Here is a 57,671-nt window from a genome sequence, read left to right as displayed (position 1 = left end):
GTGTTTTTATATGAGTGAATATATCTTCAAGAAGACTGTCCGCTTTTTTTGAGATTGAATCTTGATGTTGTACTACTGGTTGTAATTTGGTGATTTTAGGAAGAGAAGACCATCCAGAAGTATGAACAAAAATTGGTTCTAATAGATAAAATAATAATGGAATAACTATTACCAAAATAGATATGATGCAGATTTTTTTCATACTGATATTTATTTAAAATTTGATATAGGAATTTCTGTCATTGAATTACTATTCGATGATTGTATAAAATATTTAGAGAGTGTTTTTAAGAATTAATCAGGTGTAATTTCTTTTTGCTTAGCTTTTAGCATTTGAGAAACTTTGTAAAGCACTATGATTTCTAGAATAATGGTAGGAGTAAGTAAAACTACTCCAACAAGAGATAAAATAATGGTAACCATAAAACTATACGTAATAATCTCAAAAACACCGGTTACAATAGCGAGTGTCCCTAATCCATTTTGCAGACGTAACACCGATATCCCAAATAATATCCCAATAACACCGTAGGTCACTGCTTCGGCTCCAAGAACGAACTGATAATTAAAATCAACAATATATAGGGATAGAATATCATAGATATAAAATAATACTCCAATAAAAATAAAAATGAATGCAGTAATCCGTAATAGATAGTTTTTGAAAATCTTTCCGGTAAGGATGAATCCTCTAGTAAATAGAATAATTGAAGTTAATATGCTTATTTTTAATAGAATATAGACAATATCATTTGTAACCATTTCATCTTCGGTATACCGATAATAATCTACAGCGATTTCTGCAAATCCAAGAATGAAATATACAATCCCACTGATCCATGCGATAGAAAGTTGTTTGACTAGAAAACTAACTTCTTTGCTATCATCTACATCGAGAAGAAATAATTTTTTAAACTCTTTAGCAACTCTGGAATCTTCCATTTGGATTTTCTCGAGATCATAATCCATAGCAGATAGAATTGTCTTTATCGTATAGCTTCTGGGGATTACTTCCCCGGCTTCAATACGTTGGATCGTGCGAACACTAATATTACATTGTTCTACCAGTTCTTCTTGGGTAAGTCCTTTAGATTTTCTGAGTTCAGAAATTTTCTGACCTAATTCTGGCTGTTTCATGATTTGATTAATTTTCATTTTGTTCAGCAATATTAGTTCTCAGAAATAGGTTCTCAAATTTTTTGGTTCGTATTTCACCCGTCATTAGCCCGACAATCCAAGTATAGCAATACTTTTCAAGGGTTTGTGAAAGAATTTACAGAATTCGAAATATAGGGATTATTCTATTGAATGTGTTATGAATTTTTTTAGAAATTACTTTTTATAGATAATATACTTGTGTTTTTCAACACTTTTAAGGTTGGAGGTAGTGGCAGTTATGCTAATAGTAATTCCTGTATGTTTTAGGAAAGTGTATTAATTATTGGTGATGATGATAAGGCATTGGTGGTTATGTAAATTATTGATTGATTTTGAATACAGATTAAGAACGTTTAAGAAATACTAAGCTATTCTTATTTTTAGTGTCCTTAGATAACTTTTAACTTCGATGTACATTGCTTCTTTACTGTATACATCATCAATATTGTTAAAGCAATGATACCCAAAAGAATAATTCATAGAAAATTCTTCTATATCGATCAATTCTGGATTGTTTTTGTAATTTTCTATTTCTTCTGTAAACCTTCTCTTTAGGTTTGAATAATTTATTGCATACAGTTTATTAGTATTAAGATCATCTATCAATTGATTAACTCGATTATTTATCTTTTGTAATTGTTTCCAGGGATCTTTTAAAAAACTAAATTCTTCTCTTACGTTCATAATCAATGTTGGTTTATTATTATGATAAAATTAAAAAATATATACCTCGTTAAAAGGTATTTGTCGATAAAACACATTAAAACTGTCGTTAAAGTGTTGTTTTTTGTCGGCGAATGGTTTTTGGATTAAAAAAATATAAAATCAGTACAGAAATTTTAGATTTCCATAAAACAGAGTAACATTTATCTATGTTAAGACATTTATATTCCAAAGGTGTTTTACCATAGAAAACAATATCATGAAAAAATTATTATTTTTAGCTTTACTGGTCATTACCATTAGTTGTTCAAAAGATGATGAACCAGTACTTAATTCAGATACAAATAACGAAACCGATCCTGTAAATGACAGTATTACTTATTTTACTTTAAAGGTAAATGAATTTTATATTGGTGAAATAGTGAATTCGGGTTACCTTATTCTTAATGATAACGAGGGAAATGTTTTGGCTCACACCCAAATAGAAAATAATAAAGAATACGTTTTTAAAGCAAAAAGAGGAGAAGAAAAAGAATCTTTTACAGTTTCTAGATTTATGCACAGAAACAGAGAGTCTTCACAAGTTAATTTTTTGAGATCGTTTTTTAATATTAAAAAAGGAACAATCTGGAATTTTGAAGGTTTTGATACTAGTAGTGTAATCACTAACAGAGAAGGAACAAACAAGGGTTCGAAAAGTTTCTCCTTGAAAATTCAAAATATTAGCGGACATAATAGCGTTCAGATATCGTCAACCCAAGGTGGTATTAGCAGTTCCTCTTCTGAAACTGCCAACTCAATAGATTATGATCCTATTTCATTCAATGAGAACCAGAATAAATTTTTAATTACTGTCCATTTTGAGTCAGAAAAATCAAAATATTTTTTTATCGATAAAGTACAAGATCAACAAGAAATTATTGTTGATGGAAGTGAACTAAAAGAATTCGATTCGTATATTCCTATTAATTTACCAAATGACGGTAATACTTATTCTAAAGATTTGAGTGCTAATCTTGCGCCAGAAGAAAGATTTTCAACAACTTGGTTTAGCAAAATTGAAACCGAGGCAGCGTCTAATTTTGGTGTCTTAGAGAGTTTTTATAATTTTTCTATTAATATACATACATCGAATACTGTAGAAAACTATAGTTATTCCTATACAAGAAAATCTCCTAAGCTTGAGACTGTAACTATTTTGCCGTACAATACTGATTTCAAACTAATCAATAGTTCTATAAACGCTTTTGAGTTTACAGGGAATCAAAAATATAGTTCAAAATTATCAAGGTGGTCACATCGAATAAGCGATTTTGTAGAGAAAAAATTTCGTTATGATAGTTGGAGTTTCCAAAGTAATGAACATGTATATCAAACTACGCCAAAACTACCACAGGAGTTTTTTGATCTCTATTCTCATTTTAAGGTAGAAGATTTGGAATATGAAGAGACCATTTTTTCAAACGGTTTTACTTATGAAAATTTTTTCGTAGATGTGAACTCTTCTGAAAATGGCGATACGAAGTTTACAGAATCATTGACTTTTAAAAATCCTGATTACAACAAGTCTTTTAAAAAGAATGAAGATTTTGAAAAAATGATTAAGGAGCTTCAAAACTATAATTATTAGTTTTGTCAAACCTTTTGATACTTTTAAATAACATGAGTTCGACAGAAAATTACATCGAACTCATGTTATTTATTGTCATTACGCTTCAATATCAATCTTAGGTTGTAACGGTCGCAATACTTGCAGTGCTTTATCTACAGTGATAACATTTTCAAAAGTTAATAATAAGCGTAACCCGTTTCTAGTGTTCTTTTCTTTCATTTTACAAATCCCAGGGTTCTGTTGTACAAATTGTAATACATATGTAAATGCCGGACTTTGATAAAAACCAGATTGTTGATCACTAATAAAATAGCCAATCAACTTATTTTGTTTCATGATAATTTTTTCTAACCCAATAGATGTAGCTATCCATTTTATTCTAACCGAATTTAATAAATCTATTGCCTGATCCGGTAATTCACCAAAACGATCTACTAATCGTTTTTCGTACTCCTGCAAGTCTGATTCTTCTTTGATCCCATTAAGTTCGGTATATAAGCTAAGTCGTTCGGCAATATTATTGATGTAATCATCAGGGAATAACAACTCGAAGTCGGTATCGATCTGTGTGTCTTTTAGATATACTTTGTCTGTTGCTTCTTCTTTATATAATTCTGCAAACTCGTTTTCTTTGAGTTCTTCGATGGCTTCATTAAGGATTTTTTGGTATGTTTCGAAACCAATTTCATTGATAAATCCACTCTGTTCTCCTCCTAACAAATCTCCTGCTCCACGAATTTCGAGATCTTTCATGGCAATATTAAAACCACTTCCTAGTTCTGAGAATTGCTCTAGTGCTGTAATACGTTTACGAGCATCATCGGTCATGGCAGAATAAGGAGGAGTGATAAAATAACAAAATGCTTTTTTATTACTTCGACCTACACGCCCTCGCATCTGATGTAAATCAGAAAGCCCAAAATTATTGGCATTATTGATAAAAATGGTATTTGCGTTTGGGACATCTAATCCACTTTCTACAATAGTGGTAGAGATCAAAACATCAAACTCTCCGTTCATAAAAGAAAGCATAAGACTTTCTAGTTTTTTTCCTTCCATTTGCCCATGGCCTACACCTACCTTAGCATCCGGAACTAATCGTTGTACCATTCCCGCAACTTCCTTAATATTTTCGATTCGGTTATGAATAAAAAACACCTGGCCACCTCGCTGGATTTCATAACTTACGGCATCTCGTATTGTTTCTTCACTAAACCGTATCACATTGGTCTCAATAGGGTAACGATTGGGAGGGGGAGTGGTAATGGTTGATAAATCTCGTGCTGCCATAAGGCTAAACTGTAAGGTTCTTGGGATTGGTGTAGCGGTTAAAGTTAAAGTATCTACATTTTCTTTTATGGTCTTGAGTTTATCTTTTACCGATACCCCAAATTTTTGCTCTTCGTCAATAACTAATAATCCGAGATCTTTAAATTTTACATTTTTGTTAACCAGTTGATGAGTCCCAATAATGATATCTACTTTACCTACGGCTAGATCTTCGAGGGTCTCTCTTTTTTGTTTTGCCGAGCGGAAACGATTTATATATTCTACAGTTACCGGGAAATCTTTAAGACGTTCTCTAAAAGTTTTTGCATGCTGAAAAGCAAGAATTGTAGTTGGTACCAAAATAGCTACTTGTTTCCCGTTATCAACAGCTTTAAATGCTGCCCGAATAGCGACTTCGGTTTTACCAAAACCAACATCTCCACAAATAAGACGGTCCATTGGGCGTTCACTTTCCATATCAGCTTTTACTGCTTCTGTAGCAGTACTTTGATCGGGGGTATCTTCATATATAAAAGAAGCTTCCAACTCATGTTGTAAATAACTATCTGGATTGTACTGAAATCCTTTTTGCAGTTTCCGTTTAGCATATAGCTGAATCAAATTAAAGGCAATATGCTTTACCCGAGCTTTGGTCTTTTGCTTAAGCGTTTTCCAGGCTTTAGAACCTAATTTGTATAGTTGTGGAGGTTTACCATCTTTACCATTAAACTTTGAAATTTTATGAAGCGAATGAATACTTAGATATAGTACATCTCTTTCTCCATAGATTAGTTTGATAGCTTCTTGTTTTTTGCCTTCTACATCTATCTTTTGTAATCCACCAAATTTACCAATCCCATGATCGATATGAGTTACATAATCACCTACATCCAGATTAGTAAGTTCTTTTAGAGTGATCGCCTGTTTCTTGGCATATCCATTTTTAAGATTAAACTTATGGTAACGTTCGAATATCTGGTGATCGGTATAGCAGGCAATTTTACGGTCGTGATCAATAAACCCTTGAAAAGCAGAAAAAACAATGGTTTCATATTGTTTTACATCAAGATCTGCATCGTCAAAAATATCATGAAAACGCTTTGCCTGTTGTTCACTTACACAGAAAATATAATTCTTATAGCCTGTTTCATGATTTTCATTCAGGTTTTTGATCAGTAAATCGAATTGTTTATTGAAAGAAGGTTGTGGTTTGGTATCAAATTTTATGGCATAATCTGCTTTGGTAATGGGGCGGTTACCAATTTCGATCAATGTAAAATCTAATAATTGCTTTTTGATACTCTCTGAAGTAGCAAAAAGCTCTGTTGGAGTACCGTGTTTGATATCCTTAGAAAGTGTCTTGAATGCTTCTTCTGCTTTTTCAAAATTCTTATCAATTCTGGCAGAAAGAAGGTCGATGTCTTTTGTGACAATTACAGTTTTTGAGGCAATATATTTTAAGAAACTCTCTCTGGTCTCCTGCAATGCTTTGTTCTCAACATTTGGGATGATAGAGATTTTTTTGATTTGATCTGTAGATAGTTGAGTTTCTACATCAAAACTTCTAATACTATCAACTTCATCGCCGAAAAATTCGATTCTATAGGGCTCGTCATTGCTAAAGGAAAACACATCTACAATACCTCCGCGAACCGAAAATTCTCCTGGCTCAGTAACAAAATCTACTCTTTGAAACTGATATTCGAATAATACTTCATTTATAAAATCAAGAGAAAGGGTATCATTAACATTAATTTTTAAGGTATTTTTTTCCAGTTCTTTTCGGGTGACTACTTTTTCGAATAATGAATCGGGATATGTGATGATTAATGCTGGTTTTTTCCTAGAATTGATACGATTAAGCACTTCGGCTCTTAGTAGTACATTTGCATTATCGGTTTCTTCAATTTGGTAAGGTCTACGATAACTCCCGGGGTAAAAAAGTACATTTTTATCCCCCAGTAATTGTTCGAGATCATTGAGGTAATAAGCAGCCTCTTCTTTGTCATTAAAAATGCAGAGAAATGGTTTTTCGGCTTGGGTAAAGCTGTTTTGAATAATAAATGATAATGATGATCCAACACCACCTTGCAGATGTATTTTTGTTTCGGACTGGGCAATAGCTTCTCCCAGTTTCTGCAATTGCCGAGACTGTGCAACAATTTGCGAGATTAAATTTGCACTCACGTAATGATATTTTGTAGCAAATATAAGAGCTATTCGATTTCTGGCAAAAGGATTTTAAATTTCTATGTTAAATTGTAATGCGTGAGGGATAGTAGCGGTATCCTTTTGTTTGCTATATTTTGCAATTCAAGCTGTTGTGTTCTAATGCATAATTCGGGTTTAAAACTGTTTGGGGATTTTTTATAAACAAAAGATATAGCAGATAGCCCGACCGGAAGGGCACGCCAAAAAACTGTTTTAACTTACATTAACCAAATTGTGCTAGTAATCGATCAAAATCTGTTTCAGAATTATACACATTCGAAGAAACCCGTATGGCATTACCGCGAAAAGAAATAAAGATATTTTCTTCTTTTAGTTTGGTTTTTAATCTTTCTAAATCTATATGATCTGGTAAATAAATACCGAAAAGATGATGTGCTCTATAATGATCTTCTTCGATAAAACAACCTAAGTTTCTAAGATGTTGTATCGCAGTTGTAGAGATTGTTTTACAATATTCCTGGATAGCTTCTGGTGACCACTCGATCAATTGTTCTAAAGCGCGAATCAACATCGGGGTTAATACAAAGTTGCTAGATTCACCAACCGAATATCTGGCGGCCTTTTCCTTGTAGCGATCTTCATACTGGGTCAATCCAGTAAAATCCTCGCTATTATAACGGTTCATCCAGTTATGTTCTATAGGTGTTCCTTCATTAAAAGCATCACTATAATATGCTACTCCGGTAGAATAGGGACCAAGTAACCATTTATATCCTGCACAAATCAAAGCATCGGGCTTAATTTCTGAAACAGAAAAAGGAAGGGCTCCCACACTTTGCGTTCCATCAATAATTAAAAAAGCATTTACATCTTCAGTTTTTGCGCGTATCGCCTTTAGGTCAAATAACGTACCGTCTGCCCAATGCACATGTGGCATCGCTACAACAGCAGTTTTTTTGGTAATCGTATCCAGGATATTCTGATTCCATAGTGCCCCTCGGTCTTTAAAACTTTTTGGAGGTTTGATTACCGTTATAGAAGCATTATGTTTTTTTGCTACCTCTTGCCAGACATATACATTACTGGGAAACTGCTCATCGACTACTATGATTTCATCACCTGGATGGATAGGGACGTTATTAGCGGCGTTAGCAATACCATAGGATACCGAGGGTATAATAGCAATGTTTCTATAATCAGGTGCGTTGACTAAAGTGGCAAAACGTTGTTTTAATACCTTTCTCTGGGTAAAAAAATCTTCGGGTGTGATTTCATTTGGTTTAGCTTTTTGGATAACAGTGGCAAGACCAACTTCTGTTACAGATTTTAATTGAGGAGCCATATAAGCTCCATTTAGATACGTGATATTATCTGATAGATCAAAGAGGTGCTTTTGATGTTGCATATGTGTGTTGAATATAAAATAGTAAAAGACAGGGGTAGTAGTGCTGTCACCCATGTAAAGGTATACATATTAAGAATATTAGAAGTACTTAAAGAAAGTTAAAACTATCCTAATTATGCATAGTTTTAGTTTCAATACTCTGCAGAATCTCGGTTAGAGATCTTATCATTTTTATGAGAAGAAAAAAAATATCAAAAAAAAATGATTTTTTTTTGCCAGTCCCGAAAAACGAAACTGGCATGTTTTATTATTGCACTATAAAATGATTGCAATGATAACAAATCCAATTTTAAATCCTGATCAGGGTAGGACTAAGTCGGGACGAAATTTTGGACTATGTAGGGTAGGGTTACCCCTTTATTTTTCAGCTATTAGCTGATTTTTTGCAATTCTTAAAATTCTCCCGTGTCTCGGCATGGGAGGGTTTTATTACTGTAATGTACAAAGAAAATAGATTTCTGATTAGATTCTATCGACAATTTTATAAAAATGATGAAATAACAAAAAATATGAAAAACTTTTTACTCGGTACTGTTTTGGTACTTATGTCAACACTTGGTATTGCGCAAACTGCAAACGATGCTCTAATAGGGTATTGGCCTTTTAATAATAATGCGAATGATATTAAAGGGGCTAATAATGGTGTTGTTTTCGGAAATGTCACATCTACGATAGGGAAAGATGGACAAGAAAATACAGCGTATTATTTTGATGGTGTAGATGATTACATTCAAATTCTTACTCCGCAACTTTCACAAATGACTATTGCATTTTGGATAAAACCAGATGGGATTGTCAATGATACTAGATTAATATCTAGCCTAAATGCTAGCTCAACTAATGTTATGGGAATAGGGTATTATGATCAAACTATAAAAGTTTGGGGGCCTACTTGGAAAACTGTTATAGGAGGGTATGATCAAACAGTTCAAGCGAAATGGTCTTTGGTTTGTTTCACAATTGATGCCAATAAGAATATGACAGGGTATTTGAATGGCGTCCCAGGTATGACTGAAAGTTTTTCTGAACTGTCAACTCATTTAGGAATAGGAAAAAAATATTCTCTTAATGGAAATTCTTATGGTAGCGATTTTAAAGGAAGTATGGATGAGTTTATGATATTTAATAGAGTATTGACTGATTCAGAAATTCAATCATTAGCAGGAGGTAATTCAAATACAATTTCGAACGGTTGGATAAGCGATAATTCAAAAGTGTATGTTACAACAGAATCAGTTGGTATTGGGACTGCTAATCCAGACTCCAAACTCACTGTAAAGGGAAAAATCCATGCCGAGGAAGTAAAAATTGACCTAAGCGTTCCTGCACCCGATTATGTGTTTACTAAAGAGTATGATCTGTTAACTATAGAAGAAGTACAACAGCATATTAAAGAAAAAGGACATTTGCCTAATATTCCTTCTGCAACCGAAATGGAGCAAAATGGTGTAGAGCTAGGGGTTATAAATATGAAGCTTCTTGAAAAAATCGAAGAGCTTACATTGTATACTATTGCACAGGAAAAACAATTAAAAGAACAACAAAAAGTAAATAAAGCATTAGAGGATCGATTGAAAAAAATAGAAGGTTTGTTGTTGAAATAAATTTAAAACTTTAAATAATAGAAAAATGTAAGCAAAAACAAAAAGCGAGATCAAAATTACCTCGCTTTTTTACATTTTATATACCAGTCCCGATGAGAGTGGTACGATCCTATATCTTCTCATGGCTTATCGGTGTATCGCATAACTAGAAGACGCAGGTAGTTGTTTTATAAAATTAATAAATGGTTTAAAGTTTAATCCGAATTTAACGTATAAAGTTTTCATATTTTATGATTTTTAAATTATTAATATCTCTTTGGATATAGTATAAACAATTGCCGTGCCAAAAATTTAAAATATCTGTAAAGTCAATAATAACAGGAGTTTACGGAGATTGGTTTTTTGTAAATGAGTCAAGGGAAAGATAGGATACTCAGATTTTTTCTAAAGAATTGATTAATAATCCCAATACAACTAAATTTAAAATCATTGTTAGAATGTTTTAGTCCAGATATATGTTTTTTTTGAATGTTTAGGATACGTTGTGAGATAGAGTAGAGTAGTTATTGTTTTTTGTCAAATTCACTATAGTTTCGAGGTGTAATAGATTTTCTATTCCATAATGTGGGTTTAAATTAAAAAATGACAATTATTAATTTTAAAAGGTATATAGTTTAGTTATATTTGCGGCAAATTAAACAAAAGTATACAATGTCAATATCTGATTTATTTGATAGCGGATTTCAGAAAAGAAACCAGGACCATTTTGCAGCAATTGTAAAAATAGCAATGAGTGATGGAGTGATTACTGACGAAGAGAAGACTTTTTTAGATAAATTAGCCACCAGACTGGGTATTTCTGAGAATGATTACAAGGAGATTTTAAAAGATTATAGTACACATCCTATTAATCCTCCTACAAGTTATGAAAGAAGACTTGAGCGATTGTATGATTTGTCTAGAATGGTTTATGCAGATCATGTAAAGGGTGAAGGTCAGGTAGTTTTATTAGAAAAACTGAGTATTGGGTTAGGGTTTAATCCAGAAAATGCAAAATACATAGTTGATAAAGCTTTAAATCTGGTTGATCAGGGAGTAGACAGTGATACTTTTGAAGAAGAGGTTAAAAATATGAATAGATAACGTATCTATTTTAAATGATAAAAAAAGGCAGCTTAATCGGCTGCCTTTTTTGCTATTTGTTTTGTGATTTTATAGATCAATTCTTCCTGCTCAAAGGGTTTTGCTATAAAATCATCCATCCCGGACCGTATACATTTATCTCTAGCTACATCATTAGCTTTACCAGAAAAACCAATAATAGGTATTGCAGATATAAATTTATCTCCATAATTATTTCGAATCATATGCGTAGCCTGATACCCATCGATTTTAGAAACTGTAAGGTCCATTAAAATCAAATCATACTTGCGCCGTTCTATATAATTAATAGCCTCTTCACCGTTAATAGCAATATCGACAAAAAAGTTACCTTGCGAGATCAATACCTTCATAATTAGGTATTGTGTTATTTCTTCATCTTCTACTACCAGGATTCTATATTTAGTTGCACTTTTTGGCAATGTATATTTTTTCTTCTTTCGTTCTGGAGCTGCTTTTATAATCTCAAACTTAAATGGAAGCTTTATATTAAATGTGGTCCCTTTTTCGGGTTCACTGGTTACCTTTATTTCTCCGTTTAAGAGGTCTACCAGGTTTTTTACTATTGCTAGCCCAAGTCCTGTGCCAGAAATACGTTTATCGTGATCAAAACGAGTAAATCGCTCAAAAAGATAGGGGATGTTTTCTTCCATGATACCAATCCCGGTATCTTCAATTTTAAAATTAAGACTTAGCTTATTGGTACGTTGATAATTTTTGGTTACCGAAAGAATAACCTTTCCTTCTTCGGTAAATTTAAAAGCATTGGTGAGGATATTATTTAAAATCTGATATATTCTGGTTCTGTCTCCGATAAGATATTCCTGAATGCTGGGATCTATATTAGTCTCAAAAGTAATTTGTTTTTCTTCTGCTACTTTAGAATAAGACTCACGAAATCCATCTATTAAACTGTAAAAAGCAAAACGTTCTTCTACAATTTTTAGTTTACCAGATTCTATTTTAGACAGATCAATCATATCATCTATAAGTGCGTTAAGATGAAGACTTTCTCTTTTTATAATTCTGGCAAGTTCCTCTTGTTCGAAAGTTAGTTTGGTTTTCTCCAGGACTTCTACAAAACCTAATATACTTGTGAGAGGAGTTCTTATCTCATGATTGATATTAGCAATAAAACTATTCTTAAATTCTTCTTTTTCCAGAAGATATTTGTTCTTAAGTTCTAGCTCTTTGGCTAATAAAATTGATTCGTTTTTTTGTTGTGCAATTTGATTCAGGTCTTTATATTTTCCTGTGTAATCAAAAAGAATAATTATGATTTCTTCTTTTTCAAGAGTAAGTGTGATGTCGCAAATTTTTTCTGTTTCTCCATCTTCCAGATGAATACAAGGAAAGTTTAATGCTTTTTTATCAGAAGAGGTATTTTTTTCAAATTCTCGCAGGATTTCAAAAAAGGGATGGGCATCAAAAATTAGTGTACCTTTTTTCCAATTAAAAAAAGTAGTATCACTTTCTGTAATGATACTATCATAAGTAACATGGATAATTTGTACTTGTGGATTAAATTGCGAATGGTCGTTCTGATGTTTTGTCATACTCACTTGGTTATTTCATCTGCTAAATCTAAAAAGAAACTCTCGACATTTTTATTTGTTTTAGCACTGGTTAGACCATCAAAAGGAATGTTTTTTGCTGTAAGTTGACTTCTAATTTCTTTTTCATTAACCAGATCGAGTTTATTACCTAATACTCTGGCGGGTACTTTTATGTAGTTTTCTTTAAGGTATTCGAGATCCTTAGTAAGGGTTGCATATGTTTCTTCTCTGGTAAGATCAAAGACATAAATAAAGGCGTGTGATCCCAGAAGGTATGATTTTCTGGTATCTTCTATGCTAATAGAATGCCCTTCTGTATCCCAGATGATCATAGATAACTCTCTGCCATCGGGCAGTTGTATCACTTTCTTTTTTATTTGGACTCCAAGGGTTACCTTGTATTCTTCAGAAAATTCGTTGTCCATAAAACGTCTGAATAGAGACGTTTTTCCGACACCAAAGTGTCCCAAAAGGACTACTTTTTTAGACAATTTCATCTGCAAAATGTTTTTTTAATTTTTTAGTAAAAATGGTACTGTTTTCTAAATCGTTGCTAGAAATATTATTCTTGGCAAAATCTATAATCTGATCTTCAAGAACTTCCTTAAACATCATAGTATATGCTCCAGAAATTACAGCAGCTACATAATAAGAATAAAAATTTTGTATGTGTATAGTATACAATTCATACTCTATGAGTTCTAAATTTTGATTTCCTCCTTCAAAAGCATCTTCAACAAAACTTTTTATTGCTGTAAGCATTCCGGCAACCATTTCTTTATCTATAGTACCTTCTGATAACGGGCTGTAATCTGCAAGTAATATGCCAGAGTTTTTTTCGATAACAAACATTTGGATTAGCCTTGGTTTTGCATAATCTGTAATCGCAAGGTCACCATCACTAACTCCTTGAACCTTAGCTTTAGTTCTACGAAACCAGTTTCTAAAGGAAAAAGCTTTTTTTGTTTTTCTACTGATGTTTTCGCTCAATAATTTCATTTCATGAGCGATGTATTTCTTGATCATTTTACCAATGATAGGAAATAATGCTTCTACCACGGCATCTTGAGAGTTCTTAATTTCTTCTCGTAACGTTTCTGTAATAGTTGGTCCTAAGGTTTTAGGGATTTCCTGTACAAATTCCTCTAGTTTATCATCAATAATAGGATCAACTTTATGGGAGAGTTCTTTTTTTTGATGAACAATTTTGGTTAAATCATCAACTTTTTGAGCAATGGAGTCAGCAAATTCGTGTTCTTCTGTAAAAAGAAGTTCTTTAAGAATTTTAAGTTTATCCTGCTCTTCCATAACTGTGGATAGATTGGATTATTTTTGGTTGATTTTTTCACCAAGGTTGATAAGAAGATCTCCCAACGTTTTTTTATCAACTTTTTTGGTATCCAGCATATCAGTTTTATCAGCTAAATTATCTTCTAATTCGGTGATTCTAATATTTATATCTGTACTTAGATTGTCAATTGCTTGATTTAGCTCTTTACGCGTATCATCGATAAAGTCTTCAAGTTCTTTCTTTTTTGAAGTAATTTCTTTTTTTACTTTCTCAAACTCTGAATTATAAGCAGCAATATTTTCCCCAAAGATCAGATTCTTTATTGCTTCTATTTTTGAAGAAGGGTCATCAGCAACTTTTTCTTCAACAGCTTTATTTTCTTTAGCCATTTTAATCGGTTTATTAGATTCTTAATTTTGAACTTACGTAAAATTAACATAAAAACGTTAAAAAAGCCGCTATAATGGCGATAATGTTAATTTCATCAATTCAAAATCCTATTCTTTTAAAAAGATTGTGTTGTACGTTTTACTTTTAATTTGGGGTGAGGGTATACGAAGTTTTATAAAAATACAAATATTCGATATACAAGGATAGTAAAAAATAAGGTTATTTTGATCTATTTAGACTTATTTCATAAATGACTCTACTTTTTCAACCATATTTTTACTACCACAAATAAAAGGAGTACGTTCATGTAGTTGAGTTGGTTTAATATCCATAATTCGTCTATATCCATCACTAGCTTTACCACCTGCTTGCTCGGTAATAAAAGCCATAGGATTGCACTCGTATAAAAGCCGAAGTTTTCCATTAGGAGATTTTGAAGTATTTGGATACATATATATACCTCCTTTTATCATATTACGGTGAATATCACTCACCAGAGAACCAATATATCGAGAAGTGTATGGGCGATCCTCTTTTTCTTCCTGGCAATATTTGATGTAATCTTTAATTCCTTGTGGGAAATGAATATAGTTTCCTTCATTTACCGAATATATACTCCCGTTATCCGGAAATTTCATATTTGGATGTGATAAGTAGTATGTTCCCAATGCAGGGTTTAATGTAAAACCATTAACACCATGACCTGTAGTATATACAAGCATAGTAGAGGTCCCATAAATGATATATCCTGCTGCCACTTGTAAATTACCGGGTTGTAAAAAATCATCCAGAGTTACAGGAGTTCCCGTAGGGGTTATCCTGCGATAGATCGAGAAAATGGTTCCCACAGAAACATTAACGTCTATATTAGAACTTCCATCCAAAGGGTCCATAAGAACCACATAATTATTACGATGGTCGTTTTTTTGCCCTTTTATAGTAATGAATTCATCGTTTTCTTCAGAGGCAATTCCACATACAATTTCTCTATTTGTAAGAGTGTTGATAAAGGTCTCATTAGCCAAAACATCTAGTTTTTGCTGATCTTCACCTTGTATATTGGTTTCTCCGGCAGCTCCTGTAATATCTACTAACCCTGCTTTATTTACCTCATGATTCACCATTTTTGCAGCTAATCGAATTGAGTTGATCAAACGAGAAAGCTCTCCGCTTGCATACGGAAAATCATTTTGATTCTCTATGATAAATTCTCCTAGGGTCTGATTTCTTCTTGTCATTTATGGTGAATTTTATTTGCTGCAAAAGTATTATTTTTTAGGCAACTATAACGTTTTCGGGAGTTTTAATTATTAAAGTTCATTAAGAATTATAAAAACACATAATGTGATTGCATAACATTAGAAAATTGTCTGATTTCTAATACATATTTTATAGTTTTGATAAACTTTTTTTATGAACTATGTGATTAGAGATGCCAGGGAAGAAGATATGACTCAAGTGCTGGGTTTAATCCAAGAATTGGCAATTTTTGAAAAAGAGCCTGATGCGGTCGAAATAACTGTTGAAGAACTTATACGTGAGGGTTTTGGTGATCGTCCCCTTTTTCATTGTTTTGTTGCCGAGGTAAAGGGTGAAATAGTAGGAATAGCCCTGGTGTATTATAGGTTTTCTACCTGGCAGGGGCGCTCTGTTCACTTAGAAGATCTTATTGTTAAAAAATCTATGAGAGGAACTGGTTTAGGTAGTGCATTATACAAAGAAGTATTAAAATACGCTAAATCAAAAGGAGTACGAAGAGTAGAGTGGGTTGTTTTGGATTGGAATACTCCTGCTATTGATTTTTATGAAAAAAGCGGAGCAAAGCTTTTAAAAGATTGGTACTTGGTTCAAATGGATCAAGATGGGGTTAATAAATTTGTATCAGAATCATAATACTTTCAAGATAACATTATATAATTATTATTAAAGAAACACTTGATTAATGAGAGTTTTTAAATTCGGGGGTGCATCTGTAAAGGATGCTAATGGGGTAAAAAATGTACTTAATGTACTTGAGAAAACGGGGTTTTCTAATCTAGTTATTGTTATTTCTGCAATGGGAAAAACAACCAATGCTTTGGAAGATATTGTCAAATTATATATTAATAATAGTAAAGAACTCAAAACATCACTTCTGGATCTGAAGGTATATCATAACGAAATTTTAGAAACACTTTTTGAAAACAAACAACATCCTGTTTTTAATAGAATTGAAGGACTTTTACTAGACATGCAAACAACATTGAATAGAAATAAGTCAACTCAGTATGATTATGTCTATGACCAAATAGTAAGCTATGGAGAGCTAATATCGACTACCATTGTAAGCGAGTACCTAAATCACAAAGGATATCAAAATGAGTGGTTAGATGCACGCGATTTTATTAAAACAGATACGGTCTATAGAGACGCCGAAGTACATTGGGAAACTACCCAAGACTTGATACTCCAAAAGATTAATAAAAATGGTCTTAGTATTACTCAAGGGTTTATTGGATCTGATGAGAATAACTTCACCACTACTTTGGGTAGAGAGGGGAGTGATTATACTGCCGGGATTTTGGCGTATTGTTTAAGTGCAGATAGTGTAAGTATCTGGAAAGATGTACCTGGTGTCCTTAATGCAGATCCCAGGGTATTTGATAAAACTCAATTATTGTCTCATATTTCTTATGAAGAAGCTATAGAACTTGCTTTTTATGGAGCATCTGTAATTCATCCAAAAACGATTCAACCTTTACAGCGTAAAGAAATACCGCTATATGTTAAATCGTTTCTTAATCCTGTTGATCAAGGGACTTCTGTAAAGAAAGGTCAACCATTAGACCCTCATTTGCCTTGTTATATTGTGAAGAAAAATCAGGTTTTAGTCTCACTTTCTTCTTTGGATTTTTCATTTATCGTCGAAAATAATATTAGTGAAATCTTTAGCCTTTTTCATCAATACCATATAAAAGTAGATCTTATTCAGAATTCTGCAATTAGTTTTTCGGTATGTCTTGACGATAAGTTTGATCATTTTGAAAAACTTTTAGGTAAACTTAAAGCAAAATTTAGAGTTACTTATAATACAAATGTGTCCTTATTTACGATTAGACACTTTACAAATGAAGCTATTACCTCTTTAGAAAAAAATAAAGATATTTTGCTAAAACAAATAACCAGAGAGACTTATCAAATGGTATCCCGAGATTAGTGATATCAATTCAAGGATTTTGCTATATTTGCAGTTAGCACAAATTGTATTTAATGCCTATAGTCACAGCAAGAGAAGTAGCCGCAGGGCTCAAAATGGATAAACTTGGTTTTATAGGCACCTTTATTGGTTGGGTGCTTCTTAAGATTACCCGAATATCAAAAATAAATCGACAGTATGATAAACTTAGTCATTTAGAAGGGCTAGAGTATATAAGTAAGACCCTTGACTTATATGGAGTTACTTTTGAAATTCCGGCAGAAGATTTAAAACGATTACCAAAAGAAGGTCCATTTATTACATTATCAAATCATCCACTAGGAGGACTTGATGGCGGAGTATTACTAAAATTAATGGTAGAACATCGTTCTGATTATAAAATTATTGCAAATTTTTTGTTACATAGTTTTAAACCATTAGAGCCTTATGTTATGCCTGTCAATCCTTTTGAGGATAGAAAAGAAGCAAAGTCTAGTCATAAAGGAATCAAAGAAGCTATTTTACATCTTAGAGAGGGCAAACCATTAGGTATTTTTCCGGCAGGAGAAGTATCTACTTTTAAAGAAGGTAAGAATTATGTAGACAAGCCTTGGGAACCGAGTGCGATGAGATTGGTTCAAAAAGCAAAGGTTCCTGTAATCCCTATATATTTTCATGCTCGTAATAGCAGGCTTTTTTATCGTCTGTCATCTATAAGTAGTATCTTACAAACAGCCAAATTACCGAGTGAACTTTTTTCTCAGGAAAATAAAGTAATCAAAGTACGAATTGGTAACCCGGTATCAGTAAAAGATCAGGGAGAACATACTAACCTTGAAGATTTTACGAATTTCTTGCGAAAGAAAACGTATATGTTAGCCAATCCTTTTGAAAAAAAGACATTAAGAGAATCGATTCCTCAAAACTTAAAACTACCAAAATCACCTAAAGAAATAGCTGTTGAAGGAAATATCAATGCAATAGAATTAGAATTACAATATTGTAGGGATCATGATAAACGATTATTGATTAGTAAGAATTATGAAGTTTTTCTGGCAAAGAAAAAGCATATCCCAAATGTAGTTCATGAAATAGGAAGGCTTAGAGAGATTACATTTAGAGAAATTGGGGAAGGAACTAATAACTCTTTAGATTTGGACCCTTTTGATGAATATTATCATCATATGTTTTTATGGGATAACGAAGCCAAAAAAATGGCTGGAGCGTATCGTATGGGTATGGGGTCAGAGATTTATGCTAACCGTGGTATTGACGGGTTTTACCTTCAGGATTTATTTAGATTTGAACCAGAATTGCATAAAATGATGAATGAATCTATCGAGATGGGTAGAGCCTTTATCATTAAAGAATATCAACAGCGTCCTATGCCATTATTTTTACTTTGGAAAGGTATAGTACATTGCACACTTCGTTTCCCAGAGCATAAGTATCTTATAGGTGGAGTTAGTATTAGTAATAAGTTTAGTAATTTTTCTAAATCTCTGATGATAGAGTTTATGAAATCTCATTATTATGACCCTTATGTGGCACAATATGTTAGACCTAAAAAAGAATTTAAAGTAAAATTAAAAGATGCTGATAAAGATTTCGTTTTTGATGAAAGTAAAAGTGATCTGAATAAATTTGATAAAATTATCGATGAAGTAGAACCAGGAAGTCTTCGTATTCCGGTTTTAATTAAAAAATATATTAAGCAAAATGCTAAAGTAGTAGCGTTTAATGTTGATCCGTTATTTAATAATGCGGTTGATGGTTTGATGTATATTCGTATCGCCGATCTCCCTGATAGTACTGTAAAACCTGTTATGGAAGAATTTCAGGCAGAATTAGAGAAGAAGTATTTTAAAAATGGGGATAAATAAAATTCTCATCATATATTATTTTTAAGATTAGATTTTCTTGATAATTTTTTCTCCTTTAGTCTTTAAAAAAGCAAAAATTAAAGTAACTTCAGTAGTGTTTCGAATTGACTTAATTTGCTAGGTTATGGTTATTGAATACGTATATTTTGCTATTGCCCTTGTAGGGATTTTATTCTTCTTCTATGTAATGCGTAGGATTTTTAGATGGCTGCAAAAGAAGGCTAGTACACTAGAGACCAATATTTTTTTTAGTAGTAATAAAGCTATTCAATTTTTTAAGTTTATTACTCCAAGAAGAGAACGACATATTCTCAAGATTGTAATTAGGCTATTTAGAATAACTGTCAGTATTGCCTTTTTGATTTTATATCTTCCTTTTATGTTTAGTTTGGTTCCACAAACTAAAGTATATGCAGATACTGTTTTGGGATATATAAAAAAACCATTGTTATTTCTGTATGATGGCATTATTGGGTTTATTCCTAATTTGTTTTTTATCGTTGTTATTTTCTTTATTACTAAATATTTACTTCGTTTTTTGAAATATGTTACCAATGAATTAGAGCAAGAAGCGGTTCGATTAGAAGGATTTCATGCAGATTGGGCACGCCCAACATTTAATCTTCTAAGAGTTATTATTATTGCTTTTGCGGTAATTATAATTTTCCCATATATACCGGGCTCAGATTCTCCGGCATTTAAAGGAGTATCTATCTTCTTCGGAGTATTATTTTCTTTGGGATCTACCTCTGCTATTTCTAATATTGTAGCAGGTATTGTAATTACATATATGCGACCATTTAAAGTAGGGGATCGCGTACAAATAGGAGAGACCATTGGAGATATCACAGATCGAAGCCTATTGGTAACACGAGTAAAAACTATTAAAAATTTGGATATTACTATTCCCAATTCGTCTATTTTGGGAAACCACATTGTTAATTTCAGCAAAAATGCTATTGATGATGTTGGAATTATATTACATACTTCGGTTACTATTGGGTATGATGTCTCAAGTAATAATGTATTGAAAGCTTTGGTCGAAGGGGCAAAAAAAACAGACTTGATTTTACCAGATCCTTCACCATTTGTTTTGATTAAAAGCCTTGATGATTTTTATGTAAGCTATGAAATTAATGCATACACTAAAAATCCCGAAAAAGCAGCATTGATTTATTCGATGCTACATGAGAATTTAAAGAATGAACTTCATCATGCGGAAATCGAAATATTGTCACCACATTATCAAGCGATAAGAGATGGAAATGTATTGACTGTGCCACCAGAGAATGTTCCCGAAAATTATATAAAGTCTGGATTTAAGGTAGAAAAATAATAGATTTTATTTTTCTAATTGTAAATAGAATATCAAAGAATGTTTTATAAATGAAAACCGCACAAAAATTAACTTTTGTGCGATCTTTTTTAGTTGTTCAGGCCAATGCGACCTTCAAGATTTTATAGATATACTTGTTTAGGGAGTCTTATCAGAACCCAAGTTGTATTTATTTAGATACCGTTTTCGGTATATTTTTTTCTGCAAAATCTTTGCAATATTCTTTAATCTGATTTCTGGTTTTTGTAAATGCAGTATGAATTTCTTCTTCTGTACCTTCTACCTTTGATGGATCAAAGAAATTATAGTGCAATCTTTCTGCTTTGCCAGGAAAGAAAGGACATCTTTCTTTGGCATTATCACACACCGTAATAATGTAATCAAATTGCACATCTAGATATTCATCGAGATTATTAGAAGTATGAGTAGAGATATCAATGCTATCTTCTTGCATAATAGCTATTGCTTTGGGATTTACCCCATGTGTTTCTACTCCGGCACTATAAATAGTTGCGTTGTCTTTGGCAAAGTGTTTTAAATATCCTTCTGCCATTTGACTTCTACAAGAATTACCTGTGCATAATACTAAAATATTCATAAGCGTTTTTGTTTTTGGTTATTCTCTTTTTAGAAGAGAATTTGTGGTGTTTATTGTGGTTATGTTATTATTTTACTTCTTCGTTCTAAAAGGGTATTATCGTGCCATACATTATCTAATTTCGCTACTTTTTCTCTATACCCTATTTCTCTAAATCCTAAAGATTTATGTAAATCAATACTCGCATTGTTATTCCTAAATATACCTGCTTGTAAGGTCCAGAATCCTGCCTTTTCGCTTTCCTCAATTAATTTGGATAAAAGTAGTTTACCTATACCCAAACCTCTATATTTTGATGTTATATAAATGCTAACTTCTGCTACTCCTTTATATACTTCTCTTTTTGAGGTAGGGGATAAGGCTGCCCAACCTGCAATAGTATTTTTACTGATAGCCTTAATTCTACAAGATTTTATGTGCGAAACATCCCATGTTTCCCATGTAGGTACCTGGGTTTCAAAAGTGGCAATTCCTGTATCCATTCCTTCTTTATAGATTGCAGAGATTGCAGGCCAATCCTTTTGGGTAAAATATGCTATTTTTAGTGTAGTGTCCATCTAGCAACAACCACTACCCGGAGCACAAGAACCAGCTTCTGTAGCATTATTTTCTGTAATTCCACAAGCTTCTTTTGCTTTACAATCTGTGGGGTTTACAGTAAGTTTCAGTATCAATTGATCGTTTTTGATTTCAAAATCTACAATGTGTAATTGTGCAGTATGAAACATAGCATTTCCATATTCTATTTTTGCTACTGCATCCATTTCATAAGATTTCATCTTTCCTACCTTTCTTAATATCCCCAGAGCTTTATAGGTACTCATATACTGTGATTTCCCTAATTCATCTGGGCTCTCCCATAGTTGAATAATAGTCTCTTTCCAGAAATCGGTACCGGCACCACAATCTACAGAATCTACGGTAATATGTTTTACTTCGGTGATGTGGTAATTAGTTCCTGCCAACATTCCCGGGGCATATTCGAATAGTAATGATTTATCTTGATGTTCTGCTAATAGTGTTATAAAGTCTGATGTATTCATAATTTTTGGTAATTAATATATTTAACAACAATTCTTTTTGGTCGTATTAAAAAATGAGTTTAGATTTTTTTGCAAAGTAGTCCATCGATCAATATCGATACAGTAACACATGCTTTTACCTTCGATTTCTCCCTTAAGTAAGCCTATACTTTTTAGTTCTTTAAGATGTTGAGATATTGTAGCTTGTGCTAATCCTATTTCTTCAACCAAGTCATTACATATACAAGCGTTTTGTTTGCTGATATATTGAAGAATAGCAATACGTGCGGGATGCCCTAGTATTTTGAAAAACTGTGCCAATTCATTTTGTTGTTGATCGAATATTTGCGTCTTAGTAATTCCCATAACCAATATTATAATATCGCAATATTACGATAACAAAGTGAAATAAAAAAGCCAGAAGTTAAAATTTCCAGCTTTTATTATTATTAGAACCAAGGCTTTTTACCAGCTTGATATGTTTGGTAAAACTCTTCGTCAGATTTTACGAGGTACATAATACCTTCTATTAATCCTATAATTCCAGAAATCGAAGAAGTAATTCCGCAGGTAAAAAAACCAAGAAGTCCACAAATAAGCATAATAATGCCTTCTTTATTATACCCCAAAATGAACTTATGGATTCCTAGCCAACCCAAAAGTATCCCTAAGATACCCGCCAGCATTTTTTTGTTATCCGTAGAATTAACAAATTCCTTAGCCTCTTCTGCAAAATCACTCGCTACTTCTTTAGCATCACTTGCAAAATCTTTTGCCGCTTCTGCAGCTTCTTCTGCTCCTTTTTTTATATCGTCTCCTAGGTTGTTGTTTTCTTCACTCATGTTGTTAAAATGATTTATTAGTTTGGAGAAAATTACAAAAAAATATCAATTAAAAATCAGAAGATTAGTAAGAATGTTTGTAAGTGTAAATTATTAGTATATAGGATAGCTATAGTATGCTGTATTTTGATAAGTCATATTTATTGTTATATTTGGTATAACAACTTTGAATAAAAAAAGAAACACTAACCTTTTAAATTTGAAAACTATGATATGGGGAATCTCATTAATCGTTTTAAGTATTCTTGCAGTACCATCATTATTATTATCTAAAAAACCAAATGCAAAAGAGCTTTTAGAAAAAATCGAACCTTACCAGGGTTGGATTGGATTTATATTTTGTATTTGGGGTATTTGGGGTATTATTTCTGCAATTTTAAATCTGGGATGGCTTACAACATATCCTATTTGGTGGATAACCTTGTTAGCAGGTAATATAGTTTCTGCAACATTAGGATTTATGCTTGGATTTGGTCTCATCAGTAAATATTTTTTATCCAAAAGTGAAGAGGCAAAAGAAAAAGCAAATCGCCTTAGAGAGAAATTGGCTCCAAAACAAGGTAAGCTTGGTATTATAGGGATAATAGTTGGCTGCTGGATGATTGTAGCATCTCTTTTATTCTTTATGTAATATTCTAAATGAAATTATATATAAAAAAGGTTGGCTACATAGCCAACCTTTTTTGTTAAGATGTTTTATAAGAATGCTTTGTCTATTGGTTCCCAAAGCTCAATTTTATTACCTTCTGGGTCAACGATCCATCCAAATTTTCCATATTCATATTCTTCTACTTTATCAATAACAGTTACCCCTTCACTTTTAAGAACTTTGAGAAGTTCAGTCAGGTTTTCTACCCTGAAATTCATCATAAACTCTTTCTTACTCGGTGCAAAATAAGTAGTATCGTCTTTAAAAGGACTCCATTGTGTAGAGCAATCGTTACCTTCTTTGTCTTTCCACCAGAATGTACAGCCATAGTCATCTGTATTAAAACCCAGATGGTCTTTGTACCAATCTTTTGTTTTTTTCGGATCAGCTGTTTTAAAAAACACCCCGCCAATTCCTGTTACTCGTTTTTTCATCTGTTTATATTTTATTGTTTTTTTACGTTCGATTCATAAATATGAATCCATTCTTTTGGAGTCATTTTAGTTGCTAATTTTCCTATCAGTTCCATAGGAATCTGATCTATTTTTTTGAATCGAATACAACTTTTACCCATATCTAATTTTGTTTTTACATATTTTGGGTATTCATCAGTAAACCATTTCATTAAATTGGGATTTGCATAAATACCACTATGATAGACTGCTATAAAATTCTTTTGAGAGGCTATATTCATAAATGGTAATGGCAGCTTAGGGTCACAGTGATAACCGCTTGGATATAAACTGTGTGGTACAACATATCCTATCATACCATAGCTTATGACTTCAGAAAAACCTTTGGGCAGGTTATCTTTTATTATTTTTCTAAGCATACTCATAGCTTCCTTTCTTTCTTCAGGTATAGCTTCTATATATTCATCTGGTGTTTTAGCTTCGTATTGCATACTATTTTTTTATTATATTATTTTTTAATTACCAGGCATTGGTTTACGTTGTAGTATTAGTGCTGAAATTAATGAAATTATAAATCCAATCATAAATACGGTAGCAAACATTAAAAAGAAGCTCATAAACCTGTTAGAAAATAACTCTTTTTGAGCTTCTAATTCTGCCAATTTAATTTCAAGTTCGGCTTGTGGGAGAGAGTTTTTCATTTGTTCAACATAATGCGAGTAGTATTCTGCCATAAAATCCGGATTAATGTATTTTATATAAATTACATCTAATATCCCAAATGCCAAAGCAGCAATAAGAGTGATAAGTATACCTATCAATAATGCTTTTCCAAAAGAAACGATACCATTATTTTCTTTATCCCGATACTGTTTAATGCCAAGAAACACAAAAAGTAGTGATATTATAATACCAGCATACCCGATTACTTCTTGAATAGAATAATCCAGGTTTTTCCCTAAAAACCACCCTGCAAGTGCTAACAAACATATAGTAATGGCACTTCGTAATCCATAACGTATAATTGTATTTTTCATTGATTTATATGTATTTATTGTTAGCTCCAAAAGTAAATTTAGGCTAATAAATAGCATTCATACTAAAGTATGAAATTTACAATATATGGGGTTGAAACCCTTTAAAGAGGTATGATTTGTAGTTCTTTTGCAATTTGTATGGCCTGGGTACGACGTTTTGCATCTAGTTTTACCAACATATTCGAAACATGAGTTTTTACAGTACTTTCTGAAACAAAGAGTTTTTCGGCTATCTCTTTATTTGATAACCCCATAGCAATTTGACATAAGACTTCATATTCTCGTTTACTTAATCCTAATTCTTCAATCTTTTGATAATCTATTTCCTGTGCAGGATTTTTCTTTTTGTGCAGGACTCTTTTATTTATAACTATACCAATTACAAAAAAAATAACAGCGATTATGGCAATTACAGTTTCTATTGATGAATCACCTGCAATAACAGTGTATTTACTTAACTGAAAAAGAGCTAGTATTGCTAAGACTAAAGCGGCGAAAGTAAAAATTGTTTTCCTCACTCTATAAATGTAGTAAAACTGAAATTTAATTTGAAAGCAAATCAATTTCTTGTTGAAGGTTTTGTTTTGCATTAGCTTCAAACCTTTTATAGAAGTATTCAGATTTAAAGATGGCTGGCATATTTATAAAATGATTTAAAACTTTGATTCGTCCCTTATTGTACATAAAATCAGGATAGTACTTATATTCTTTCCTTACATTTTTGTAATAAATCTCATAGTTTTTCCAATCACTTCCTAATATAGAGAGATCTGCATCGGTAAAATGGTTTATATCATTATTTTCTGAAACATGATGTCCTTTAGTAGCTAAGATGATTTCTTTACAGAGATGGATTTGATGTTTATCAATTGATAAGGAATGTAATATCTCTGTCGCTTTTTTTGCACTTTGTTCCTCATTATCCTGTTTTAGTACATTATAAATATAGTCATGATAAAACAGAGCAAATAAGATCATATTCCAGTCTTTGATATCGTTTTTGACTTCGATCAGTTTATGATAAAGGTGTTCTAAATGAGAAAGATTATGATAGTATCTGTTCTTTTTACCATGATACTTTACAACATCGACCCATAAGGATTCTATATAATCGGTATCCTTTATGTAGTTGGATAATAACGTTATGAATACTTCTTTTAACAAAACTCTGCTTTAATTTTATCAACTATCGTTTGTGCTAATTTCTCTTTAGATTCTATGGTCCAACCTGCGACATGTGGACTTAAGATTACATTATTCATTTTAAGGAGTTCTTTAAATTCTTTTGGCATATCTTTTTCTGAAGTAAATAAATTCTCAAAAGATGACTTTTCATATTCTAAAACATCTAGTCCTGCTCCCAATATTTTTCCTTCTTTTATACTTTTAACCAGATCTTCAGTCACTACACTTTTTCCTCGGGCAGTATTGATGAGCCAAAATGGTTTTTTGAATTTATTGATGAATGTGTTATTGATCATTCCTATAGTCTCTGGAGTTTCTGGAGTGTGTAGACTTAAAACATCGATTTTTTCAAAGAACTCATCAAGATCTACTTGTGTTGCATCACTGTTTTCTACATCATTTTTAATATCATAGCAAATAACTTCCACAGCAAAACCCCGTAACTTTTTTGCAAAGGCTCTACCCATATTACCGTACCCGATAATACCCACCGTTTTTCCATCGAGTTCTACACCACGATGCTCTTCACGAAGCCATTGTCCGTTTCGTACACTATGATCTCCATTATTTAATTTATTAAATAACGATAATATCATTCCCAGTGCATGCTCACCCACTGCATTGCGATTCCCTTCTGGTGCGTTAAATAGTTTGATCCCTAATTTCTCTGCGTATTCGATATCGATATTTTCTAATCCTGCACCTACACGTCCTATAAATTTTAAGTTTTTGGCTTTATCCAAAAAAGTTTTGTCAATGGCAAATCGACTTCTTATGATAATTCCATTATAGTTATGAATTTTGGATTCGATCTCTTCTTTTGTAGAAGTGCAATCTTCATCATTTTGAAAACTAACTTGTTTGAGTTGACTTAAAAGCAGAGGATGGTTTGTATCGAGGTGAAGTATTTTCATATATTTTGTATAGATCATCAAAATTAGTTAATAAAAGATTAGATACAGTATCTTTGGTATGTATCATCCCTTAATTTTAGAAATATTTAAGATGAGGTCATCATTTTATCACATTTTATTCTTGTGTTTTGTTTTCTTTTATGACTTAATGTGTGTGATCAAAATTCCAAAGAAGAACTATCAATATTTAGAGTATTTATAAGCCAAAGTAAGATACTGCTTAAAGAATATTAGGTAGTAAAATAAAGCTTAAGATTTTTTTTAAAAGAACCAAAATGTGACTTTCTAAAAAAACGGTGTCTTAATTATTATAGACACTTAAACACAAAATAAATGGCCCTTAGAATGAAAAAATTAATGCTTATAGTTGCTTTACTATCCTTTAGTATATCCATTTTCGCACAAAAAAAACCAAAAATTAAGGGAAATAGAATTATAAATGAAATCACTAAAGATATTTCTGAAACATTTAATACTGTCGAAATTGATGATGAATTAGAAGTAATTTTAAATCAAAGTGATCAAAGTGGATATTACCTAAAAACCGATGAGAATCTAATCGATATCGTTCAGTTTAAAGTAAAAGACAGTATATTAAAAATATATACCACCAATAGAATTGTGAGAAGCAGAAAACTAGAAATAAGTTTGAATGTAAAAGAAATAGAGCATATTATACTTAAAAATGATGCTAAAGTAAAAAGTAACAAAAAGTTGATTTCTGAAAAATTATATATCAGTGGCTATGATTCGAGTTATTTGGATTTGAATATAAAAGCAGATGATGTTAGAGTTACATTATATGATAAAGTAAGAGGAAAAATTAAAATAAAATCAGAAAATACTACGATTATTATGAATGGCAAAACAGATTTGAAAGCTTATGTAGTTACAGATAAAATAAAAGTTGCCATGACCAAAGCTGCCGAATTAAATATGGATGGAGATACAGATTATGCTTCTTTTGATGTTAAAGATTCATCAAAACTTAAGGCTAAAAAAATGAAAACTTCTTCTACAGATTTAAACACTTATAATTCTGCAGATGCATATGTATACGCTAAAAGAAATTTGGAACTTTATGCGCAAGGAAAAAGCATAGTGTATGTATATGGTAATCCCGAATTAGATGTTAAAACCCTCACTGATAAGACTAAAATAATAAAAAAGTAAAGCGTACTAAATTTTGTTTACCAACTATAACTTGACTTGGCGTGGGAGGGTGTTTGATTTATCAGACATCCTCTTTTGTTTATAATGTGAGTTTGATGTAAGGCTTTAATTTAAAAAACCGTCAAATTGAGTGGTTTTTCATAATGAAATGGAGAAAAATTGTATCGACCCTTCGACGAAGCTCAGGATGACAAGGCTTTTGCTTGAAAATTTACTTGCCTTTGATAGCTCTGCTGAGCTTGGTCCAAGGACAATTTTCTATCGAAAATCACTCTGACTGACGTAAATTTTGTTACACCGAACTCACATTCTATTTTTGCTGTATTATTGATGTTTTTCTTTTTAAAAAACAATAGAAATGTTTCTTCATTATTTAAAGAAATAAAGAAGTGATTTCATCTGGGATTCTTGCAGGTCTTAGTGTTTTCTTATGTAAAAAACACCAGCTTGTCTTGGCAGAAACTAATACTTTTTGAGTGGTCGTGTTTATAATTTTAGTATGACGTTCACTTCTAACACCTCTATAATTATCAATCCAGGTTTGTAGTGTGATTTCATCATTTTCATAAGCAGGGCTATGATATTCTATATAATGATTAAGAACTACCCAGACATATGTGTTCCTAATGCTCTCATCGGTTCTGGATTCCCAATGTTTTTTGGCAACATCTTGTACCCATTGTAGATACACTACATTATTTACATGATCCATATCATCTATTGCTGATGCCGGAACTGTAAAATGGAATTCAAAAATTTCGGATTTCATGAATAGGAGAGTTGATATCGATTAAAAATACAACTATTTTAAAATTTGAAAGAAGATTTGTGATCTAAAATCCTAAAATAAGTTTTGCTATATAAAAGAATAAGAAGATCCCAAAAATATCATTACTTGTTGTAATAAAGGGACCTGTAGCAATTGCAGGATCAATACCTCTTTTATCAAGAATAATAGGAACAAAAGTACCAATAAGTGCAGCTACAATAATAACACTCATAAGTGCAATTGCTATGGTTAAACTAAACGAGAGTTCATAGCTCATTATAAAACCAAAAACAATAATAAGTAGTGCTAATGCAGAACCATTAATTAAACTAAGGCTTACTTCTTTTAATAATCGATTTAATAAACTTCCTTTTACTACGTTATTTGCTAACCCTTGTACAATAATTGCAGAGGATTGAACACCAACATTTCCTGCCATAGCAGCAATTAGTGGTGTATAGAAAAATAAATCTCTAATTCTTGGATTGGTCATTACACCTTCAAAGCCCTGCATAATGAATACACTTCCTAATCCCCCAAAAAGGCCTAAAATTAACCAGGGTAATCGTGCTCTGGTAAGCTCCCATACATTATCATCTGCTTCTACATCTTGAGAAATACCCGCGGCTAATTGATAATCTTTCTCAGCCTCATCCTTAATAAAATCTACAATATCATCTATAGTTACTCGACCAACCAATACATTTTCTTTGTCTACTACAGGGATAGCTTCAAGATCATATTTTTGCATAATACGAGCTACTTCTTCTCCTTCGGTATCTACATCTACAGAATCTACTTTTGGAATATATACTTCGCTAATATGAGTTTTTGCAGAGGCAGTAAGTAAATCCTTAAGAGATAGTCTACCTTTTAACTTTTCATCTTTATCTACAACATAAATAGAATGTACTCGAGTAACATTTTCTGCCTGTCGTCGCATTTCTCTAACACAACCAGCTACGGTCCAGGTTTCTTTTACCATTACGAGCTCTTTAGCCATTAGTCCACCTGCAGTATCTTCATCATAGGTAAGAAGCTCTTTAATATCTTCTGCACGTTTTTCATCCTCTATCTCGGCAATTACTTTTTCTGCACGATCATCGGGAAGTTCGGCAACAATATCAGCAGCATCATCAGTAGCCATTTCTTCTAACTCTTCTGCAATCTCTTTTGCAGAAAGGTTTTCAAGGATACGTTCACGAAAATCTTCTTCGAGCTCCATAAGAGCTTCAGAGGTTTTTTCGCTATCCAATAATTTAATAAGGTAGGTAGCTTCAGATAAGCCAAGTTCACTAATGATTTCGGCAACATCAGCAAAATGTATTTCACTAAGCATTTCGCGCAGACGAGTATCACCTTCTTCACGGATGAGGTGTCGTACCTGTTCGATTAACTCATTAGAAACTTTAAATTGCATATACTCAGTATTTAGTGATCCCCTTCACAAACGCCCACAAAGATAACCAAAGAATTTAATTAGACTTTATGAGTATGTTAATCACTTAACCTGTTGTTTTTCAATTAATAATGTCAATTCTATAAATTGATCAACAGACAATTGTTCGGGGCGTTTAGTCAGAATTTCTAATGTTTTGGTCTCATCATTCAATTCAAAAGTTTTAAGACTATTTCTTAAAGTTTTACGACGTTGTCCAAAAGCAGTCTTTACGACTCTAAAAAATAATTTTTCATCACAAGGCAGAGCATATTCATTTTTTCTAATCAATCGCAATACTCCACTATCTACCTTGGGAGGAGGGTTAAAAACATCTGGAGAAACAGTAAATAGATATTCGGCATCATAAAAAGCTTGTGTAAGCACCGAAAGAATACCGTAGGCTTTACTACCCGCTTTTTCACAAATACGCTGGGCAACTTCTTTTTGAAACATCCCGGTAAATTCAGGAATACGATCTTTGTTTTCTAATGTTTTGAAAACAATTTGAGTAGAAATATTGTAAGGAAAGTTACCTGTTATTGCAAATTGTTCTTTGGTAAATAATAAATTTAGATCAAACTTTAGAAAATCAGCCTCTATTACTCGAAATGTAGTATTTCCTCTTAGCGCTTCTGTATGTTCGAGATGAAAATTAGTGTTAAGATATTCGATAGACTCTCTGTCTAGATCCATGGCTATAACATCAATATCTTTTTGAAGAATATATTTGGTAAGAACTCCCATTCCTGGGCCAATTTCAACAACATTTTTGTAACCTTGCAAAGTAAGGGTGTCACCAATCTTTTTGGCAATATTTTCATCCTTTAGAAAATGTTGTCCCAGGTGTTTTTTTGCCTTTACTGCAGTTTTTTCGAAAGAAGATTTGGGACTGGAGCTATATTTTTTATTTTTTTTTGATTTACTCATTCCGTTCACTTACAATTTCTAACTCGGTTCTAAACGCTACAAATTTACCAGTAAAACGATTAGATTTTGACCTAAGACGATCTGCGTCCTCATCATAGTATTTTTGTAAAGTTTCTTTATTGTTGGTCGTGTATTGTACAGAATAGGTGACACCTCCCATTTCTTCTTCTACCAATACTTTAGTCATTAATGCTTTACTAAACTTTCCCGTGGAAAGCATATCAGGTATATGCTCCTCTTTCATCCAATCTAACCATTCGTCATGGATAGTTTCTTCTATATTTATGGTAACGTTATATATGTACATGTTAGTTGTTAATGTTTTGGGAAATAGTATTTAGTATAATCACAAAGGCGCAAAGTTACAAAGAAGCAAAGATTTACAGGTGATTTAATTTATAGCATCTCCTCTTAAGGTTCTGTATTTTTTTCGGGCATCTACAAAATAAATACTATCTGCGTGATTAAAAATTATCTTTTCATATAATTCTTTAGCTTTTTCGGGCTCTCCTAGCTCATTCACATAGAGCTCGGCTAACCAATAATAGGCATCATCAACGAGGATATCATCATTATAAAATTCAATAATTTTTAGATAGTTGATTTTAGCTTTTTCGAATTGCTTTTCTTTTTCAAATAGTTTAGCCTGTCGTAAAAAAGCTTCATCCTCAATTTTTTCACCTTTATGTTGAGTTAAGATAATTTCAAGCATAGTAATTGCATCCTGATTTTTATTCTGAAAAGCTAATAGATCGGCCTTTGCAAAAATCTTTAAAGCAGTTTGAGTAGAATCCTCAAGAGAATTATCACTAATAATTAGACTTAACTCCATAGCATCGTTAGCAATCAATTGAGAGGTAGAAGACTTTAGTACATCGAGTTGCGTTTGTGCCCAGGCAAAATCCCCTTTATAATAACTGGTCTTTGCTACTTTAAACCTAGCATCTTGCGCTAAGAAATTATTTTTTAAAGCATTTTGTACCTGGGTATAATAAATTAATGCCTGATTAAATTTTTGATCCAATACCAGAATATCTGCAATTTTCATTTTTATTCTAGAAGATTGAAACCTTGATAGTGGTTCTCTATCTAATATATCTTTTAAAAAACGAATAGCTTCCTGTTTTTTATCCTGTTTAAAAGCTAGAAAATGCGAATAATCAATCTGTAATCCTATAGTTTCTCTGGCTTTTCCATATTCCTTAAATACTGTATTATATTGCTCTATAATAGTTTTATGTTCTTTTTTGGAGGCATTATCTACTTTTGCCTTCAGGATAATTTTATGAGCTGTAAGCTTCATATCTTTTGAAGCCGATGTTTCTAAAATATAATTTAGAATTTCTACCGCAGACTTAATATCTTTTTCCGAAATAGCAATTCTTGCCAGATCTATAATCCCTTCGGGACTTTCCTGTTTACGCTTATATATTGCTTTTTCTTGTATAAATGCTTTTTTAAATTCCTTTTGTTGTACAAAAAGCCAGCTTAGCATTTCATTATATAAGATATTGGGATTCCGTTGGAGTTTTTTAATCAATAACTTTCTAAATATAACATTTGCCTCACCCGTTGGACTATCTGTTATGTAGTCACTAAAATTTCGTTGTACAATATTTATATAATTAGGCTGCAATCGCAATAATGCCAAATAGCTATCAAACATTTTTTCTAGTTTCCCCTGTTCTCCATAGATTTTGGCTAATTGTACATTAAAATTTGCTCTGGGATTGTGCTTCATCCCTTTTTCATAAATTAAAGCTGCTTCATCTAATAAACTATATTTTTCAAAAGTTTGGGCAAGTGAATAGGCATGATTTGCATTATTGTTATTATAGGTTTCTATAGCTTTATCATAGTAAGTACGAGCTTGCTCTGTTTTACCTTGCAGATCATAATGGTGCCCTAATTCGACCAGAATTTGAGCATTATTTGGAATTTTCTCAATTCGCTTTTTTAGAATGCTCTCTGCTTTATCAAAATGTTCTAATTGTTGATGAGATTCTACTAACCCTAATAAATAATTAATTCGGTTTGGGTTTTTGGTATATAATTTTTTGTAGACAGAAAGTGCTTTTTCGTATTGTCCCTGCTGGATATAGTTTTTTGCTAACTGCTCCGACTGCGCAATCGTCGAAAAAGTAAACAACAGGGTAATATAGAAAAAGATAAAGCGCATTTTGCAAGTTTTTTTGTAAAGATAGCAAAATGCGCTTTAGTAATATGTTATGGATCCCTTAATCTATATATTCAAATCCACAGTAAGGAACTAGTACTTCAGGGATTTTGATACCTTTTGGAGTTTGGTAATTTTCTAATATACCTGCGAGTACTCTAGGTAATGCTAATGAGCTTCCATTAAGTGTATGTGCTAACTGATTTTTTCCCTTCGCATCTTTAAACCTTAATTTTAAGCGATTAGCTTGATAAGATTCAAAGTTAGATACAGAACTAATCTCTAACCAACGATCTTGCGCTGTAGAGAAAACTTCGAAATCAAATGTTAGTGCAGCAGTAAATCCAATATCCCCACCACAAAGGCGTAGTATACGATACGGTAATTGTAAATCGTTAAGGATACTTTTTATATGATCTACCATTCCATCAAGAGCATTATAAGAGTTTTCTGGTTTTTCGATACGCACAATTTCTACCTTATCAAATTGATGCAAACGATTTAAACCACGTACATGCGCACCATAAGAACCTGCCTCACGTCTAAAACATGGAGTATATCCCGTACAGCAAATAGGAAGATCACTTTCTTGTAATAACTCGTCTCTAAACATATTGGTCACAGGAACTTCTGCAGTAGGGATAAGGTATAGATCGTCTCCGGTTACATGATACATTTGCCCTTCTTTATCGGGTAATTGTCCAGTACCATATCCTGATGCTTCATTAACCAGATGAGGTACCTGAAATTCTTTATACCCTGCATCAGTATTTTTATCCAAAAAATAGCTAATCAAAGCACGTTGCAATCGAGCACCTTTACCTTTATACACAGGGAAACCAGCTCCTGTTATTTTTACACCCAATTCAAAATCAATAATGTCATACTTTTTGGCAAGCTCCCAATGTGGTAACGCACCTTCTTCTAAAACAGGAATATCACCTTCACGAAAAATCTCTTCATTGTCTTCGTCACTTTGACCATTAGGAACAGAATCGTGAGGGACATTTGGAATGGTGTACAACAACTGGATTAATTTCTCTTGGATATCAGTAAGTTCTGTTGATAATTGCTTAGAGCTATCTTTTAATTGTGCAGTTTTCTCTTTTAACAGGTTTGCTTTTTGCTGTTCACCATTTTTAAATAGCATCCCTATTTCTTTAGAGAATTTATTAGAGTCGGCCAGAGTATTGTCTAATTTAGTCTGTGTGGCACGTCGACTTTCATCCAGGCCAATAATTTCTTCTAAAACAGCAGCGGCGTCAAAATTCCTTTTTGTCAAAGCTTTTATATACGCTTCTTTGTTTGCTATGATGTTTTGTACTATTAACATGATATCTTTTTTGGGCGATTTTCGGGCTATTCGTTATATCTTTTTCTTGGCCACCCTAAGCTTATCCAAGGGTATTAATGATCAAGAAAAAGGATGCCACTACTATCCCTATCGCAATGAAGGAGCAAATTTAAAGAAAAGTGAGGTTTTAGATTGTAGTTCTATAGTGAATTTTAAGAAATTTATTCAAACCCATTTAAGAACATAAAAATTTATGCAATAGGGACTTCTATATTGATGACCGTACCTCTTTGAATTACAGAGTCTATGAACATATCTCCGGATAAAGTACTCAAACGAGTCTTTATGTTTTTAAACCCAATTCCATCAACTGCTTTTCCACTCTCGAAACCTACACCATCATCTTCAAAAAGTAGTTGTATCGAATCATCGTGATGATTGAGATAGATATCGATATTTTTGGCTTTAGCATGTTTAAGACAATTAGTTAATAGTTCTTGTATGATCTTAAATAATTCTTCTGTAAGAGTCGGACTAATTTGGTTAATCTGATTTTTGGGATATGGGTGAAATGATATTTGCTGACCGCTACCATTGATCACATTATTGATATATTCTTTTATCAATGAGGTAATCGGATTTTTTTGAAACTTTTTTGGGATAAGGTTGTGAGAAAAATCTCTTACCTGGTTGTAGGTCTCATCGACTTGTTTAATAATATTTGCTTCTTGATCATCGGTTTTACCAGAGTTAGAAAGCTGCAATTTTATACTTGCCAGATTACCACCAACACTATCATGTAACTCTCGTGCAAGGCGTTGTCTTTCTTTATCCTGCCCTTCCATTGTGGCTTTGATCAGATTTAATTCCTGATCCTTCATTAGCCCATATACTTTTTGAGTATTAACTTCTTCCTGAGATTTGTTGAGCGCTATTTGAGTCTTTAATTTCTGAAAATACATAAATAGCAAGCCGACTACTGGTAATAGTACAGCAAGAAAACCGATCAAAAATGCTTTTTTGATAGTTCGTTGTCTTTTAAGTTCACTTTCCTTTATTAACTGCTCTTCTTTAAGTGATAATATCTCTTTCTCTTTTTGAAGTGTCTGATATTTAACCTCTAGTTCTTTTACAATTTTTTTATTTTGTTTTGTAGTGATTTGGTTAGAAACATCTACGTATTGGGTCATTAATGAATATGCATTTTTATAATTTCCACGACTTGCATACAAACCCTTTAGCATATGGATAACTTTTTTTTGCAATTCTAGCCTGTTCCATTGTACCGCATTTACATATGCAGAGTTTAATATCATTTCTGCAGAATCGTAATCTTCTAATTTATAATATACGCGACCTATTTGATATACGGCTTCTATATATAGATCATAGAAATGATTTTCTTGAGCTTGCTCTTTTGCAGGCATAAAATATTCCATTGCCTTTATGGTTCGGTCATTAAAAAGTTCGAGTCGCCCGAGTTTTAATCGAACCTCTATCGCTATTTTATTTGGAGTATCAGGGAGATCCTCTAATACAGAAAAATAATAGGATCTTGCTTTTTCAATATTGTTTTTATGAAAATAAATATCTCCTAAAAACTTTCCGGCCAGTATTATGGTTTCCTTATTCTTAGACTCTGTAATGCAGGATTCAAAAATGGGGAGCGCTAGATCATATTTTTTTTGTTCCAGATATACAGCACCCAATCCGAGTTGGTGTTTGTAATACATCGTTTGCATTTTGGGAATAGGAGAGTTGGTGATACCTTCGATAAAATGTTTCATCGCTGCATCATAGAGACCGTTTTTAAGTTTTCCGTGCCCGATAATATTGTTTGCTATAGAAAGGTATAATGGTTTGTCTGAAATATTTTCTTCTAGCGCTGTTGTTTTTAAAAGATCTCCATAATACGTTATAGAATCGGTATTGCCTGCTTGCAGGTGTATTTGAGCTATTTTTTCAATTAATTGTAGGCGCGTAATAACATCCGGACTGTTTTTAAGCTGGCGATATAATTGCGCATCTACGGTGTTAGGAATAATACCAAAAAAAGTATAATTAGTATTCTGCCTGTTGTTTTGGCTATGTGCAGAAAAGAAAAACAACAGAAGAATGCTACAAATTCCCTTTATTAAATATGAATGCATTGTAATGATTTTTGTGAACCGAAATTAAGTACACAAATTAGAGTATATAATTTCGAGTTAAAACCGTATTTCCTTGATTTTAAACTATGCAAAACTACATAAGGTTTTACAATTAAATACTATAGGTATCGAAAAATAACTTAATTTTAGCTTGTTTTATCATAAAAAAGAACGCTTTGACTCTTTTTTATGTCATAAATCATAAGACTATTTTATTCTTTTTCTTCATACTTGAGAACCCATGGATTTGTAGTAAAATAATTCCATGAAGCACTGGCCAGATCAACTTTTGGGTCGATAAGTGTTTGGTATTTTTTGCCATTAATAGATACTTTACTATGGACATAGATGGCAATATCTTTTTCTTTTATGGCATATTCGGCCTTGAGTTTTTGTGCAAATTGCCACATAGCATCTGGTTTTGATGATACTAACCGCAATTGTTTTTTGGAGAGGTAATCATTTTTGTTTATTAATTTTTGCAATGCTTTAGGATCATTTTTATCTACAAAATAGAAATTAGTAGTACCGTATCGACCTCTTAGCATCATACGCCAACTCATTCTATGACCTTCTTCTGTCCATAATACATCTCCCGGGATAATCCAGTGACGAATAGGAAGCAAGATTTGTATAACAAACCATATTGTTAGTACAGGAAGTAGAAATTTACGGTATGAAGGAATAATGACTTCTCCTGCATTATAAAATTCCTTCTTTCTCATAAACAGATGATGTACCCTTTCTCTTGTAAAGAAAAAGACGGTAAATGCCAATGATAAATATGGAAATATCCCTATTTGAAAAACAATAGAATTAAAAATATGGAAAAATACACTAAAACAAAAAGCGGCTAATCGGGTTCTCCTCCACAGTAGTAAGGGGACAATCAATAAGTCGAATAAGATACCATAATATGCAATAAAAACATGTGTCCAATGTTCCTGAAGAATGTTTCCTACAATAGGATAATTTGCTTTACCAATCATCAGGTTTTTGGCAACAGTAAAATCTAGCCAGTCTGGATATAATTTAGCTACCGATGCATAGGTATATACAATCCAGAGTTGAGCAATAATAACTAATATGCACCACCTGGGCATCGCAATTTTTTTGAGTAATGGATTTTGTTTTACATCTATCGAGAAATAATTCCCTGCTGGTAGCGTGCACATTATTATGCAAAGTAGTAATAAGAGATAGTAATGGTTGTTATAAGATGCTTTTTGCATAAAATAAACCCCTGCCCATAATATGGTATAGCCAATCATACTCCATCGATATTTAAAACCAATCATTACTAAAAGGCCAAAAACCCCCATTATGGCAAAATAATAATACATACCATTACCGGGTAAAGGTTGTAAAAAATCTAAACCAATAAAGTTAAAAGTAAATTTGGGCTCGATTAGGGTGCGAGTAACCCAGCCTGTAAAAATAGCTCCAATAGCTTCTGAAGCAATCAGGAATCCAAAAAAAACTCTAAATATAATAAGGGAACTATTATCTATATGAGTGAATAGCCAACGATTGATCATACCAAAGAATTTATAAAATCACGAGAAAAATCTTCATCTTGCTGCATAGCATCTTGTAATTGCTCTAGGGAATCAAATTTTTTCTCATCTCTAATACGTTTTATCATTTCGATCTGAATCTTTTTGTCATATAAATTAAAAGAAGTGTCAAAGAAATGAGTTTCTATCGTTTGTCGAGTGCCGTTTACCGTAGGATTTGTGCCTATATTCATCATTCCAAAATAGGTTTTGCTATCAATAAATGATTTTACAATATAGACTCCATTTTTTGGAATTAGTTTGTAATCTTCTTTGATATGTAAATTAGCTGTCGGATAGTTAAGTTTACGCCCAAGTTTTTTTCCTTCTACTACTTTACCGGTTAACATAAAGCAATACCCCAGATACGCATTTGCTTGAGTAATATTTCCATCGAATAGTGCTTTTCTGATTTTGGTAGAACTTACCGCGACATCATCAAGATCTTGTTTAGAAATTTCTTCTACAGTAAAATTATTTTGTATACCATAAGAAGCAAGATCTGTGATATTAGAATTGCGATTACGCCCAAACCGATGATCATATCCTATAATAACATGTTTTGCTTTAAGGCAATCAACAAGCATTTGTTGTACATATTCTCCCGCACTTAGACGAGAGAATTCTTTGGTAAATGGATGAATAACCAAACTGTCTAGTCCTGTCTTTTCTAATATCTGTATACGCTCATCAATAGTGTTGATAAGTTTAATATCCGAATCCTGTTGTAGTACCATTCTGGGATGTGGAAAAAATGTAAGAATAACCGACTCCAGATTGTTTTTTCTGGCACTCTCTATCAGGCGTTCTATTATTTTTTTGTGACCAATATGTACACCATCAAAAGTACCTATAGTAACTACAGAATGTATTTGGCTATCATATGTTTTTGCATTAGTATAACGTTTCATCTGTTCATTTTTGATTTGATTTCAATTGTCAGATAGAATTCGTTAATAAATAATATAACCTGTCTATTGCTAGGTAGAAAGTTATTATGATTGTTATGGCTCATTTTGAGAAGTAAGATTTTAAGCAGTTGTAAAAATAAAAAATAGTTCTGAGACATTTCTTTATTTTCCGTTAAAGGTATTCATTGTATTTGATGTTCCTGCAGTGGCAAAAGATTTAATCAAAGTGATTCCTTTTTCTAATCGTTCTGGTATAGCAGATTCTTCTTCGGGATTCCATTCTCCTAATACGTAGTCTACTTGTCTGCCTTTACCAAATTCATCACCAACTCCAAATCTAAACCTGCAATATTTAGAAGTTTGTAATTGTGCTTCGATGTCTTTAAGTCCATTATGACCGCCAGCACTGCCTTTGGATTTGAGGCGGATAGTACCAAAAGAGAGGTTAATATCATCGGTAACAACCAAAAGGTTTTCTAAAGGTATTTTTTCTTTCTCTAACCAATATCGAACTGCTTTTCCGCTAAGGTTCATATAGGTATTAGGTTTGAGAAGTATAATGGTTCTTCCTTTGTATTTGTATGTAGTAAGATCGCCTAGTTTTTTGGTTTCGAAAGTGAGATTTTCTTCTTTGGCCAAAGCATCCAGAATTTTAAAACCGATATTATGACGAGTATTGTGGTATTTTGGACCAATATTACCTAGACCGGCAACAAGAAATTTTTTCATGAGATCTTCTTGATTTTCATGGGGTTGTTTAGAAAATAATTTTTTAATTATCGAAAACATGTTGTTTTTATTTGCGTGAGGGATAGGAGCGGTATCCTTTTTTTGCTGCCCTGAGCTAGTCGATGGGTTGCAAAAAAAGATACAGCATATAGCCCGGCCTCCACGTTGAAGCGTGGGGGATACGCTCCGAAAATTTTCATAAAAATAAAAAAAGCATTCTGAATTCAATTCAGAATGCTTTTATATTATATTAAAACCGTAAGATTATGCTTCTGCTGCAGGAGCTTCTGCACCTTCAGTTGCGCCTTCAGCTGCACCTTCAGTTTCTTCTTCTTCTTCTTCGTCTTCAACAGCAGTACGAGATGTCTTAATCATACAGATCACTGTATTGTCTGGGTGTAGGATCGTAAAATTATCACTTGCTACATCGGTAACGGTTAATTTATTTCCGATTTTTAGGTTGGTGATATCTCCTTCGATAAGATCTGGAAGATTAGTTGCAAGACCTTTTACTTTAATACGTCTTAGGTTAAAACGTAGTACACCTCCATTAAGAACCCCTCTTGAACTTCCTGTCGTTCTGAAAGGAATCTCCATAGTGATTGGCTTATCGTCAAAAATTTCAATAAAATCGATATGTAAAATTTTATCGGTTACAGGGTGAAATTGAATATCCTGTAGGATAGCATTTATTTTTGTACCATTATCCAAAGCTATTACCACGGTATGAACGTTTGGAGTATACACTAAGTTTTTGAAAGCAATTTCTGGTGCTGCAAAGTGTACAATAGTGTCTCCACCATAAATAACACAAGGTACCTGTCCAGCATTACGTAAGGCTTTTGTTGCTTTCTTGCCTACGCTTTCTCTTTGAGATGCATTGATTGTTAATGATTTCATTTTAAAAATTTATTAATTAGTATTTACATTATAAAGTTAGAGCTGATCGACTCGTTTTTATGAACTTTGTTCATAACATCTGCAAATAGATTTGCACAGCTTACAACTTTGATTTTATTACTTTCTTGTTTTAGAGGAATAGAATCGGTTACAATTAATTCTTCTAATTTTGAGTTTTCTAATCGCTCATAAGCGCTACCCGAAAGGATAGGATGAGTACAAATAGCTCTAACACTTTTTGCACCTCTTTCGATCATTAGATCTGCTGCCTTGGTTAATGTTCCTGCGGTATCTACCATATCATCAACTAAGACTACATTTTTTCCTGTTACATCTCCAATAAGTTCCATATGTGAAATCACATTGGCTTTTGCTCTTTGTTTATAGCAAATTACTACATCACTCGTTAATGCCTTAGAATAGGCATAAGCTCTTTTTGATCCTCCCATGTCTGGTGAGGCAATCGTAAGGTCAGTTAGATTTAGTGATCGCAGATAAGGCAAGAAAATAGTAGAAGCAAATAGATGATCTACTGGTTTTTCAAAGAATCCCTGAATTTGATCTGCATGCAAATCCATTGTAATAATTCTTGTAGCTCCTGCTGTTTCAAGCATTTTTGCAATTAATTTTGCAGCAATAGGAACTCTTGGTTTGTCTTTTCTGTCCTGTCTGGCCCATCCATAATATGGCATCACAGCAGTGATATGTCTAGCAGAAGCTCTTTTGGCAGCATCAAGCATTAATAACATTTCCATAAGATGATCAGAATTAGGATGTGTTGATCCAATAATAAAAACTCTGGATCCTCTTACAGATTCTTCAAAAGAAGGTTGGAACTCACCATCACTATAGGTCGATGTAATAACATTACCTAATTTAGCACCATAGGCAGTTGCTATTTTTTCTGCAAGTTCGGTACTTTGACTACATGTAAAAAATTTTGCTTCTGTAACTGCGGTTGGCATAGGGTAAAATGTTGTATTGTAATGAGTTAAAACTTTTTTCTGAAAACAAGGTGCAAATTTAGAAATTTATTTTCACTCTGACCTTTATTTTATTACTTATTTAATGGCCAGAAAAAAATATTTTGCTAATTTTGCCATCCGAATATGCTCGAGTGGCGGAATTGGTAGACGCGCTGGATTCAAAATCCAGTTCTTTCGGGAGTGTGGGTTCGATTCCCACCTCGAGTACTAGAAACCCTGATAAACAATTGCTTGTCAGGGTTTTGTTATTTTTAAGGGCAACTTTTAAGTCTCCGAATATCATGTTCTTAAATATGAAGCTCCATTTACATCAATGATTGCTCCTGAAGAATACAATGCCTGTTTGGATGCAAGAAATACTATTGCATGCGCTACTTCACTAGGCTTCGCCATTCTTTTGAAAGGGGATTCTAGTAGTAGACTTTCTTTTTCTTCATCTGTTAATGCACTTGTAGCCATTTCTGTATCGGTAAACCCTGGAGCAACAACACCAACTCCTATATTGTACTTTGCAAGTGATTTAGCAAGTGATTGACTCAAGGAATTGAGGCCAGCCTTACTAGATCCATATGCAGGCATGTTAGGCTCTCCTCTAAATGCTCCTCTAGATGATACATTAACAATGCGACCTCCATTATTTTTTATCATTGCTTTTGAAGCCCAGTAACAAAGATTAGCTACGGATATTAAGTTTGTATTAATTGTTGTTTGCCAGGCATCTTTCCAATGATCAAAGTTTACATTATCAATTTCATGGAAGATTGCAACACCTGCATTATTTATCAAAACATCTAGTGTGTTGTATTTCTTAATGAAATCGCTAATAAGTGTTTTAGGAGTGCCCTCATTTGACACATCTCCTTTTAGTAAAATGTGATTCCCTCTCTTTAATAACGAAAGTGTTTCTTTGGCAGCAAGATCATTAGATCTATAGTTAATTGCAATGTTTGCACCTTTCTCTGCAAAAGCTATAGCCGTAGCTCTGCCAATACCTTTAGAACCTCCAGTAATTAATACATTTTTGTTTTCAAATTCCATTTTCTTTCAATAGTTATAGTGAATAGAAAAAATCTTTAATATCGGAAGCTAACAATTCAGGTTGTTCCATAGCAGCAAAATGACCTCCTTTTGGCATGTTTGTCCATCGTGTTACATTATATCCTTTTGACATGTATGCTTTAGGTGGTCTAGACAATTCCTTAGGAAAATTAGCATAAGCAACTGGTGGTTTCACGAAGTCATTTACTCCAAACTTCATCGGGTTTTTACTATTCTCATTATAAATTCTTATAGATGAATGAATGGTTTGTGTTACCCAATAAAGAGTAATATTGGCTAATATTTCATCTTTTGTAAATATGTTTTCAAGGTTGCCCTCATTATCACTCCAACTATTAAATTTTTCGACTATCCAAGCGCACAAACCAATAGGTGAATCATTTAATCCGTACCCCAATGTTATTGGTTTTGTGCTTTGTATATAGGCATATCCCGCTTCTCTAGATGCCCATTCTTCAAGTCCTTGATTGTATTTTATGACATCTTCAGAAAGTTCTTCTTCTGTCATATAGGGTTGAAAAGAATCAGAAACATAATTAAGGTGTATCCCTATTATATGGTCAGGATATTTCATTGCTAGTCGCGTACTAATACCAGAACCTATATCTCCTCCTTGCGCACCATATTTTTTATAACCAAGTTTGAGCATTAGTTTATGCCATACGCCTGCTACATAAGCATTGTCACATCCAGATTCTACACATTTACTAGAAAATCCGAATCCAATAACTGAAGGGATTACCAGATCAAAAGAAAAATTCTCGTCATTAGTTAATAGTGGTATGAGTTTTAGCATCTCTATAAATGAGCCTGGCCATCCATGAGTGATGATTAGAGGGATAGATTTTTCACCCTTACCTTTTATATGTAAAAAATGAATTTGATGACCATCAATTTCTGCCATAAAATTTGGAAATGCATTAATCTCCTTTTCAACTTTTCTCCAACTAAAATCATTGAGCCAGTAATTGCTTAATTCTTTCATGTATGATAAATTAGAGCCATAATTCCATTCAGAATTGTCCATTTCATCAGGCCAACGAGTGTTTTTGATTCTTAAATTCAAATCATCCAGAATTTCTTGATGCACATTTATTAAATAGGGTTTTATCATATTTTTTATTTACATTTTTATCTCAAATAAGCAACGGCTAATTTTTAGCTAAAGATGCTTTACTATATTTACCTTTTGACTATATTCATTGTTAAGCACAGTACTTTTTTATTCGTTTCCCAATGTTCTTAACTATTTCAGAATGTTCATTCTCGACTTTTTCTCGGTCTAAAGTTCCTCCCAATATTATCATCTCCTTTTTATTAAACCGTTGCCCCAATCTGTCATCAATCATCACATTTCTCATACTTTCGGCAATACCAATTTCACCTAAAAACTCATTAGGATGCCCAGCTGTACATAAAGAGATTCCATATTTGATAGTTTTCATTTTCTTAATTTTTTTTCCTTTAGTGTTATATCCATAAGCATATCCAACAGTATATACTCTATCAAACCAACCTTTCAATTTGGCAGGACAATCACTCCACCAAACGGGATACAAGAAAATTATGCAATCTGCGGTTTCAATTTTTTTCTGTTCTTTTTGTACATCTGTTGAAATTGGTAAATCTAAATTTAAAAGTCCTTCTCGCATGTATTCCTGTTCAGTCATTTCAGCTTGAAAATCCATATCGTATAAATCTGAGATTTGAAATTTTATGTTTTCGTTTCTCAAAACTTTTTTTAGTTGTCTTAATATTTTATATGTATAAGATTCTTTACTTGGATGACAATATATAATCACTACATTCATTTTATTTCCCGATTAATGATGATAAACAAATTCTAAATGGTTTTCAATAATTTCAAAAACCATTTATGGTTCTACTATATTTGATATCAGAGACCCAAACCATGTTTGCCCACTTCTATATCTTTTACAATCGTCTATCCTTTTCTTTTATTTCAAGGTCATTAATACTTGCGTATCTTTTATCCATTAGTCCATTATTATCAAATTCCCAGTTCTCATTGCCATATGCCCTAAACCATTTTCCATCTTCATTTCTATATTCGTATTCAAATCTAACGGCTATTCTATTTTCCATATGTGACCAATATTCTTTCTTTAATTTATATTCTAATTCATTTTTCCATTTTTTGGTTAAAAAAGATACTATTTTGTCTCGACCGTTAATGAATGTATTTCGATTTCGCCATTCACTATCAACAGTATATGCTAAGCTTACTTTTTCAGGATTTTGAGAATTCCAGGCATCTTCTGCTATTTGAATTTTTTGTTTTGCAGTTTCCAACGTAAATGGTGGAAGTGGGTGTTTTTGTTCCATAATTAAAATATTTATATGTTTTGCTGATGGATTTCCTTTAAACTTTGCTATTCCAAATAAATTAGTCTCCCAAAAATCAGTGAGTTTAGTAAGATGTTCTGACCAATTTTCATCTTGAATATGCCTATTAAAAATAGGACCTAATAATACATCCTTTCTGATTTTAGCATAAAAAGCATTTATCAATTGGCTCACATCTTTTCGGTTTTCTATAATCTTCATACTGCTATTGTTTAGAGTCTTCAATTACTTTGTCTAAACGTTCAGGCTTATCAAGCTTTAAAAGTGTTAAGCGAACACTACTATCCTTTCGTGCTTTTAAGTTGTGAGGTATATTTCTATTTAAAGAAATAATTGCTCCTTTTTTTAGTAAATGAACATCTTCCTAAATTCCAAATTCAATTTCTCCTTCCAAAACATGAACTATTATTGGAAATGGTGCTTTGTGCTCTTTCATTATCTGTTTCCGCTTCAATAGAATTCTAATCTCTCTTGAAAACGACGATTCTAAAATGACTTTCGTAATAATACTATCATCATTAAAGTGTATATGTTCATTAAATGATTCTATTCTCATTTTTGGTTTCTAATTTGATTTTTTATTACTTAAGTTGACGTTCATTTCTAAGTATTGTGCTTAACGTGTTTGTGTATCATCACTTGCCATAGCAATTAATGATACATGGTTTTAGGTGCTTTTTTAGTTTCATTTTAATTAATAGACTTATTGAGTACATTATTTAAATAATTCTATTAATGGACTTCCACTATTTCCACTTGGCAATTGAAGATTAAGCATCATTGTTAGTGTTGATGATATGTCAATAGGTGAAACTTTCCTAACTGATTCTCCATGCGTTATTCCATTTCCAAACCAAAGTAAAGGAACATGAGTATCATAACTATAACCTGAACCATGAATGGTTCCTTTTACCGAAGATACCTCAATTTCAGGATCATCATCTTGAACTAAACCAGCATCAAAAGTTATAAGAACATCGCCAGATCTTTTATGTTGATATCCATTTTGAATGAGCTCTCTTAAACCAGAATTATATTGACTGGTTTGTAAGTGATAGGCAGTTAAAGCACCACTAATTCCTTCAAGATTTACTAAAAAATTTGCAGCATCTTGTTGAATACTTTCTAATTGTAATTTTTTCTCATTGATGATATTTCTGTTCAAATACAACTGATCTCCATCGAAATTTTGAATCCATGAACCTTCTCCATATTTAGTGTTCAAATAGTTACTTAATTGGTCTTTATATCTTGTTATTCTCGCGACTCCAGTAGGAATTTTTAGATCATTTAAATAAGAGGCTATTGGAACTGCACCATGATCAGAGGTAAGAAATAGTGTATATTCGCCTTTACCAATTTCTTTGTCTAAGTATCTTAGAAGTTTACCTATTTCAAGATCCAATCTTATATAAATGTCCTCTATTTCAACTGAATTTGGGCCGAATATATGTCCAGCTTTATCCGTAACAGAATAGCTAATAGTGAGCATATCTGTTTCTTCATCATTACCCAATTTTTCATTTTTAACTACATCCATAGCGAATTCAGTGAGTAATGTATTTCCAGCTGGTGAAAACCCTAACATCAAATATTCTATATTTCTTTTTCTATATTTTTCTCTAAGTTTTTTGAAATCATAAGGGAAGGTTGGGCTGTTTTCTCCAAGGACAACCTCATATTTGTTGTTATCCCCATAGCTTTCAGTATAGCTCTCTATCGGGAATAACGTATTCCAAACAGTATCTAAATATTTGCTCGATTTCTCTAATTTATTAAACTGACTTACCCATTTAGGTAATTCATTCATATAATAAGAACTCGAAACAAAATAGCCTGGACTTGTTTCGATATCATGCCAGTATGCTGCATTGGCAAGATGACCACCAGGTAATACAGCTGCTCTGTCTTTTAATGAAACACTAATTACTTTTGATCTGAAATTAGTATTCAGACGTAGTTGGTCAGAAATTGTAGTCGTCAATAACTGTTTGGGTGAAGCTCCTGTATTATTTTGCTTCTTGCTACCAATTAAAACTACGGTAGTATCTTCCACACTGCTGGTATAGCTCTTTTTATACCGATTGTACCAACTATTACCTATAATACCATGCATTGCTGGTGTTGTACCTGTATATATTGATGAGTGACCTGGTGCAGTAGCTGTTGGCGTAAAATTATATTGGGTGTTTTTAAAATTGAATCCATCGCGTAAAATTCTTTTAAAACCATCTTCGCTATATTTTTTTGCATATCTATATAATTGTTCAGACCTCATTTGATCTACTACAATTCCAACGACCAATTTTGGTTTTTTTAAGTCATCAGACTGTGCATAAGAAAAATTTGAGCTAATTAGATATAATATTAAAATAGATATTATTCTTTTTGACTTTATTAGGGTGTTCATCAAATTTTATTGTGTTGATTATTAAATCTGTTTATGTATATATTATAATTTTTCTTTAAGTGCTTTTCTCCAAAAGTATATTGCAAATACAAAGGTTACAATGGCAAACATAATTCCATTCTCTCCAAGCCAATGTTCAGTTCCTTCGATTTTTTCTGTTAAAGGTGGGAATACTTTTTGAACAAATACATTACTTACCGAGTGAAAAATTACTGCTGGCCATATACTTTTAGATTTAAAAGTATAGTAAGTCATAATAAATGACATCGAAATTACAAAAACAAAAAAAGTTGTAAATTCCAAAGTGACATTTTCACTGTAATATAATAGTATTGGCCAATGCCACAATGCCCAGATGAATCCCACAAAAAGGGATACACCGGTAAAAGAAAGAACTTTTCTTGATTCATAGATTAAAAAACCTCGCCAGCCTATTTCTTCTCCTAAAACCGTTGCCATTGCTCTTATAACACCGACAGTTCCTAGCAAAACAATACCTATAATTATAACAAATGTTGGTTTTAATGTCCCAAATCCAACTAATCCAAGTTCTTTAGCCCATTCCATAATGCTCTCTACATTCGATAATTCTCCTAATCCAAAAAACCAAATGAGTATATAGGTAATGAAGACATATATAGCAGGAGTAAAATAAGACCAGCGAATATATTTCAAATCTGCCCAATTCCAATGTAAGGAAGAAATAGGTCGTCCTTTTATTTTAAGTGTAATTATTGCGGCTATTGCCGGACACCACATAAGCGCTCCAACGTATATTCTAGAAGGATATAAATTAACAATTGCAAGATAAAACGGGGTGCTTACAATTGAAACAATAATTAGGAAAATAAAAATTGTATTCCAAGTTTCTTTGCGTTTCGATAAATTCTTTGACATTTACATTTGATTTTAATTAAAAATTAAGAGAGAACCAAGGGATGGATAACATCACCTAATTCACTACAGCTATTAATCAGAAAAACACTACTAACCATAAACTTTGTTCATTCTGAAAAAGTAAGTTTCGTTAACATTAATTCCGCTTGAATTTATCAACCATTTGTTTAAATTGTTTTTAAAAGTCACCTTTATTTTTTCAAAATATTTATCTGTTTTTATTTCCATTTATTCGTGAATGTTAACTATATTTTGATGCCTCTTCTTTTAATGAAACGAATAGCTCCTGCACAGACTTATATTTAAGCGTTGTGGAAGGTTGTCCTGAATAAAATGCAACCAAATCTAACTTGTTCTGTTCTATGGCAGCCTTTCTCAACGGGCTTAAAAAAGCACTTTGAATTGGGTAAGGAGCTGTAATTTTGATGTTATTATTTTCTTTAGAAAAACCAGTTGAAATTACTCGGGCTAATCTTCCTGTATAAACTTTGGTGAGATCGGTTTTAATAGTTTCACTAGTTAGTAATTTAGATTTATGGAGATCTGAAGCATTTGACTCATTCGTTGCCAAAAAAGCTGTTCCAATTTGGGCTGCGCCAGCACCCAGTTTTAACACATCAGCAATGTCTTTTCCATTAGAAATGCCTCCAGCTGCGATTACAGGTGTACTAACATTATCGACTACCTGATGAATCAAAAGTCGCGTACAGGTCAAAGATTCGTCTGCGGATTTCATAAAAGAAGCGCGATGTCCTCCAGCTTCCGACCCAGATGCAATTACCAAGTCAATCCCTGCTTCCTCTATCATAACGGCTTCATCAAGTGTAGTTGCAGTAGCCATGCTAGTAATTCCTCTTTTTTTCAATTCAAGAATTATCTCCTTTGATGGTATTCCAAAGATAAAACTAGCCACGTGAGGCCTGGCTTTTAGAACAGATTCTACTTGTAATTCGAAATTTTGTGTTTTTGGATTGGGCATTTCAGGAAGAGGAACCTTCAATTGTTCAAAATAAGGCGTGAAAGCTTTTTTCAATGCATCAAAATCTTTCTTTTCAAAACTATTAGTAGGGTCATCTTTAAACGGAACCCAAAGATTAAGCATGTAGGCTTTATCAGTTGAACGTTTAATATCTTCGTCAATCTTCAATATTTCTTCTGGACTATAGGAATTGAGTCCAAATGAACCCAACCCCCCTAAATTTGAAACGGAAGAAACCAATTTGACGGAAGAATATTTTCCGCCAAATGGTCCTTGAATAATTGGATATTTTATTCTAAGCAACTCGGATGCTTGTGTTTTATTCCACATGTGTAAATAATTTATTGACAATCTTCCAATCTTCGTTAATTTTAGCTAAAGACAAAAAGTCGAAATAATTGTAACCTAACATAGGTAATTGTGCCTTTACTATCGCATTATTGCCCAATATCTCTATGGAAAGTATTTCCATTTTAAAATCTTCGCCTAAGTCTCTCGGACTTTTTCTGCTTTTAACGCCATCTATATATTCTGTTATAGCTTTGAAATAGGGAACGCCTTTAATATCTCCGAAAAGTAGAGTTTCTGAATGAAAAACTTCTTTTAACTGAACTACGTCACCGTTATAAATACCTTCAAAATAATTTTGGAGAACAGCTTGTATTTCTTCTAATTGCTTACTGAACATGATTTAATAGATTTAATTTTTTCTAGCAATGTTTTAGCTACTAAACCTGCAGATTGTGGATTCTGGCCAGAAATTAATAAACCATCGGATACCGCAAAAGAAGACCAATCAGCTCCTTTCTTATAAATGGCACCATTCTGTATCAACATGTCTTCAATTAAAAATGGAACTATTTTGGTTAGTCCAACAGCAGCCTCTTCACCATTTGTAAATCCAGTAACTTTTTTACCTTTTACTAACGCTTGACCACTTTGATCTTTCACGTTTTGCAGAGCTGCAGGAGCATGGCATACAAAAGCAATTGGCTTGTCGTTGTTGTAAAATGATTCTATTAATTTAATAGAGTTAGTGTCTTCGGCTAAATCCCAAAGCGGACCATGTCCTCCAGGATAAAATACTGCATCATAATCTTCATGACTCACTTCGCTCAATTTTAATGTTTTACTAAATTTTCTCTGTGTTTTAGAATCACTGTAAAATCGTTTAGTCGTTTCAGTCTGAAAATCAGGTGATGTACTTTTAGGGTCAATTGGGGGTTGACCTCCTTTTGGAGACGCAATTACCACTTTTACTCCTTGATCAACTAATTCGTAATAGGGTGTTGCAAATTCTTCAATCCAGAGCCCTGTTTTTTTATCAGTATCTCCCAACTTATCATGAGAGGTAACTACAAATAGAACTTTTGTTTTTTTTAATTTTTGAGAATACCCTGCAGTGCTCATTAAGGCCAAAACTCCTACTAAGATGATTTTATGTAAATTTTTCATTTCTAATTTGTCTAATTGTTTATAGATTTTTTTAGATAGCGTGACCAACGGAGTGACCTCCTGCTAAGTTAATAGTTTCTCCTGTTATAAAGTCGGCGCTGGCTAAATAGTAAGCTGCTTCGGCGATTTCATTTACTTCTCCTATTCTGTTCAGTAAATGGACCAGCATTGTTAATCAGAACATCAGCTGAGTCGAATTTTTCCAAGGCCAGCGCCACTAATTTTTGTCCAGTTTCTCGCTTGCTTATATCTCCGGCCAAATAGAAAGCATTTTAAAGGAGACTCGAACTCTTCATAGGTTTTCTTCAAATTTTCTTCATTTGAAGAATTCATTATAACATTGCTCTCTTTTTCAATAAAGTGTTTTGCAATTTCCAGATGATGCACCTGTAATAATTACTGTTTTGTTTTTCATTATTTTTCTATATTTATTTATTAAGTTCTGAATATTGTTTCCCTCTCACTCCCCAGTTATCCTGTGGCACTTCATCAATTACTACGTGCGTGGTTTCTGGATTTTTATTTAGTATGTCAACAACTAATTGAGTTGCTCCTGCAATTAATTGTTGCTTTTGTCTTTTTGTCAACCCTTCATCAGTAACTTTAATATTTATGTATGGCATAACTTTTCTATTCAGATTATTATTTATTTACATTCCAAAATTGAAGAATTTGAATTCAGTCTAATAGGATGTAAATCACGAATTTTATGTGAGGTATATCACATAGAAATAAATTAAATATGAATCATAAACCCTCCCTGAAGTATTTTATCAAAAACCGGGTCATAACTAAGTACAAAAAAACCTCGAATAGGCAATTTTTTACTTGCATAGTATTTCCTTAGACCAATATTGGTTTTGATTACTCTTTCGGTAAGGAAATTATATTCGGAATCCAATAATAAACTATACTGATTTGAAAAATTATAAAAGAGCGATGCCGATAGTTCTTTATTGTACAGATATGTTATCGTTGTATTGATTTTTTTTGATTGATATTCTACTGCGGTAAAGAAAAAATCAGATTCTATATAACCCGCAACACTTACTTTATCGTACTTAAATTTTACATGATGAGCTAATACTCCACTATGATTAAAAACACCGTAGGAAATCGCTGATTTTGAATTCAAATTATAGCGTAATTTTATTCCCGTACGCCCACCGATTATCTTCGCTTGGGCATTTGTCTCTACTTGACTCTGCCACGTTGTTGGATTTGGTCTTAACTCTGTGGTCGGGGTAGTCATTGCCCCTATGTGAATTGCTAATTTTTTATGTGGAGTAATGATGATTTCATAAGCACTAAAACCGCTTATTTCTTCATTATTTTCAAGACGCATAGCACCGAAAGACCGTATTTTTAATGTTGGACTCAGTCTGTTGCTTATCATAATACCGGTCTGCAATGAGACGAAATTTGTATTACTTAACTCGTCAAGTTTAATTCCGGTCGAACTGTTCAATCCTAAGTAAACTCTATCCAGAGTGAAATTGTCATCAATATCAATTTTTGTTATTTGGGCAGTACAAGTTGACCAAACAATCGTCAAGCATAAAAAAAAGAAACATTTTTTCATTGCTGCAAATGGAATTAGAGGAAAGATAACTAAAGGTGTAAGTAGTATTATTTACACCTTGTTAAAAAAATTAATCCCATTTGGAATTTATAGATAAGGCATATTTTCCTGCGCCTGTAAAGAATACTACGATTGCACCAAAGAAATAGAGGGCTTGAAGTTCGATTCCCCAACCACCAAACTGATTAAGAGAAAAAATATCGGAACTATGCCCAAGTAAAATAGCAACTAAGAAAAAGAAAGCTAAAATTAAACTGCCCAAGCGTGCTTTGTAACCAATTACAATGAGTATTGGAGCAATTATTTCTCCTATAAAACCTCCATATGCCAGAAATTCTGGCATTCCAATACCATTAAGTAAGCTCTTAATGAAAGCGTAGTTGGAATTCATATTTGCAATACCGTGAAATACTATCAATATTCCAACAGTGCATCTGAGCAATAATAACCCTATATCACTATTTTTTTCTGTTTTTAATGCTTTCATATTTTCTTTTTAGATTAAAATTATATATGATGCAAAGTTGAAAAGTAAGAGGTTAATCTTATAGGAGCTATATCACAATATTTGTGTGAGGTAAGTCACGTTAATTTGAAAGTTAAATTTTTGTCAGTAATATGAAGGCTAATCATTTAGTCTGCTCAAGGTTTCACGAGAGACGCCTAAATAAGAGGCAATTAATCTTTTAGGAACACGTTGAAAGAGTTCAGGATACTTCTTGAAAAACATGTCATGGCGTTCCTTTGCTGTGTTTTTAAGTAAGGAAAGAATTCTATTTTGAAGTGCGATGTAACCCAATTTTGTCTTTTTTGCCCAAAACCTTTCCATTTTGTGCATTTCAGCTTTGAGCTTCTCACGGTTTTGATAAGTTATATATAAGAGCTCACAATCTTCAATGCAATCTACAGAAATATTAGCTACTTTCTGATTAGTAAAGGCATCGTAATCGGTCACCCACCAATTCTCCATCGCAAATTGCAAAATATGTTCTTTCCCAGTATTATCAAAAAAATAGGATTTTAAACAACCTTTAATTACCCAGAATTCTTTATCAACTAGATCATCTTCTTGTATAATGAACTGATTTTTCCGTTTATTTACAGCGGTAAAGTGTCCTAAGATATAGTCAAACTCCTTGTCTGTGAGAGGAACAATTTCATCAATATGTATTTTTAGTGGATGTAATTCCATTTTAATAGAGGGTTTACATTCTATAATAGTAAAATTTATATAGGCCAATATATTGAAATCTTTGAATAGAATTGGCATCAAATGCAAATTAGATGGCTATCTGAGTTGTTTTCAATTGAATACTGAAGGCTTTTCTAGTCATTTTATATTTATTGACTTTTGATGAAAAGTAATCTAGCCAGAAGTGGTTATATTCTTCTTCAATTTTTAAAACGCCTGATATAGAGCTACTCTTCTTCAAGTCACCTCCCTTTTTAATCCCGAATTAACTAAATCAATATGAGATGTGGTAATAAATAATACTTTTGATTATTTAATTTCTTTTATAGTAGTTTTATCATTTCAATGGCTACAAATGATGCAGATGCTGGATTTTGACCAGTCACTATGCTTCCGTCTGCAACAACATATGATTCAAAAGGTGACGTATGCGAAAATATTGCCCCTTGTTTTATCAATTCTTCATCAAGCATAAACGGGATTACATCTCCTAATAAATGCTTATCAATATCCTCCTCTGCTTTTGTAAACGAGTTAATTTTTTTTCCTTCTAATAAGTTGCTACCGTCTGATAGAATAACATTGAGTAAAGCACTTGGTCCGTGACATACTGCACCAATAACTTTTTCATTTTCATAGGTTTCTTTAATGATTTTTTTAACCAATGGATTATCGACCATATCTGTCATTAATCCGAGACCGCCTGGGAAGAAAATAGCATCATATGCATCAATGTCTACATTAACTAGTTTATGACTAAAATTCAGTCTTTTAAATCCATTACTTTCTTTAAACTTCTTGCTGATTTTTTGGGACGAATTGTAGCCTACAAATGGTGGGGTTCCTCCCAAAATACTTGCGAAATCTACTGTGTATCCATCATTAATAAATTCAAAATAAGGATCGGCAATTTCTGAAAATTCGTATCCAGCAGGGTGTTTCCCTGTACCAGTTATATCGGTGCTGGTCACAATAAAGAGTATATGTTTCATTTAATTTTTTTTTAAATTGAGAATAGAGGAAACTCTAGTCTAAAAACTAGAGTTTCCTCTATCTAATACTATTATAGATTAGTAGTTATAATGTGGTGATTTCATGTCTCTACTTGCGTCTTCCACAATTTCCCCATCAAAAATCTTTGTTTGAAAGCTTACGCCAAAAGCTCTTGGTTCATTTGGAAAATAGTCCCATGCGAATTTTTGAGCACTTTCTAATGAACTAAATTCATATAAACCACCTACCGTGTTAGAATTTAAACCTGAAAGCCATGTTTTTCTAACAAAACCTTCTTGTTTTTTAATTCCTTCATTAATTTTTTTCCAAGGAACTTCTGTAAATGGAACCGAAATTTGCAACTCTGTGTAAACGAAAACTTTTTTTAACTCACTCATGTTTTTTTATGTTTTTTAATCATCTAGCTGAATTGCCAAATGACCATACAAAGTTGATGAGTATTGAAGATTTAAAAGTTGTCTTATGACAATGGTTTAAGAGACATTATGTTATCATCAATCTTCTATTTTACTAGTTATAGGATTTTGTAACTGGGCAATTTAATATGTCAAATACACATGATGATTATAAATTAGTAAGCCTACTAACCAATAAATTAGATAAGTAAGCTCACTCAAAACAAATGTTCTAATTTAATTAGGATACTTCTATCAAAGCATTCGCAAGCTCTTTAGGTGTTGTTACTAGGGGAACATGACCGGTATCCAAAAGAACTGATTCTGTAATTCCAGTCTCTTTTTGTAACATTCTTTGTGCAGTTAAACTTAATACGCGGTCATGTTTTGTTTCGATATATGCCTTAGAAACACTACCGAAATTCTTTTCTGTAGTCTCCACAATTTCAAAGAAAGGTTTTGTTGCTTGCTCCACTAATTGAGGTATTACCTCATCAATTTGTGAATCAGTTGCGCCTCCAAAAACGATATTTTTAATGGTTTCTCTATTCATGGTTGCACTAATTTGGTCTTCAGAAAAGATTAAGTTGGCAATAAATTCACTTTCCTTATCTTCTTCAAATATTTTAATGGCTGGCTTACTTTTATAAGGAATCGCAGACGCAATAAAAATTAACTTTTCTATTTTTTGTGGTACTTCTTCTGCAACTTTCGAAATTACATAACCGGCAAAACTATGGGCTACTAAAACAACTGGGGCAGAAAATTTGTTTAATTCCACCTTAACTCTATTAACATAAAGGTCTAAATTAATTTCAGAAATTGGTGTTATATCATCTCCATGACCAGGAAGGTCTATAGAAATCACTTTATTACCTTTTCTTTCTAAAAATTGAGTTGTTTCTTTCCAAGCCCAAGCACCTTCCCAAGCTCCATGAATTAATAAAAATGTTTTTGACGTGCTCATAATTTATATTTTGATATGATGAACTTCATTGTTCAACAACTAAGCAAATTTGAGAAGTATTGAAATGATAAATGTTGTCTTATGACAACGGTTTATGAATTTTAGATTTGGAGGGTTTATTTCTTGTAATGAGCACTCCTAGAATAATAATAAAGCCTCCAATAAGGTGATACGTATGTAAGCTTTCGTTAAAAAAGATAGCGAGTATTGCTGCTGACAAAGGAACAATATTCATAAAAATCCCTGCTTTATCTGCTCCAGTAATTTTAACTCCTTTTTGCCATAAAAAATAGGCTAGAGCAGTTCCCAAACACCCAATTCCAAATGTAGCCATCCAAAAACCGTTTGTGTGTGTTGTAATCACTTCCATTTCACTAATTGGTATTAGCATTAAGAAACCTATTAGACAACAAGAACTTGTTAGAAGGGTGAAATTTAAATTCGAAATTGTTGTGCCATATTTTTTAACCCAAACATGATGTAGTGCGAAAAATACATTAGCAATTAATATGAGAATATCTCCATAATTAAATTGAAGGTTTTTGAGGTTGGTAACTTCCCCATTTAAGATGACATACGTAACTCCCATAAAAGCAATGAAAACACCAAGAACTTGTGTTTTTTTAATGGATGTTTTCAATATTTTATGTGAAAAAAGAATCGTTAACGCAGGATTTAAACTTACAATGAGAGCTGCGTTAACAGCAGAGCTATTCATTAATCCTAGAAAGAAAAATATATTAAAGCCAAAGAGACCGACGAACCCTGTTAAAGAAATACCCTTTATATTTTTAGTGATTAATTGTGAGTTAGGCAATTTTTTAAATCCTAAAAAAACTAATGCTCCAACTCCAAATAAGAAGCGCCAAAAACCAGCTTCAATAAAGTTAACTTCATGTAGTATTATTTTTGCTAAATGAAAATTTAGCCCTAAAAAAATAGTTGCGAGAATTAAGTAAAGTACTGCTTTCATAGATTAAATACTTTACAAGTATAAAGATGAGAAATTAAAGATACTTGAAGCAATAGAAATTGTGTTATGACAACATTTACATATTATTCAATTT

The 57,671-nt window shown here is 32.6% G+C and carries 61 protein-coding genes and 1 tRNA gene (2 of these 62 cut by a window edge); 10 read left to right on the top strand and 52 right to left on the bottom strand.

All coding sequences use genetic code 11. The annotated features are described in order from the left end of the window. From Z054_RS0109965 to Z054_RS0109955, 3 genes are all read right to left on the bottom strand, one after another. Positions 1–202: the 5' end (the start) of a serine hydrolase domain-containing protein gene (locus Z054_RS0109965; protein WP_024769924.1), read on the bottom strand. It extends 989 nt beyond the left edge of the window; only the first 202 of its 1,191 coding nucleotides appear in the window; the start codon lies at positions 200–202; its stop codon lies off the left edge, out of view. A gap of 92 nt (positions 203–294) precedes the next feature. Then, positions 295–1,155 carry a helix-turn-helix domain-containing protein gene (locus tag Z054_RS0109960; RefSeq protein ID WP_024769923.1) on the bottom strand — a complete coding sequence of 287 codons (861 nt, stop codon included), beginning with the start codon at positions 1,153–1,155 and terminating at the stop codon, positions 295–297. A 366-nt stretch (positions 1,156–1,521) separates the two neighbouring features. After that, entirely contained in the window at positions 1,522–1,842 is a 321-nt protein-coding gene (locus tag Z054_RS0109955) for a hypothetical protein (protein ID WP_024769922.1), read from the bottom strand. Positions 1,843–2,080: 238 nt separating this feature from the next. Here Z054_RS0109955 and Z054_RS0109950 point away from each other — a divergent pair, with 238 nt between their 5' ends. Then, a complete protein-coding gene (locus Z054_RS0109950) occupies positions 2,081–3,451 on the top strand; it encodes a hypothetical protein (RefSeq protein ID WP_024769921.1) in 1,371 nt (456 codons plus the stop codon). Between the two features lie 78 nt (positions 3,452–3,529). Here Z054_RS0109950 and mfd read toward each other — a convergent pair whose 3' ends face one another. Next, a complete protein-coding gene (gene mfd / locus Z054_RS0109945) occupies positions 3,530–6,889 on the bottom strand; it encodes a transcription-repair coupling factor (protein ID WP_024769920.1) in 3,360 nt (1,119 codons plus the stop codon). A gap of 247 nt (positions 6,890–7,136) precedes the next feature. Then, positions 7,137–8,279: an aminotransferase class V-fold PLP-dependent enzyme gene (locus Z054_RS0109940; protein ID WP_024769919.1), complete on the bottom strand. Its 1,143-nt coding sequence runs from the start codon at positions 8,277–8,279 to the stop codon at positions 7,137–7,139. Positions 8,280–8,788: 509 nt separating this feature from the next. Between Z054_RS0109940 and Z054_RS30080 the strand changes: the two genes are divergently transcribed. After that, the gene (locus Z054_RS30080) at positions 8,789–9,883 is read left to right on the top strand and encodes a LamG domain-containing protein (RefSeq protein WP_161635273.1); all 1,095 of its coding nucleotides are present in this window, start codon (positions 8,789–8,791) and stop codon (positions 9,881–9,883) included. 651 nt (positions 9,884–10,534) lie between these two features. Next, positions 10,535–10,966 carry a tellurite resistance TerB family protein gene (locus tag Z054_RS0109925; RefSeq protein ID WP_024769917.1) on the top strand — a complete coding sequence of 144 codons (432 nt, stop codon included), beginning with the start codon at positions 10,535–10,537 and terminating at the stop codon, positions 10,964–10,966. Between the two features lie 32 nt (positions 10,967–10,998). On the opposite strand, the gene Z054_RS0109920 is transcribed toward Z054_RS0109925, so the two are convergent. The 5 genes from Z054_RS0109920 to fbp form a co-directional block, all read right to left on the bottom strand. Further along, a complete protein-coding gene (locus Z054_RS0109920; protein ID WP_024769916.1) occupies positions 10,999–12,540 on the bottom strand; it encodes an ATP-binding response regulator in 1,542 nt (513 codons plus the stop codon). A 2-nt stretch (positions 12,541–12,542) separates the two neighbouring features. After that, positions 12,543–13,037, bottom strand: coding sequence for a Rab family GTPase (locus Z054_RS0109915; protein ID WP_024769915.1), 495 nt, complete (start codon positions 13,035–13,037; stop codon positions 12,543–12,545). Next, positions 13,024–13,848, bottom strand: coding sequence for a hypothetical protein (locus tag Z054_RS0109910; protein WP_024769914.1), 825 nt, complete (start codon positions 13,846–13,848; stop codon positions 13,024–13,026). Before Z054_RS0109910 ends, Z054_RS0109915 begins: the two co-directional genes overlap by 14 nt. 18 nt (positions 13,849–13,866) lie before the next feature. Continuing rightward, positions 13,867–14,220, bottom strand: a complete 354-nt coding sequence (locus Z054_RS0109905) for a fructose 1,6-bisphosphatase (protein WP_024769913.1) — start codon at positions 14,218–14,220, stop codon at positions 13,867–13,869. A 240-nt stretch (positions 14,221–14,460) separates the two neighbouring features. Beyond that, positions 14,461–15,459 carry a class 1 fructose-bisphosphatase gene (fbp, locus tag Z054_RS0109900; RefSeq protein WP_024769912.1) on the bottom strand — a complete coding sequence of 333 codons (999 nt, stop codon included), beginning with the start codon at positions 15,457–15,459 and terminating at the stop codon, positions 14,461–14,463. Between the two features lie 175 nt (positions 15,460–15,634). Between fbp and Z054_RS0109895 the strand changes: the two genes are divergently transcribed. From Z054_RS0109895 to Z054_RS0109880, 4 genes are all read left to right on the top strand, one after another. Further along, entirely contained in the window at positions 15,635–16,114 is a 480-nt protein-coding gene (locus Z054_RS0109895; RefSeq protein WP_024769911.1) for a GNAT family N-acetyltransferase, read from the top strand. A 49-nt stretch (positions 16,115–16,163) separates the two neighbouring features. Further along, positions 16,164–17,417: an aspartate kinase gene (locus Z054_RS0109890; protein ID WP_024769910.1), complete on the top strand. Its 1,254-nt coding sequence runs from the start codon at positions 16,164–16,166 to the stop codon at positions 17,415–17,417. Positions 17,418–17,470: 53 nt separating this feature from the next. Further along, positions 17,471–19,279 carry a GNAT family N-acyltransferase gene (locus Z054_RS0109885; RefSeq protein WP_024769909.1) on the top strand — a complete coding sequence of 603 codons (1,809 nt, stop codon included), beginning with the start codon at positions 17,471–17,473 and terminating at the stop codon, positions 19,277–19,279. Positions 19,280–19,403: 124 nt separating this feature from the next. Continuing rightward, on the top strand, positions 19,404–20,615 hold the full coding sequence (locus Z054_RS0109880; protein WP_024769908.1) for a mechanosensitive ion channel family protein: 1,212 nt from the start codon (positions 19,404–19,406) through the stop codon (positions 20,613–20,615). 169 nt (positions 20,616–20,784) lie between these two features. On the opposite strand, the gene Z054_RS0109875 is transcribed toward Z054_RS0109880, so the two are convergent. The 5 genes from Z054_RS0109875 to Z054_RS0109855 form a co-directional block, all read right to left on the bottom strand. Then, the gene (locus Z054_RS0109875) at positions 20,785–21,213 is read right to left on the bottom strand and encodes an arsenate reductase ArsC (protein ID WP_035091335.1); all 429 of its coding nucleotides are present in this window, start codon (positions 21,211–21,213) and stop codon (positions 20,785–20,787) included. Between the two features lie 59 nt (positions 21,214–21,272). Continuing rightward, on the bottom strand, positions 21,273–21,770 hold the full coding sequence (locus tag Z054_RS0109870) for a GNAT family N-acetyltransferase (protein ID WP_024769906.1): 498 nt from the start codon (positions 21,768–21,770) through the stop codon (positions 21,273–21,275). Continuing rightward, positions 21,771–22,256 carry a DUF6428 family protein gene (locus Z054_RS0109865; protein WP_024769905.1) on the bottom strand — a complete coding sequence of 162 codons (486 nt, stop codon included), beginning with the start codon at positions 22,254–22,256 and terminating at the stop codon, positions 21,771–21,773. It lies immediately after the preceding gene. A gap of 21 nt (positions 22,257–22,277) precedes the next feature. Further along, on the bottom strand, positions 22,278–22,601 hold the full coding sequence (locus Z054_RS0109860) for an ArsR/SmtB family transcription factor (protein WP_024769904.1): 324 nt from the start codon (positions 22,599–22,601) through the stop codon (positions 22,278–22,280). Between the two features lie 83 nt (positions 22,602–22,684). Continuing rightward, on the bottom strand, positions 22,685–23,077 hold the full coding sequence (locus Z054_RS0109855) for a TM2 domain-containing protein (RefSeq protein WP_024769903.1): 393 nt from the start codon (positions 23,075–23,077) through the stop codon (positions 22,685–22,687). A gap of 208 nt (positions 23,078–23,285) precedes the next feature. Between Z054_RS0109855 and Z054_RS0109850 the strand changes: the two genes are divergently transcribed. After that, a complete protein-coding gene (locus tag Z054_RS0109850; RefSeq protein ID WP_024769902.1) occupies positions 23,286–23,708 on the top strand; it encodes a hypothetical protein in 423 nt (140 codons plus the stop codon). A gap of 65 nt (positions 23,709–23,773) precedes the next feature. Here Z054_RS0109850 and Z054_RS0109845 read toward each other — a convergent pair whose 3' ends face one another. From Z054_RS0109845 to Z054_RS0109820, 6 genes are all read right to left on the bottom strand, one after another. Beyond that, entirely contained in the window at positions 23,774–24,160 is a 387-nt protein-coding gene (locus Z054_RS0109845; protein ID WP_024769901.1) for a VOC family protein, read from the bottom strand. An 11-nt stretch (positions 24,161–24,171) separates the two neighbouring features. Beyond that, on the bottom strand, positions 24,172–24,630 hold the full coding sequence (locus Z054_RS0109840) for a DUF1801 domain-containing protein (protein ID WP_024769900.1): 459 nt from the start codon (positions 24,628–24,630) through the stop codon (positions 24,172–24,174). 24 nt (positions 24,631–24,654) lie between these two features. Continuing rightward, entirely contained in the window at positions 24,655–25,176 is a 522-nt protein-coding gene (locus tag Z054_RS0109835; protein ID WP_024769899.1) for a DUF4199 domain-containing protein, read from the bottom strand. A gap of 101 nt (positions 25,177–25,277) precedes the next feature. Next, positions 25,278–25,694, bottom strand: a complete 417-nt coding sequence (locus Z054_RS32630; RefSeq protein WP_024769898.1) for a response regulator transcription factor — start codon at positions 25,692–25,694, stop codon at positions 25,278–25,280. 25 nt (positions 25,695–25,719) lie between these two features. Further along, a complete protein-coding gene (locus Z054_RS0109825) occupies positions 25,720–26,340 on the bottom strand; it encodes an HD domain-containing protein (protein ID WP_024769897.1) in 621 nt (206 codons plus the stop codon). Beyond that, positions 26,334–27,275, bottom strand: coding sequence for a 2-hydroxyacid dehydrogenase (locus Z054_RS0109820; RefSeq protein WP_024769896.1), 942 nt, complete (start codon positions 27,273–27,275; stop codon positions 26,334–26,336). The genes Z054_RS0109825 and Z054_RS0109820 overlap by 7 nt, the downstream gene beginning before the upstream one ends. A gap of 345 nt (positions 27,276–27,620) precedes the next feature. Here Z054_RS0109820 and Z054_RS0109815 point away from each other — a divergent pair, with 345 nt between their 5' ends. Beyond that, complete coding sequence (locus Z054_RS0109815) at positions 27,621–28,448, top strand: GIN domain-containing protein (protein ID WP_035091331.1); 828 nt, start codon at positions 27,621–27,623, stop codon at positions 28,446–28,448. 373 nt (positions 28,449–28,821) lie between these two features. Here the strand turns inward: Z054_RS0109815 and Z054_RS0109810 are convergent, their stop codons facing one another. The 12 genes from Z054_RS0109810 to Z054_RS0109750 form a co-directional block, all read right to left on the bottom strand. Beyond that, complete coding sequence (locus Z054_RS0109810; RefSeq protein WP_024769894.1) at positions 28,822–29,217, bottom strand: acyl-CoA thioesterase; 396 nt, start codon at positions 29,215–29,217, stop codon at positions 28,822–28,824. Between the two features lie 64 nt (positions 29,218–29,281). Continuing rightward, positions 29,282–30,637: a magnesium transporter gene (mgtE, locus tag Z054_RS0109805; protein WP_024769893.1), complete on the bottom strand. Its 1,356-nt coding sequence runs from the start codon at positions 30,635–30,637 to the stop codon at positions 29,282–29,284. Between the two features lie 81 nt (positions 30,638–30,718). Then, a complete protein-coding gene (gene rsmA / locus Z054_RS0109800) occupies positions 30,719–31,585 on the bottom strand; it encodes a 16S rRNA (adenine(1518)-N(6)/adenine(1519)-N(6))-dimethyltransferase RsmA (protein WP_024769892.1) in 867 nt (288 codons plus the stop codon). Then, positions 31,578–31,892, bottom strand: a complete 315-nt coding sequence (locus Z054_RS0109795) for a DUF4286 family protein (RefSeq protein ID WP_024769891.1) — start codon at positions 31,890–31,892, stop codon at positions 31,578–31,580. Before Z054_RS0109795 ends, rsmA begins: the two co-directional genes overlap by 8 nt. Before the next feature lie 84 nt (positions 31,893–31,976). Beyond that, positions 31,977–33,764, bottom strand: coding sequence for a tetratricopeptide repeat protein (locus Z054_RS0109790; RefSeq protein ID WP_024769890.1), 1,788 nt, complete (start codon positions 33,762–33,764; stop codon positions 31,977–31,979). A gap of 58 nt (positions 33,765–33,822) precedes the next feature. Beyond that, the gene (gene serS, locus Z054_RS0109785) at positions 33,823–35,094 is read right to left on the bottom strand and encodes a serine--tRNA ligase (RefSeq protein ID WP_024769889.1); all 1,272 of its coding nucleotides are present in this window, start codon (positions 35,092–35,094) and stop codon (positions 33,823–33,825) included. A 212-nt stretch (positions 35,095–35,306) separates the two neighbouring features. After that, positions 35,307–37,205 (bottom strand): tetratricopeptide repeat-containing sensor histidine kinase, encoded by a 1,899-nt coding sequence (locus tag Z054_RS0109775; RefSeq protein ID WP_024769887.1) that lies wholly within the window; start codon positions 37,203–37,205, stop codon positions 35,307–35,309. A gap of 212 nt (positions 37,206–37,417) precedes the next feature. Further along, positions 37,418–38,743 carry an HTTM domain-containing protein gene (locus tag Z054_RS0109770; protein ID WP_024769886.1) on the bottom strand — a complete coding sequence of 442 codons (1,326 nt, stop codon included), beginning with the start codon at positions 38,741–38,743 and terminating at the stop codon, positions 37,418–37,420. Continuing rightward, positions 38,740–39,672 carry a bifunctional riboflavin kinase/FAD synthetase gene (locus Z054_RS0109765; RefSeq protein WP_024769885.1) on the bottom strand — a complete coding sequence of 311 codons (933 nt, stop codon included), beginning with the start codon at positions 39,670–39,672 and terminating at the stop codon, positions 38,740–38,742. Before Z054_RS0109765 ends, Z054_RS0109770 begins: the two co-directional genes overlap by 4 nt. A 162-nt stretch (positions 39,673–39,834) precedes the next feature. Then, positions 39,835–40,401, bottom strand: coding sequence for an aminoacyl-tRNA hydrolase (gene pth, locus Z054_RS0109760; RefSeq protein ID WP_241461405.1), 567 nt, complete (start codon positions 40,399–40,401; stop codon positions 39,835–39,837). Between the two features lie 264 nt (positions 40,402–40,665). Then, positions 40,666–41,301, bottom strand: coding sequence for a 50S ribosomal protein L25/general stress protein Ctc (locus tag Z054_RS0109755; protein WP_024769883.1), 636 nt, complete (start codon positions 41,299–41,301; stop codon positions 40,666–40,668). Positions 41,302–41,324: 23 nt separating this feature from the next. Then, complete coding sequence (locus Z054_RS0109750) at positions 41,325–42,266, bottom strand: ribose-phosphate pyrophosphokinase (RefSeq protein ID WP_024769882.1); 942 nt, start codon at positions 42,264–42,266, stop codon at positions 41,325–41,327. A 146-nt stretch (positions 42,267–42,412) separates the two neighbouring features. On the opposite strand from Z054_RS0109750, the gene Z054_RS0109745 reads away from it, so the two are divergent. Beyond that, positions 42,413–42,494, top strand: a tRNA-Leu gene (locus tag Z054_RS0109745). A 72-nt stretch (positions 42,495–42,566) separates the two neighbouring features. Here Z054_RS0109745 and Z054_RS0109740 read toward each other — a convergent pair. The 19 genes from Z054_RS0109740 to Z054_RS0109645 all read right to left on the bottom strand — a co-directional run. Then, complete coding sequence (locus tag Z054_RS0109740; RefSeq protein WP_024769881.1) at positions 42,567–43,325, bottom strand: SDR family oxidoreductase; 759 nt, start codon at positions 43,323–43,325, stop codon at positions 42,567–42,569. 13 nt (positions 43,326–43,338) lie between these two features. Continuing rightward, the gene (locus Z054_RS0109735) at positions 43,339–44,460 is read right to left on the bottom strand and encodes an epoxide hydrolase family protein (RefSeq protein ID WP_024769880.1); all 1,122 of its coding nucleotides are present in this window, start codon (positions 44,458–44,460) and stop codon (positions 43,339–43,341) included. A gap of 91 nt (positions 44,461–44,551) precedes the next feature. Beyond that, entirely contained in the window at positions 44,552–45,157 is a 606-nt protein-coding gene (locus Z054_RS0109730; RefSeq protein WP_024769879.1) for an NAD(P)H-dependent oxidoreductase, read from the bottom strand. Between the two features lie 124 nt (positions 45,158–45,281). Continuing rightward, on the bottom strand, positions 45,282–45,692 hold the full coding sequence (locus Z054_RS0109725) for a nuclear transport factor 2 family protein (protein WP_024769878.1): 411 nt from the start codon (positions 45,690–45,692) through the stop codon (positions 45,282–45,284). Positions 45,693–46,428: 736 nt separating this feature from the next. Beyond that, positions 46,429–48,123: an alkaline phosphatase PafA gene (gene pafA / locus Z054_RS0109715; RefSeq protein WP_024769877.1), complete on the bottom strand. Its 1,695-nt coding sequence runs from the start codon at positions 48,121–48,123 to the stop codon at positions 46,429–46,431. Between the two features lie 42 nt (positions 48,124–48,165). Then, positions 48,166–49,020, bottom strand: a complete 855-nt coding sequence (locus tag Z054_RS0109710) for a CPBP family intramembrane glutamic endopeptidase (RefSeq protein WP_024769876.1) — start codon at positions 49,018–49,020, stop codon at positions 48,166–48,168. A gap of 241 nt (positions 49,021–49,261) precedes the next feature. After that, the gene (locus Z054_RS0109705; RefSeq protein ID WP_024769875.1) at positions 49,262–50,329 is read right to left on the bottom strand and encodes an NAD(P)H-dependent flavin oxidoreductase; all 1,068 of its coding nucleotides are present in this window, start codon (positions 50,327–50,329) and stop codon (positions 49,262–49,264) included. Beyond that, positions 50,319–50,687: a nuclear transport factor 2 family protein gene (locus Z054_RS0109700; protein WP_024769874.1), complete on the bottom strand. Its 369-nt coding sequence runs from the start codon at positions 50,685–50,687 to the stop codon at positions 50,319–50,321. The genes Z054_RS0109705 and Z054_RS0109700 overlap by 11 nt, the downstream gene beginning before the upstream one ends. Further along, positions 50,669–51,454 (bottom strand): type 1 glutamine amidotransferase domain-containing protein, encoded by a 786-nt coding sequence (locus tag Z054_RS0109695; RefSeq protein ID WP_035091325.1) that lies wholly within the window; start codon positions 51,452–51,454, stop codon positions 50,669–50,671. Before Z054_RS0109695 ends, Z054_RS0109700 begins: the two co-directional genes overlap by 19 nt. Positions 51,455–51,485: 31 nt before the next feature. After that, positions 51,486–51,623 carry a hypothetical protein gene (locus tag Z054_RS32310; protein WP_206538794.1) on the bottom strand — a complete coding sequence of 46 codons (138 nt, stop codon included), beginning with the start codon at positions 51,621–51,623 and terminating at the stop codon, positions 51,486–51,488. 259 nt (positions 51,624–51,882) lie between these two features. Next, positions 51,883–52,077, bottom strand: a complete 195-nt coding sequence (locus tag Z054_RS0109685; protein WP_024769872.1) for a tautomerase family protein — start codon at positions 52,075–52,077, stop codon at positions 51,883–51,885. Between the two features lie 113 nt (positions 52,078–52,190). Continuing rightward, complete coding sequence (locus Z054_RS0109680) at positions 52,191–52,850, bottom strand: hypothetical protein (RefSeq protein ID WP_152538518.1); 660 nt, start codon at positions 52,848–52,850, stop codon at positions 52,191–52,193. 256 nt (positions 52,851–53,106) lie between these two features. After that, on the bottom strand, positions 53,107–53,523 hold the full coding sequence (locus Z054_RS0109675) for a DoxX family protein (protein WP_024769870.1): 417 nt from the start codon (positions 53,521–53,523) through the stop codon (positions 53,107–53,109). Positions 53,524–53,661: 138 nt separating this feature from the next. Continuing rightward, positions 53,662–54,228 (bottom strand): Crp/Fnr family transcriptional regulator, encoded by a 567-nt coding sequence (locus tag Z054_RS0109670; RefSeq protein ID WP_024769869.1) that lies wholly within the window; start codon positions 54,226–54,228, stop codon positions 53,662–53,664. Positions 54,229–54,551: 323 nt separating this feature from the next. Continuing rightward, entirely contained in the window at positions 54,552–55,220 is a 669-nt protein-coding gene (locus Z054_RS28195; protein WP_035091322.1) for a type 1 glutamine amidotransferase domain-containing protein, read from the bottom strand. 78 nt (positions 55,221–55,298) lie between these two features. Then, the gene (locus Z054_RS0109660) at positions 55,299–55,619 is read right to left on the bottom strand and encodes a YdhR family protein (protein WP_024769868.1); all 321 of its coding nucleotides are present in this window, start codon (positions 55,617–55,619) and stop codon (positions 55,299–55,301) included. 259 nt (positions 55,620–55,878) lie between these two features. Next, positions 55,879–56,604 (bottom strand): alpha/beta fold hydrolase, encoded by a 726-nt coding sequence (locus tag Z054_RS0109655; RefSeq protein ID WP_024769867.1) that lies wholly within the window; start codon positions 56,602–56,604, stop codon positions 55,879–55,881. Between the two features lie 79 nt (positions 56,605–56,683). Next, on the bottom strand, positions 56,684–57,577 hold the full coding sequence (locus Z054_RS0109650) for a DMT family transporter (protein ID WP_024769866.1): 894 nt from the start codon (positions 57,575–57,577) through the stop codon (positions 56,684–56,686). A 76-nt stretch (positions 57,578–57,653) separates the two neighbouring features. Further along, on the bottom strand, positions 57,654–57,671 hold the 3' end of the coding sequence (locus Z054_RS0109645; RefSeq protein WP_024769865.1) for a Crp/Fnr family transcriptional regulator. It continues 561 nt past the right edge of the window; the window shows 18 of its 579 coding nt (coding positions 562–579); the start codon falls outside the window, past its right edge; the stop codon is at positions 57,654–57,656.

It is taken from the genome of Aquimarina macrocephali JAMB N27 (genome assembly GCF_000520995.1).
Classification (GTDB): Bacteria; Bacteroidota; Bacteroidia; order Flavobacteriales; family Flavobacteriaceae; genus Aquimarina; species Aquimarina macrocephali.
The sequence above is the reverse complement of the archived record's forward strand: the minus strand, read 5'-3'. Positions and strand labels throughout refer to the sequence as shown.

Bases quoted from the DNA above. Each gene is read 5' to 3' on its own strand.
- Z054_RS0109650 (WP_024769866.1), bottom strand. From the start codon at position 57,577: ATGAAAGCAGTACTTTACTTAATTCTCGCAACTATTTTTTTAGGGCTA.
- Z054_RS0109670 (WP_024769869.1), bottom strand. From the start codon at position 54,228: ATGGAATTACATCCACTAAAAATACATATTGATGAAATTGTTCCTCTC.
- Z054_RS0109960 (WP_024769923.1), bottom strand. From the start codon at position 1,155: ATGAAAATTAATCAAATCATGAAACAGCCAGAATTAGGTCAGAAAATT.
- Z054_RS0109895 (WP_024769911.1), top strand. From the start codon at position 15,635: ATGAACTATGTGATTAGAGATGCCAGGGAAGAAGATATGACTCAAGTG.
- Z054_RS0109705 (WP_024769875.1), bottom strand. From the start codon at position 50,329: ATGTGGAATAAAACACAAGCATCCGAGTTGCTTAGAATAAAATATCCA.
- fbp (WP_024769912.1), bottom strand. From the start codon at position 15,459: ATGACAAGAAGAAATCAGACCCTAGGAGAATTTATCATAGAGAATCAA.
- Z054_RS0109710 (WP_024769876.1), bottom strand. From the start codon at position 49,020: ATGTCAAAGAATTTATCGAAACGCAAAGAAACTTGGAATACAATTTTT.
- Z054_RS0109890 (WP_024769910.1), top strand. From the start codon at position 16,164: ATGAGAGTTTTTAAATTCGGGGGTGCATCTGTAAAGGATGCTAATGGG.
- Z054_RS0109845 (WP_024769901.1), bottom strand. From the start codon at position 24,160: ATGAAAAAACGAGTAACAGGAATTGGCGGGGTGTTTTTTAAAACAGCT.
- Z054_RS0109925 (WP_024769917.1), top strand. From the start codon at position 10,535: ATGTCAATATCTGATTTATTTGATAGCGGATTTCAGAAAAGAAACCAG.
- Z054_RS0109755 (WP_024769883.1), bottom strand. From the start codon at position 41,301: ATGAAATCATTAACAATCAATGCATCTCAAAGAGAAAGCGTAGGCAAG.
- Z054_RS0109880 (WP_024769908.1), top strand. From the start codon at position 19,404: ATGGTTATTGAATACGTATATTTTGCTATTGCCCTTGTAGGGATTTTA.
- Z054_RS0109695 (WP_035091325.1), bottom strand. From the start codon at position 51,454: ATGAAAAATTTACATAAAATCATCTTAGTAGGAGTTTTGGCCTTAATG.
- Z054_RS0109655 (WP_024769867.1), bottom strand. From the start codon at position 56,604: ATGAGCACGTCAAAAACATTTTTATTAATTCATGGAGCTTGGGAAGGT.
- Z054_RS0109860 (WP_024769904.1), bottom strand. From the start codon at position 22,601: ATGGGAATTACTAAGACGCAAATATTCGATCAACAACAAAATGAATTG.
- Z054_RS0109810 (WP_024769894.1), bottom strand. From the start codon at position 29,217: ATGAAATCCGAAATTTTTGAATTCCATTTTACAGTTCCGGCATCAGCA.
- Z054_RS0109910 (WP_024769914.1), bottom strand. From the start codon at position 13,848: ATGGAAGAGCAGGATAAACTTAAAATTCTTAAAGAACTTCTTTTTACA.
- pth (WP_241461405.1), bottom strand. From the start codon at position 40,401: ATGAAAAAATTTCTTGTTGCCGGTCTAGGTAATATTGGTCCAAAATAC.
- Z054_RS0109940 (WP_024769919.1), bottom strand. From the start codon at position 8,279: ATGCAACATCAAAAGCACCTCTTTGATCTATCAGATAATATCACGTAT.
- Z054_RS0109685 (WP_024769872.1), bottom strand. From the start codon at position 52,077: ATGCCATACATAAATATTAAAGTTACTGATGAAGGGTTGACAAAAAGA.
- Z054_RS0109840 (WP_024769900.1), bottom strand. From the start codon at position 24,630: ATGCAATACGAAGCTAAAACACCAGATGAATATATAGAAGCTATACCT.
- Z054_RS0109950 (WP_024769921.1), top strand. From the start codon at position 2,081: ATGAAAAAATTATTATTTTTAGCTTTACTGGTCATTACCATTAGTTGT.
- Z054_RS0109885 (WP_024769909.1), top strand. From the start codon at position 17,471: ATGCCTATAGTCACAGCAAGAGAAGTAGCCGCAGGGCTCAAAATGGAT.
- mgtE (WP_024769893.1), bottom strand. From the start codon at position 30,637: ATGCAATTTAAAGTTTCTAATGAGTTAATCGAACAGGTACGACACCTC.
- Z054_RS0109915 (WP_024769915.1), bottom strand. From the start codon at position 13,037: ATGAAATTGTCTAAAAAAGTAGTCCTTTTGGGACACTTTGGTGTCGGA.
- Z054_RS0109790 (WP_024769890.1), bottom strand. From the start codon at position 33,764: ATGCGCTTTATCTTTTTCTATATTACCCTGTTGTTTACTTTTTCGACG.
- Z054_RS0109660 (WP_024769868.1), bottom strand. From the start codon at position 55,619: ATGAGTGAGTTAAAAAAAGTTTTCGTTTACACAGAGTTGCAAATTTCG.
- Z054_RS0109725 (WP_024769878.1), bottom strand. From the start codon at position 45,692: ATGGAACAAAAACACCCACTTCCACCATTTACGTTGGAAACTGCAAAA.
- Z054_RS0109850 (WP_024769902.1), top strand. From the start codon at position 23,286: ATGATATGGGGAATCTCATTAATCGTTTTAAGTATTCTTGCAGTACCA.
- Z054_RS0109700 (WP_024769874.1), bottom strand. From the start codon at position 50,687: ATGTTCAGTAAGCAATTAGAAGAAATACAAGCTGTTCTCCAAAATTAT.
- Z054_RS30080 (WP_161635273.1), top strand. From the start codon at position 8,789: ATGAAAAACTTTTTACTCGGTACTGTTTTGGTACTTATGTCAACACTT.
- Z054_RS0109875 (WP_035091335.1), bottom strand. From the start codon at position 21,213: ATGAATATTTTAGTATTATGCACAGGTAATTCTTGTAGAAGTCAAATG.
- Z054_RS0109955 (WP_024769922.1), bottom strand. From the start codon at position 1,842: ATGAACGTAAGAGAAGAATTTAGTTTTTTAAAAGATCCCTGGAAACAA.
- Z054_RS32310 (WP_206538794.1), bottom strand. From the start codon at position 51,623: ATGCTGGTCCATTTACTGAACAGAATAGGAGAAGTAAATGAAATCGCC.
- Z054_RS0109855 (WP_024769903.1), bottom strand. From the start codon at position 23,077: ATGAGTGAAGAAAACAACAACCTAGGAGACGATATAAAAAAAGGAGCA.
- Z054_RS0109765 (WP_024769885.1), bottom strand. From the start codon at position 39,672: ATGAAACGTTATACTAATGCAAAAACATATGATAGCCAAATACATTCT.
- Z054_RS0109795 (WP_024769891.1), bottom strand. From the start codon at position 31,892: ATGTACATATATAACGTTACCATAAATATAGAAGAAACTATCCATGAC.
- Z054_RS0109865 (WP_024769905.1), bottom strand. From the start codon at position 22,256: ATGAATACATCAGACTTTATAACACTATTAGCAGAACATCAAGATAAA.
- Z054_RS0109920 (WP_024769916.1), bottom strand. From the start codon at position 12,540: ATGACAAAACATCAGAACGACCATTCGCAATTTAATCCACAAGTACAA.
- Z054_RS0109735 (WP_024769880.1), bottom strand. From the start codon at position 44,460: ATGATAAAACCCTATTTAATAAATGTGCATCAAGAAATTCTGGATGAT.
- rsmA (WP_024769892.1), bottom strand. From the start codon at position 31,585: ATGAGTAAATCAAAAAAAAATAAAAAATATAGCTCCAGTCCCAAATCT.
- Z054_RS0109680 (WP_152538518.1), bottom strand. From the start codon at position 52,850: ATGATAAGCAACAGACTGAGTCCAACATTAAAAATACGGTCTTTCGGT.
- Z054_RS0109815 (WP_035091331.1), top strand. From the start codon at position 27,621: ATGAAAAAATTAATGCTTATAGTTGCTTTACTATCCTTTAGTATATCC.
- Z054_RS0109675 (WP_024769870.1), bottom strand. From the start codon at position 53,523: ATGAAAGCATTAAAAACAGAAAAAAATAGTGATATAGGGTTATTATTG.
- Z054_RS0109730 (WP_024769879.1), bottom strand. From the start codon at position 45,157: ATGAATGTAGTGATTATATATTGTCATCCAAGTAAAGAATCTTATACA.
- serS (WP_024769889.1), bottom strand. From the start codon at position 35,094: ATGTTAATAGTACAAAACATCATAGCAAACAAAGAAGCGTATATAAAA.
- pafA (WP_024769877.1), bottom strand. From the start codon at position 48,123: ATGAACACCCTAATAAAGTCAAAAAGAATAATATCTATTTTAATATTA.
- Z054_RS0109740 (WP_024769881.1), bottom strand. From the start codon at position 43,325: ATGGAATTTGAAAACAAAAATGTATTAATTACTGGAGGTTCTAAAGGT.
- Z054_RS0109870 (WP_024769906.1), bottom strand. From the start codon at position 21,770: ATGGACACTACACTAAAAATAGCATATTTTACCCAAAAGGATTGGCCT.
- Z054_RS0109750 (WP_024769882.1), bottom strand. From the start codon at position 42,266: ATGCCAACCGCAGTTACAGAAGCAAAATTTTTTACATGTAGTCAAAGT.
- Z054_RS0109770 (WP_024769886.1), bottom strand. From the start codon at position 38,743: ATGATCAATCGTTGGCTATTCACTCATATAGATAATAGTTCCCTTATT.
- Z054_RS28195 (WP_035091322.1), bottom strand. From the start codon at position 55,220: ATGAAACATATACTCTTTATTGTGACCAGCACCGATATAACTGGTACA.
- Z054_RS0109835 (WP_024769899.1), bottom strand. From the start codon at position 25,176: ATGAAAAATACAATTATACGTTATGGATTACGAAGTGCCATTACTATA.
- Z054_RS0109905 (WP_024769913.1), bottom strand. From the start codon at position 14,220: ATGGCTAAAGAAAATAAAGCTGTTGAAGAAAAAGTTGCTGATGACCCT.
- Z054_RS0109775 (WP_024769887.1), bottom strand. From the start codon at position 37,205: ATGCATTCATATTTAATAAAGGGAATTTGTAGCATTCTTCTGTTGTTT.
- Z054_RS0109820 (WP_024769896.1), bottom strand. From the start codon at position 27,275: ATGAAAATACTTCACCTCGATACAAACCATCCTCTGCTTTTAAGTCAA.